The sequence below is a fragment of the Bacillus sp. 2B09 genome, assembly GCF_003946835.1.
In the GTDB taxonomy this organism is placed as follows: domain Bacteria; phylum Bacillota; class Bacilli; order Bacillales; family Bacillaceae; genus Bacillus; species Bacillus altitudinis.
The window spans coordinates 57672-114456 of record NZ_RPSG01000001.1 but is presented as its reverse complement, the minus strand read 5'-3'; the positions used below and the strand labels follow the sequence as shown (position 1 = coordinate 114456).

Sequence of the window (56785 nt, the reverse complement as noted above, 5' to 3'; positions counted from 1 at the left end):
ATTATTTTCAGAAAATGTAGTGACGGAGAAAAATAAGTATGTTTAAGTATAAATAGAAGAATTTAAAATATTAATATAATATACACCAATCGGAATGAATATTCATTCCTGATAAAACGAAAGGAGAGGATGAAATGCCCGCAGCAACTACTGATAAACAGGAGCAGATTATGAAGGCTTCTCTGGACTTATTTATTGAACGGGGTTTTGACGGTACAACGATGCCGATGATTTCGAAAAGAGCCAATGTTGGAGCAGGAACCATTTATCGTTATTTTGATAGTAAAGAGGCTCTTGTGAACATTTTATACCAGCGAAGCCTGACTGCATTTATCGACAAGGTGAATACAAACAGTCCAGACCCTAAAGCAAGCATTAGGGCTTATTTCAAACATGTCTTTTATTGCTTAGTGCTCTTTACAAAAGAGAATCCAAGTGGTCTGTACTTCTTAGAAATTGACAAACGCTCACACTATTTAGATGAGAAAAGTAAAGAGAAGATGCAGCAGCTATTAAATGAGCTATTTCATATTTTTGAAGAAGGCAAAAAGGATGGAATTCATCCAAATCTTTCAGGGAGAACGATTTTATCCATTGTATTTGGAGCGTTCGTTCAGCTTCATAAACAGATTCTAGCAGAGGAAATTGAACCAACGATTGAATTTTTAGAAGATATTGAGCAATGCTTATGGCGTGCCATTAGCGTTGCATCATAAAGAAATAAAGGGAGTGGGCACATGCAACAAACATCAATCATTCCAAAACCAAAAACATACGGACCTTTAAAAAATATTCCTCATATCAAAAAAGGAGAGCTTTCTCAAACCTTTTGGCGGCTGGCAGATGAATTAGGGCCGATCTTTCAGTTTGAATTTTCAAAAGCAACAAGTATTTTTGTTTCCAGCCATGAACTTGCTAAAGAAGTATTTGATGAGAGGCGTTTTGATAAATTCATTGGAAGCAGTCTCAATAAAGTGAGAACATTTTCAGGGGATGGGTTATTCACAAGTTGGACAGAAGAGCCGAATTGGAGAAAGGCTCATCACATCTTGATGCCGGCGTTTAGCCAGCAGGCCATGAAGGGCTATCATGAGATGATGCTCGATATTGCCACACAGCTTGTACAAAAATGGCAAAGAACGGGCCGTGATGAAGAAATTGAAGTAGCAGAAGATATGACAAAGCTCACTTTAGATACGATCGGGCTATGCGGTTTTGATTTTCGATTTAACAGCTTTTATAAAGAAAATCAGCATCCATTTATTGAAAGCATGCTGAATGGTTTAAATGAAGCGATGGATCAAGCAAGCAGATTGCCGGTCGCAGATAAATTAATGATCAAAAGAAGAAAAGAATTTGAACAAGATGTTGATTTTATGAAGCAATTAGTAGATGACATTATTCAAGAACGGAAAAAACAAGATAAAACGGGCAATGATTTACTATCTCTCATGCTACATGCAAAGGATCCTGAAACAGGTGAACGCCTGTCAGATGAAAATATCCGTTATCAAATCATTACCTTCTTAATAGCGGGTCATGAAACAACAAGCGGATTGTTGTCATTTGCGATTTATTTTTTACTAAAAAATCCTGACAAATTAAAAAAAGCCGTACAAGAAGCAGACGACGTGCTACAAGGCGGCCTGCCGACATTTAAGCAGGTTCAAAAACTAAGTTATACGCGTATGGTCTTAAATGAAGCACTTCGCCTCTGGCCGACGGCGCCTACGTTCTCTCTTTATGCGAAAGAGGATACAGTCATTGGAGGAAAATATCCGATCAAAAAAAACCAAAGTGTCAATGTGCTGCTTCCTAAATTACATCGGGATCAAGCGGTTTGGGGGGAGGATGCAGAAGAATTCAAGCCTGAACGTTTTATGCATCCTGAAAAGATTCCACAGCATGCCTATAAACCATTCGGAAATGGCCAGCGTGCATGTATTGGGATGCAATTTGCCCTTCATGAAGCCACGATGGTTCTGGCGATGGTTCTGCACAACCTTGAATTGATTGACCATACGTCGTATGAACTGGATTTAAAAGAATCCCTGACGATTAAACCGAACGATTTTAAAATCAAAGTACGGCCAAGAAAGCAGCAATTCTTTATGGCGCCTCCGAAAGAAGAAGTGAAGAAAAGCACGGCATCTGCTGAAGCAAAAATAGCGAGTCATGGAACACCGCTATTGGTCTTGTACGGATCAAATCTTGGCACAGCAAAGCAGATGGCAAACGAATTTGCTGAAGACGGGAAAGCAAAAGGGTTTGACGTGACAACGGCACCGCTTGATGATTATACTCGAAAGTTACCAGAGTCAGGCGCAGTTTTAATTGTAACGGCTTCATACAATGGTCATCCGCCTGACCATGCGAAACAGTTTGTGGATTGGGTGACGCAGGATGAGGAGCAGGATCTATCAAACGTGACATTTGCAGTCTTTGGGTGCGGGGATCGAAATTGGGCGAGCACGTATCAGCGTATTCCTCGTCTGATTGATGAAGCACTTGAAAGAAAAGGGGCAAAGCGTGTAACGGATATTGGTGAAGGCGATGCGGGCGGTGATATGGATGAAGATAAAGAAACATTCCAGAAAACAGTCTTCGATGAGCTTGCAAAAGAATTCAATTTAACCTTGCAGGAGAAACGCCAAGAAAAGCCAAACCTATCCATTGCATATACGAATGAGCTAGTGGAACGTCCTGTAGCTAAAACATACGGTGCCTTTTCAGCTGTTGTATTGAAAAATCAAGAATTACAATCTGAAAAAAGTACCCGCCAAACAAGGCATATCGAACTTCAATTACCCGAAGGCAAGCATTATAAAGAAGGAGATCATATCGGAATCGTGCCAAAAAATAGTGCAACACTCGTTCAGCGAGTGACCGATCGTTTTAAGCTGGATCCACAGCAGCACATGATACTCTCTTCGGAAAAAGAAGCAAGTCATTTACCATTAAATCAGCCAATTCAAGTCGAAGAATTGCTGGCGTCACATGTAGAGCTGCAAGAGCCTGTGACACGTACTCAGCTAAGAGATCTTGCAAAATATACGGTATGCCCACCTCATCGTATTGAACTTGAACAAATGGCGGGAGAAACTTATCAAGAAGCTGTATTAAAGAAGCGTGTGACCATGCTGGATTTACTAGAGCAATATGAAGCGTGTGAACTGCCATTTGATCATTTCTTAGCCCTTTTACCAGGATTGAAGCCTCGTTATTACTCGATCTCCAGTTCGCCAAAGGTAGATGAAAAGAGGCTTAGTATCACAGTAGCTGTTGTGAAAGGAAAATCATGGAGCGGACGCGGTGAATACGCAGGCGTCGCATCAAACTATTTATGCGGACTGCAAGAAGGAGATGAAGTGGCCTGCTTCCTTCATGAAGCTCAAGCAGGATTCGAATTGCCGCCTTCTCCTGAAATACCCATGATCATGATTGGACCAGGAACAGGTATCGCCCCGTTTAGAGGGTTCATTCAGGCAAGGGAAGCATGGCAAAATGAAGGGAAGCCGTTAGGTGAAGCCCATCTTTATTTTGGCTGCCGCCACCCGCATGAAGATGATCTGTATTATGACGAAATGCAGCTTGCAGAACAAAAAGGAGTCGTCACCATCCACCGTGCTTACTCTCGCTACGAGGAGCAAAAAGTGTATGTCCAGCACTTCATTAAAAATGATGGAGCCAAGCTCATTGAATTGCTCGACAAAGGCGCCTACCTTTATATTTGCGGGGATGGAAAGGTCATGGCACCAGATGTCGAGGCAACACTTATTGAACTGTATCAGACTGAGAAACAGTGTGCGAAAGAAACAGCTGAACAATGGTTGACATCTCTAGCCAATGACAACAGATATGTAAAAGATGTATGGAGCTGATCATGTTGCAACCGCCACTTTGGCGGTTTTCAGCATGTAGACAAACCCTCGCATTCTTTGTCAGTCCTGCGTGCTGGTGCTCACGAATGTGAAATTCGCTCCGCTCCAGTACTCGTCCTTCCTAGGGCTGCAAAGGTTTTCTATCACACTGAAAAGAAGACAAAGGGCTAAAATAAATCACATTTTAGCCCTTTGTCAACAATCTTGAAACCGCCAAATTGGCGGTTTTTTCTGTTTTCAAAGAGAGATCGCTAGAATAAATATTTGGAAGATACAAAACACCCAATTCACAAATGAAATATTTTGTAAAAAATAAGAATATTCTCTCATTTACTCCAATATGAAACAATCGTATCATTTTTGATATAGGACATAAAGGAGGAATATGATGAAAAAGGTGAAAAAATTAATCCCTTCTCTACTCGTTTTTGGTGCTTTAAGTATGCCTAGTTTTGCCCATGCAGCATCTGATTCAGTACTTACGTCTGATTATGACATGGTGACTTCTGACGGAAAGGTGATTTCTTCAGCTGACTTCCACAACGATATGAAAACCCCCTCATCCTTTGACAAAGTGGATGATCTCTCTTCTACTATTGGCGAAAAAGTAAAACCACTCACAAAATATTTAAAAGACTTTCAAACAAAAGTAGTCATTGGAGACGATGGTAGAACAAAAGTGACGAATACAAGAGTAGCACCCTATAATTCTATTGCCTATATTACATTTGGTGGATCTAGCTGCACAGGAACACTCATTGCTCCAAACAAAATATTGACAAACGGACACTGCGTCTACAATACAGCCACAAGAAGCTATAGTGCAAAAGGGTCTGTCTACCCAGGCATGAATGACAGCACGGCTGTGAACGGCTCAGCAAACATGACCGAATTCTATGTACCAAGCGGATATATCAACACGGGGGCGAGTCAATATGATTTTGCCGTCATTAAAACAGATACGAACATTGGAAATACGGTCGGCTACCGCTCTATTCGTCAAGTGACAAGTCTAACAGGTACAACGATTAAAATTTCTGGATATCCAGGTGATAAAATGAGATCGACTGGCAAAGTGTCACAATGGGAAATGTCAGGTCCAGTCACGAGAGAAGATACGAATCTCGCATACTATACGATCGATACATTTAGCGGAAACTCTGGCTCTGCGATGCTAGATCAGAACCAACAAATCGTCGGGGTCCATAATGCGGGTTATTCAAACGGAACGATCAACGGCGGACCAAAAGCGACTGCTGCTTTTGTTGAATTTATCAACTATGCGAAGGCGCAATAAAAAATAGGGCATTCAGCTTGTTTCCTTTACAGGGCACAGGCTTTTTTTATCGTCAATTGCAGAAAAGTTTCTTTTTTTGTTCATCACTATTTCATATTTAAAAGCTATGCTGAATGAAATAAATGAAAAAGAAAGAAGAGATATGAGTGAAAAATAAAAAAATAGATATGATATTGTTGTTGATTTTATTGATTGCAGCTTTTCTCTACACTTATCAAATTTGGCAGAATGACAGTGCCAATCAATATTATTTAGCTGCAGTCAAAAGTATGTCCAAAAGCTTCCATCACTTTTTTTATGCCTCATTTGATGCAGCTGGATTCGTATCAATTGATAAACCACCCGTCGTTTTATGGATTCAAACCATCAGTGCACTTATTTTTGGTTTTCATACATGGAGTGTGATATTGCCGCAGGCACTTGCTGGAGTGGGATCTGTTCTTCTTCTTTATCTCATGATAAAACCGGCTTTCGGTCAAGGTGCTGCAAGGGTGTCAGCGGCCGTTATGGCTCTCACGCCAATTGCCGCAGCTGTGAGCAGAACAAACAATATAGACAGTATGCTCGTCTTCACATTACTTGCGGGTACGTATTTCTTAATGCGTGCTGTAAAAAGCGGAAAGATGCGCTGGCTTCTTATGGCCTTCGCTTTGGTAGCGGTAGGATTTAATATGAAGATGCTGCAAGCGTTTATGGTCGTTCCAGCATTTATTTTCTACTATTTTATTGCTGCTCGCGTACCGTTAAAAAAGAAAATTTTCTCGCTCTTATGCTCTATGGTCGTATTAGCCTGCTTATCTCTATCGTGGGCAGTTACTGTAGATATGACAGCTGAAAGTGAGCGCCCTTATGTGGGAAGCAGTCAAACAAATTCAGTGTTAGAACTTGCCTTTGGGTATAACGGCACGGAACGGCTGCTTGGTCAGACGACAGGGAAATCCTTTGGTGACATGAACCAGCAAGCAGGTATGGTGATGCCAGACAATTCTGGATTAGGCGATTCGTCAGAGGATCAGTCAAACAGAAATCAGCCGCCGCCACCCCAAAATCAAATGACGCCACCTCAACATGGTCCAGATGGTGGTTCTCCGCCTGGAAGTGCTGTAGGTCAACAAAGTATGAATATGTATGGCACGGGGAATCCCGGTATATTTCGTTTATTTCAATCTGCATTGTCAGGTCAAATCAGCTGGATGCTGCCGTTTGCTTTGTTTGGGCTTTTAGGGATGATCATCAGTTGGTGGAAGGAGAGAAAAGCACAATTAAATGAATGGAAACAAACGATGTTTTGGACAGCATGGCTGATTCCTGCTGCCGGATTCTTTAGTATTGCGGGTTTCTTTCACCATTACTATCTCATTATGCTTGCCCCGCCTACTGCAGCACTATGCGGCATAGGAGCTAAGAAGATGGGAGAGTTATTTAAGGCCAACAAAGGAGTATCTGCGTATTTGCTTCCAGCAGCAATCGCTGTTACAGCCATCTTCCAAGGGTATATTTTGAGTAACTATACGACTCAAATCAGTAGTATTTGGATGTATGCCATTGCGATTGCAGGGATGATTATCGCTATCCTATTGCTGATGTACAGAGAAAAACAATTGATCATGAAACGACTGCTTATCACCGCTTTGACAACGCTGTTACTGATTCCAGGTTTTTGGTCCGCCACCCCAATCATCTATGGTGGAAATGCTGTTCTTCCAGAGGCAGGTGTTCAGCTGGCTAGTTCACGAGGAGGGAACATGTTTACATCTAGTGTCGATCAAGGCTTACTCACTTATTTAAAGGCGCATCAAACAGGAGAAACGTATTTATTTGCAACGCTTACGACTGTTACCGCAGCGCCATATATTATTGATGAAGATGAGAATGTCATGGCCTTAGGCGGTTTTAATGGGACAGATCCTATTTTGACTGTCAATAAATTAAAAGCACTTATTCAACAAGGAAAGGTGAAATACTTTTTATTACCAGACAATCAGTCATCAGCTAACAGCAAATTGGTGAGCTGGATTAAATCACATGGTACAGTCATCTCATCTGAAGAATATAAACGATCCTCATCAGCTGAAGAGGGGATGCCGTCCAAGATGTCTTCACAAAACGAAACATTATATAGAGTAGATGAAATATCTTAAGTAGAACAAGGCGAATGATGAAGAAATCATTCGCTTTTTCTTATGAATCTTTTGCTAGGCAGATTCAGCTCATGTTTTTCACATGTCATCACGCAGCCACTCATACATTAAAAATGACTCATTTCCTTCAAGTCAACATCATTTCATCAAAAGTATGAGGAGGTCACGAGCTTTTGAAGATGAGAAAAGGCTGGATCGCTGCTGTCGTTCTTTGTTTTGTCATTTGGATGGGTGCGTTATTAGGTGGTTTTGGAGAGGATCGTTCCGCAAAAGGGGCAGATCGTTATGATCATGTGATTCAATTTCCTAAGGAACGGTATCCTGAAACAGGCAGTCATATTCAAGAAGCTATTCGAAAAGGGCACTCAGATGTGTGTACCATTGACCGAAATGGGGCAGATGCCCGCAGGCAAGAATCATTAAAAGGAATTCCCACAAAACCTGGTTTTGACCGGGATGAATGGCCGATGGCAGTGTGTCTTGAAGGAGGAAAGGGGGCGAGCGTTCAATATGTCAGTCCATCAGATAATAGAGGCGCTGGTTCATGGGTCGGGCATCAAATCAGCGGGTATCCTGACGGGAAACGAATTTTATTTATTGTCAAATAAACATAGACAAGAGGCTCCTTGAGGGGGGCTTTTTTTGTTCAACAGGAGCGTATTCGAGCTAGCAGGTACAAAAGATTCAGTGGTACAATCAATCCATCAGGTACAAAGACTGACAAGTAGAAAATGTGAAGGGACATATGCTTATGGAAAAGAACCGTGCATTATACGATTTTTTCATGCAACATGCAGAGAAACTGACTGAAACATGGTATGAATCAATTGAGGATGATGATCCAGAATCCATTTATCGTTCAACAGATTCCAGCATCATAGCAGAGCTAAAACGGCAAAATCAAGATTATTATCAGCATTTTATCCGCGCACTTATTGAAGACAAGACGTATTTACATACGAAATTTAAAAAATGGTCTGAAGACTTAGCAAGTGATCCGAAGCACTTGAACACGCCATTAGATTACGTCGTGAGAGAGTATATGTCCAATCAAAGAGTGGTTCTTCATTACTTAAAAGAGTTTATAAAAAAGCATCAAGGTGATATTGACATTGACCGAATATTTTATTGGTATGATTTGATATCTGAGGCATTTAACATTTCAATTCATGTCTTTATTCAGCAATATGTGAAAAATACCACCAAAAAACTCGTTGCACAAAGAGACATGATTTATGAGCTGAGTTCCCCAGTCATTGTGTTAAAAAGTCATGTTGCCTTATTGCCTTTAGTTGGAGATATTGACACTGCGCGAGCAAAGATTATCTTAGAAAATACATTAAAACAGTGTTCGCAAAAAGGTGTTCAACATTTATGTATTGATTTATCAGGTGTCGTCATTATTGATACGATGGTAGCACATCAAATCTTTGATCTTGTCACGTCACTTCGGTTAATTGGGGTTGATACGACCATTTCAGGCATTAGACCAGAAATTGCTCAAACGGCTGTACAGCTAGGACTGCCTTTTAATGAATTTCAAACGGCTTCATCACTTGCTCACGCTTTAGATCGTATGACTGAATTTTCATCCATATAAAAACCAGGCCTAGTAAACGGCCTGGTTTTATTTAGATCACAGCGTCAATTTTTGTTACTTTCCAATCCTTTTGTACTTTCTCGAAAGTGACAGTACGTTTTACTTTGCGTCCATCAAGTGTTGGGACTGTGAATTCGTATGTGCGGATTGTATTTTTCTTAGAGACGAGTTTAGGTGTTGCCTTATCCCAATTAAGCATATTGTCTCCGTCACCAACTGGCACAGCCATTTTTCCTTTATGAACGATGAACTGATAGTCTTTTAAACCGTGAGTAATGGCATCTTTTGTGAAAACTTGAGATAGATAGCTGTTTAGTTTTTTCTTTGTATCAAATGTTTTAGACAGGTAGTTGTAAGTCATATCTTTATAAGTAAATGATTTTAATTTGTAATCTGAATGCTCTTTAATGTTGTAGCCTGACATCGCACTCCAAAAGTGTTCTCTTGCATCAAGGGCAATATGTAACGCTTCTTTATTTGTCAAAGCGGCTGATTTTTTGGAAGCGGCCAGTGTTGTTGTTTGTAATGAGATCATAAGCATAATAGCGGTTAATAAAACAAATAATTTTTTCAAGGCAATTGCCTCCTTTTCTCAATGAAAACTTCTTATGTTACAAATGTTACAATAGTTACAGAGATATTACAAGTATTAAATCTAAATGTTTTTTATTTCTTTTCTTTCTATCTATATAACGTTTGAGGGAGACAAAAAGTTTTCATTTTTTTATTTTTTTCTTCCTCATTAGTATTTAACCGTTCTAAAGAAGAATAAAACGTCTTTTGGAAAGATTTCTATTTGTCTCCTCAACACTCTTTTTTTATGTATGACATATACTGTCGTGATGAATGTCTAAGAAAGTGGTGTTTAGTGTGTATAATCCATATGAAGGTACGTGGAATGGGTACTTGTACGATCGGCAGGTACAAAGCATGCCGGCGTTTCCTATTTCTCAAGTTGGAGGATTTCCCGGATTGCCATTCGGAGGGACTGGGCAAGGGCAAGGTGCAGGAGGACAATCGGTCCCGCCAGCCCCGCCGCAGCATATCATCTCGCAATATCAACAAGCAGTCTCTCAGCCTCAAAGTATGCAGCCGCTCATTGCAGGGCAGAGTGTAGGCGGAAGCCAGCAAACGGTTCAATTTGCAGCTGGATGTAATAGAAGGTGGACCATTGTGTTCCTTAGAAACGGTCAAGTATTTCTCATGTATGTTCTTTCCTCGCAGCCTTTTGGCCGTACAACGGGTTTCATATGGCCGAACTTTACATTTGGCTCGTTCCCAAGCTCTAGTATTCTTGCATATTCTTGTTCATAAAAGAAAAAGCCGGCTCTCATCAAACGTTGATGAAATACCGGCTTTTTTTAATGAATATTTCTAAATACGCCAATCACTTTACCTAGTATACTCACATTCTGTAAAATAATCGGTTCCATTGATGGATTCTCGGGCTGTAATCTAAAGTGTGTATCTTCCTTATAAAAACGTTTCACTGTTGCTTCATCTTCTTCTGTCATAGCCACCACAATATCTCCATTGTTGGCAGTGCTTTGTTGACGCACAATGACGTAGTCTTTGTCCAAAATACCTGCATCGATCATACTTTCTCCCATAATTTCAAGCATAAATACTTGTTCATCTGGCGCTGCAAAAGTTTCTGGAAGTGGGAAATATTCTTCTACATTCTCAACAGCCGTGATAGGCAAGCCTGCTGTGACTTTTCCGATGACTGGAACATTCATTACAGCGCTCTTTGGAATATTCATTTCCTCTTCATCTAGTACTTCGATCGCTCTAGGTTTCGTTGGGTCTCTTCTAATTAAACCTTTCGTTTCTAGTCTAGCTAAATGTCCATGGACAGTTGAACTTGATGCTAGACCGACAGCTTCGCCAATTTCACGAACGGATGGGGGATAACCCTTGCTTTTTACTTCTTCTTTTATGAATTTCAGGATATCGAGTTGTCTTTTTGATAGCTTCGTCATCTTTTGCACCTCAAAACGTCAATTTTAAAGAAATTATAGCATGTTTTTCCTAACAGTACAAACATAGGTTCGAAAAAAACGTTTGACAGAAACGTTTGTTCGTATTTATAATGAGTGTCAGAAAGAACGAACACACATTCTATTAGGAGAGATGACATTATGAGGTTAAAGGAATCTATTATTTTTATTGGGCTATTCTCATTCATCGTTGGCATATTTCTCTCACTTATTGCAGTCACTAGCCATAATGATCCAAATCAATATGTTAAAATAGAGGTTCAATCAGGTGATACTCTTTGGGGATTAGCTGATCAAGTAAACGACAGTAAATCGATCGATAAAAATGCTTTTATTGACTGGGTAACTGAACACAATGATCTCGCTTCAACTGACATCCAGCCTGGAGACATCCTTGTCATTCCAGTTAAAAAAGAGCATCCAGTCGTATATCAACTTGCAACAGTACAGTAGAAAGGTCGATTGAAGACATGAATGCAATCATTTATGCGAGAGTAAGTACTGCCAAAGAAGAGCAAGAAACCTCGCTTAAAAGACAAGAAGAAGAACTGCTTGCTTTAGCCGCAGCGCACAAGATGAATGTAGTCAAAGTGATTAAAGAAAAAGCGAGTGGATACGATCTTGATCGTGACGGTGTTTTTGACATGCTGGCTGCGCTGAAAGAGGAAGAAATCGATGCTGTTCTCATTCAAGATGAGACACGCCTTGGAAGAGGGCAGGCGAAAATCGCTCTTCTTCATTGTCTGTTTAAAGAAAAAGTCAAGGTGTACAGCGTATTTCATAGAGGAGAGCTTGAGCTTTCAGAAGCAGACGAGATGGTCATTGAAATTGTAGGCGTTGTAGAAGAGTATCAGCGGAAAATTCATAATTTGAAAATTAAGCGTGGGATGAAAAAAGCTGTTGAGCGAGGGTATCAACCCGAACTGAATTTAAAACACCAAGAACAGGCGCCTGGCCGCGAACGTATTGAAGTACCGATTTCTGAAATTGTTCGATTAAGAAAAAACAACATGACATTCGCTGAAATTGCGGTGACATTGCAGGCACTTGGTTTTGATATTTCAAAAGCAACCGTCCATAGAAGGTACCAAGAATATGAAAAAGGGCTTGCGACTTAAAGCGTGATTTGTTGTAAAAATGACTGATATTTAGTAGTATGTAGAGAAAATGTTTTAAAGGAGTTTGTCATGATTTCTAAAGAACAGCTTGCAAGAATCAATGAGCTTTCAAAAAAGTCGAAAGAGGCCGGTTTGTCGGACGCTGAGAAAACAGAACAGAAGCAATTAAGAGAGGAATATTTAAAGGCTTTTCGTTCTTCTATGAAAAATACACTCAAAACCGTGAAAATCGTCGATCCAGAAGGAAACGATGTCACACCAGAAAAATTAAAAAGAGAAAGAGACCAGAATCTTCATTAAAGGTCGTCATTTCTTTATTTTTGAAAAGATGGGAGGAATATTCTCATCTTTTTTCATATTTGCATAAGTTTTTAGGTGATCGATAAACTAAATGTGACAAAATCCTTCTTTTTCGGCGTGAAATAGTTGTGAAAAAAGGACAGTAGATTTATGATAATGGTGTACACAAGATACGGAAGGGGATTTATATGGAAACGATTGAATTGAAATCTATTGCAACAATACGTACTCTCTCCATAGACGCAATTGAAAAAGCGAATTCCGGTCACCCTGGAATGCCGATGGGCGCTGCACCAATGGCATACGCTTTATGGACGAATCACTTAAACGTAAGTCCGCAAAATCCAAATTGGTTTAACAGAGACCGTTTTGTGTTATCTGCGGGACATGGCTCTATGCTTTTATATAGCATGCTTCATTTAAGCGGATACAATCTGAGCATCGAAGATTTAAAACAATTCCGCCAATGGGGAAGCAAAACACCTGGACATCCTGAGTTTGGACATACAGAGGGCGTAGATGCGACAACAGGTCCTTTAGGACAAGGGATTGCGATGGCTGTTGGAATGGCACTTGCAGAAAGACATCTTGCAGAAACGTATAACAAAGACAATTTTAATGTTGTGGATCACTATACATACAGCATTTGCGGAGATGGAGACTTAATGGAGGGCATTTCCTCTGAAGCTGCTTCACTTGCTGGTCATTTAGGCTTAGGCCGTTTAATTGTTCTTTATGATTCAAACGACATTTCTTTAGATGGCGACCTTGATCGTTCTTTCTCTGAAAATGTGAAGAATCGTTTTGAAGCGATGAATTGGGAAGTTCTTTATGTAAAAGACGGCAATAACATTGAAGAAGTGACGGCTGCCATTGAAAAAGCCAAACAAAGTACAGACAAACCTACACTTATTGAAGTGAAGACGACAATCGGTTTCGGTTCTCCAAACCGTGCGGGAACGTCTGGGGTGCACGGTGCACCGCTTGGCAGTGAGGAAGCGAAGCTAACGAAGGAAGCTTATTCTTGGACGTTTGAAGAAGATTTCCATGTACCTTCTGAAGTGTACGATCATTTCAAAACAGCTGTTAAAGACGCTGGACAGAAAAAAGAATCAGCGTGGAATGAACTGTTTGAGCAATATGAAAAAGAATATCCAGAACTGGCAGCTCAGCTGAAGCTCGCGATTGAAGGAAAACTTCCTGAGAATTGGGATCAAGAAGTTCCTGTTTATGAAGCAGGTTCAAGCCTTGCCTCTCGTGCTTCTTCTGGAGAAGTATTAAATGGCATTGCAAAGCAAGTACCATTCTTTATTGGTGGGTCTGCTGACCTTGCTGGATCAAATAAAACAACAATCAAAGATACAAGTGACTTTGGTAGAGAGAATTATGCTGGCAGAAACATTTGGTTTGGTGTGAGAGAATTCGCAATGGGTGCAGCATTAAACGGTATGGCACTTCACGGCGGACTTCGTGTATTCGGCGGAACATTCTTTGTTTTCTCAGACTACTTAAGACCTGCCATTCGTCTTGCTGCATTAATGGGACTTCCTGTCACTTATGTATTTACGCATGACAGCATTGCGGTTGGGGAAGATGGACCAACGCATGAGCCAGTTGAACAGCTCGCTTCATTACGTGCGATGCCTAACCTTTCTGTTATTCGTCCAGCTGATGGAAACGAAACAGCTGCAGCATGGAAAATTGCTGTATCTTCAACGAATAAACCGACAGCGCTTGTTCTTACTCGTCAAAACCTTCCAACGATTGATCAAGCACCAGAGAAGGCGTATGAAGGCGTAGAAAAAGGTGGATATGTCGTCGTTGAAGCAGCTGATGCACAGCCAGAAGCTCTTCTACTTGCTTCAGGATCTGAAGTAGGTTTAGCCATTGAAGCGCAAAAAGCACTTGAAAAAGAAGGCATTCGCGTTTCTGTCGTGAGCTTACCTGCATGGGATCGCTTTGATGAGCAGTCAGACGAATACAAAGAGTCCGTTCTTCCTAAAGCAGTGAGAGCACGTGTTGCAATCGAAATGGGTGCTTCACTTGGCTGGGAACGTTACACTGGCCTTGATGGCGATGTGATTGCGATTGATAAATTTGGCGCTTCTGCACCAGGCGAAACCATTATTGAAAAATACGGTTTCACTGTCAGCAACGTGGTGAGCCGCGTAAAAGCAAAGCTGAATAAATAATCAGTCTCCAAGCATCATGCTTTTTTGCAGTCGGTTTGCAGAGCTTTTCACTATGCTCTGCAAACTTTTTTCTTTTTTCTTGTTTTTTTGACAAAACTAGTTTCTTCTTGCTTCATATATAGACAATTCTTTCTTTCACATTTTTGTATAATACAAGCAATAAGCGAGATTGACGAAATGTGAAAGGAAGGGATAGACATGGAACGCCATTATTATATTTATTGGATTGAGGATGAGTTTGCTCATCATTATTTTGGTAGAGAATCTATTTTGTTTCATTTGTTTGAATCGTTACACTGGACGAACCGCAGTGATGACGAATTAGTCATGCTTGTTAAGCAAGTGGATTATGTAACGAAACGAATCCCTGCTTTTCATATGCACCAGCGTTTAATGAACAATTTAACCAACATTCACTATACACAAATAGGCTCAATATACAGTGCATCGCTGCCAGATGGAGAAGGCACAGCCGCATTCATTATAAAAGACCGTTACATTCAAATGTCTGCCACAGGCAGTTATGAGGCAGAAGCGGTGTTTTTTGAAGTACTCAGAAAAATTAGTCCTTGTTTCCTGGCTATGGACTTTGGATCAAAGAAGCACGGGTGGCTCAATCCGGTAAAAGTGAGGAATTTTGTTTAAAAAAATAAAATTGAACGTGAAATGTTGTATAATAGCCTTTTGTTTAGTACACTTTATACGAGACAACATGAAGGAGGAAGAATTATGGATTTATGGGTTGTCATCCTTGTAGGCGTTGTTGCATTGCTTGCAGGAGTTGCACTCGGATTCTTTATTGCTCGTAAGTATATGATGAGCTACTTGAAAAAGAATCCACCAATTAATGAACAAATGCTTCGAATGATGATGATGCAAATGGGCATGAAACCGTCCCAAAAGAAAATCAATCAAATGATGAAAGCCATGAACAACCAAGCGAAATAATACGTACGTTATTATGATCATAGATGGAACATGGTCCCTAAAGATTGGACAAGCGATGTCCTTTCTTTATTGAAGTCACCTTCATCAGACGCATAAAACCACTGTACTTGCTTGAATAAAGCAGGGAAAGTGGTTTTTATTTTGCCGTGAACCGTCCGTTAAAGACAAAACAAAAAACCCCTGTGAGCAGAGGTTTTCGTTTCTTTTATTGTCACACATATCAACTTTTCTAAAATCGTGCGGCATTTGTTTCTATCTTGAGATATCATTAGTTGGCTGAGTTTGAGTGTAAGTGTCGTTGATATTGTAAGAGGAGATGATCTAGCTGCTGGCTATGTTCGATGGTCACTGTTGATGTCATCCCATTATGCAAGACAACTTTCATCAGCTCTTCTCTTTTTTCTTCAATTTGAGTTAATAATGATGTTTTTACCAAAGTCATGTTCCTTTCATGCAAATCTTGATAAAAAGAATCGATTCTATTATATCCATTTTAAGGTTTATTTTCAAATTTAAAGGGTTTGGTATCTTGATGTCAAATTAAATTATATAAGGTTTTAAGAGATTAGACCATCTTTATTGAGGCGATGTAAAAAAAATGAAATGAATTTGTCATCTCTTATTGTATATTGTAAGAAGGAGGTGTTCTTTTGTCAGATTTGAATTACTTTTTAGCGTTTGGAGCAGGGTTTCTATCTTTTATCTCACCGTGCTGTCTGCCACTTTATCCAGCCTTTTTATCCTATATTACGGGCGTTAGTATAGATGAAGTGAAATCTGAGAAGGTGATGCTGAGAAGAAGAAGTCTGCTTCATACATTATTCTTTTTAATTGGGTTCTCTCTCATTTTTATTGCCATTGGATTTGGGACATCGTTTGTTGGGAAGTTTTTCATTGAATATCAAGATGCGATTCGTCAAATTGGTGCCATTCTCATTATTTTCTTTGGCTTTATGATTCTTGGTGTATTTCAGCCTTCTTTTTTAATGGGAGAAAAGAGGTTGCAGTTTAAAAATCGTCCAGCCGGTTTTTTTGGATCGATTCTCATCGGAATGGGTTTTGCTGCTGGTTGGACACCATGTACCGGCCCGATTTTATCAGCCGTCATCACACTTGCCAGCAACAAGCCAGAGTCCGCTGTGACCTATATGATTGCGTATGTATTAGGTTTTGCTATCCCGTTTTTTGTTCTTTCCTTTTTCATCACAAAAATGGCTTGGATCAGAAAGCGTCAGCAGCTCATCATGAAAACTGGCGGGATTATTATGATCGTAGTAGGGATCTTGCTGTTCTTTGATCTTCTGACATGGATCATTATTATGTTCTCTTCATTATTTGGAGGATTTACGGGTTTTTGAAATCGTTTTCTACAGTCGCGGCGAATGGTTTTTTTTCGTCAATTGGAGTATATTATACATAGGCTGACCTTAAAGAATAAAGGAATGATTTGATATGATGATCATAATTTCTTCTATAGTGGCGGTATGTATGGCGGTAGCCGTCATGTTTATTCGCATTAAATCATCTGCAAAACCTGCAACCGCGAAAAAAATTATATTACCTCCTATCTTTATGAGCACGGGTGCACTGATGTTTTTTGTGCCAATGTTTCAAGTAACTGGAGCTGAATTTTTAGAGGCGATTACTGTAGGGATGTTTTTCTCTATCTTTTTAATTAAAACATCGAAATTTGAAATTAGAGGCAATGAAATCTATTTGAAACGTTCAAAAGCATTTGTGTTTATTCTCATTGGACTTCTTGTCCTTCGTATCGGAATGAAGACGATTTTAAGCTCTTCCATTGATTATGGTGCGCTCAGCGGGATGTTTTGGATTCTAGCCTTTGGCATGATTGTCCCTTGGCGGGTTGCGATGTATTTGTCGTTTAGAAAGATGTCTAAACAATTAGATCTGCAGCAGGCCCAAATAAATTAAACCTCCTTTTTAAAAAGGAGGTTTATTTTAATAAAGATTCATATGGTGAATGGTCGATCTTTTTTTCTTGAAGGCGCTTTAGTAGAAATTTATGATCCCGCTTCGGTGTAGCGATAATATAGCCACGAATGATTAAGTCTAAATTAATGCTGGCCGCTTGTTCTTTTAGTGCCAGTTCGCCAATTTTACCGGCGATTTTTTCTTTGGCGACATCTCTAAACAGCTCTGGAACCGGTAATACTAGCTCATTTAATAGCTGTTTGTCTTCATCGCGCCATAGGTGCAGGCTCTTTTGAATATATTCATCCTGCCAATCAAGCTCTGATTTCCCGTCTTCTTTCGGCAATCGTTTTAAAAACTTGCGAAACATAAAAAAGCCACCGATTGCTAGTAATCCAATCATCACTGTACCCCAAAATAAAATGAACCACAAAAACCAGCCGCTTAACATGTTCTCACTCCCTATATCCCTTCTCTCTATTCTATTTTACATGAAGGGAAGGTAGAAGAAAATAACAAAAATGTATGTGTTTTTTTCTATAAACGCCTTTTTTGATCAAGAGGCGCCCATTTACTAGAATGACCCAAACCATTTAGTAGAAAAGGAATACATTATTGTATAGCGACTCTACTATTTGGCCATGGTGGTTCGCAAAAGGTATTGACTTGAAACGAACGGAAGAGAGCCCGCCTGTATACAGGCGGGCTCTTAATGTTTGAAGTGTGGCATTTGAAAGGAAAATGCTCCGTCTTGACGATGGGTTTCTTTTTTGATTTTTATTGATATGATTCTGTTTTCGTAATCTGTATCAATGTCTTTGTCATTCAAATAAAAAGGGAGCATGACACTTTTTTCAATCGGCTGTTCTCTTTCATCAATCAAATAAGCGAGGATGAGCTCACATCCGGAAAAGGTCAGTTTTAAATCAGTGATCGATAGGGTGGAGAGGTCGATCTCAATAATATAATCACGGCTCGTTTCATAAAGATCTATTGGGAGCTGTTCGTCATACCATGCAAAAGGATCGTCCATTAATACACTCAGCCAATCATCTATTTCAAGAAAATCAGAGGAATTCACTTGCTTTTCATTCTCCATAAACACTCCTCCATCACATCTCATAATAAATCATATGATAAAAGCTGAAATGTGTGAAAGACCTAAAACATCCCGTTTGGTCACGGGCTTAAGAGAGAATGTTTACATATCATGATGTGAATTGTGCTTTTGTCTTGTATGATTGCGGTTTTTCACTTTTTTACTGCCTGAAAGTGGCTCAGGCTGCCCGCCTTGATGCTCTTTAGGAGAGTTTTGACGTATGTCTTTCCCTGTGTTTTTGTTCGTCATCATTACTCACTCCTTTCTTATTGGTTTTTTTTACGCTTTTTATTGTTTTGCTTTTGTTCTTCTGTTAAAACGAGCTGATCATTTTCTATATAGCCTGCACCATTTCCTTGGCTTTTGGCTGCGTTCATGCCGTCAATGACATGATTTGCTTTTCTTTTTGTCATGTTCTATCACCTCAGCATTAGTATGAACCCGTGCTGCTCAGTTTATGAAGAGTAATCATTTCCTCATGATAAGCTAAACTTATTGAATTTAATAAAAGCATTGTTATTTACTTATGTATGAATTTGTTTTAAGATGAAATTGTGAGAAAATTGTGGTGAAATACGACGATTTTTCTGAGAATTGAAATTGATCTTGATCATCAAAAGGGGGATTTTGGACATGTCGAAACAGCAGCAAGTCGCTAAACAAGACGCTTTTCAATCTAGAAAAACGTTTTCGACAAATGGGAAAACGTATCACTATTATTCGTTAGAAGCACTCGAGAAACAAGGAATCGGAAATGTTTCTAAATTGCCTTATTCCATTAAGGTACTGTTAGAATCAGTGCTTCGCCAAGTAGACGGTAGAGTGATCAAGAAGGAACACGTTGAGAACTTGGCAAAATGGGGAACTGCCGAGGTAAAAGAAATTGATGTTCCATTTAAACCTTCTCGTGTTATTTTACAAGACTTCACGGGTGTGCCAGCTGTCGTTGACCTTGCTTCTTTAAGAAAAGCAATGGCAGATGTGGGCGGAGACCCAGATAAAATCAACCCTGAAATTCCAGTTGACTTGGTCATTGACCACTCTGTACAAGTCGATAAAGCTGGAACTGAAGATGCATTAAACATTAACATGGATTTAGAATTCGAACGTAACGCAGAGCGTTATAACTTCCTTAGCTGGGCAAAGAAAGCGTTTAACAATTATCAAGCTGTTCCGCCTGCAACAGGGATCGTTCACCAAGTGAACTTAGAGTATCTTGCAAGTGTTGTTCATGCAATCGAAGAAGATGGCGAGATCATCACTTACCCAGATACATTAGTTGGTACTGACTCACATACAACAATGATTAACGGTATCGGTGTACTCGGATGGGGCGTTGGCGGTATCGAAGCAGAAGCTGGTATGCTCGGTCAGCCTTCATACTTCCCAGTACCAGAAGTCATTGGTGCTAAATTAGTTGGAGAGCTTCCAAACGGAACAACTGCAACTGACCTTGCCTTAAAAGTGACACAAGTTCTTCGTGAAAAAGGCGTAGTGAACAAGTTCGTCGAGTTCTTCGGACCTGGTGTTGCACAATTGCCGTTAGCAGATCGTGCAACAATTGCGAACATGGCGCCAGAATACGGTGCAACTTGCGGATTCTTCCCAGTAGATGAAGAAGCGCTAGCTTACCTTCGCCTTACTGGACGTGATGAAGAGCAAATTAATATCGTTGAAGAATATTCTCGCGCAAATGGCTTATTCTATACGCCGGATGCAGAAGAGCCAATCTTTACTGATGTTGTGGAAATTGATCTTTCTCAAATTGAATCAAACTTATCTGGTCCTAAACGTCCACAAGATTTGATTCCACTTTCTCAAATGAAAGAGACGTTCCATAAACACATCGAAAGCCCAGCTGGTAACCAAGGTTTTGGCTTAGAAAAATCAGAGCTGGACAAACAAATCGAATTTGATCTAGCAAATGGTGAAAAAGCTGTGATGAAGACAGGTGCGATTGCGATTGCAGCGATTACGAGCTGTACGAATACATCGAACCCATACGTCTTAATCGGAGCAGGTCTTGTTGCGAAAAAAGCAAGTGAGCTCGGTATGAAGGTGCCAAATTACGTGAAAACGTCACTAGCACCGGGTTCTAAAGTTGTAACAGGGTACCTCGTGAATTCGGGACTTCTTCCATATTTAAGAGACCTCGGATTTAACATTGTTGGGTATGGCTGTACAACATGTATCGGAAACTCAGGACCGCTTGAAAAAGAAATTGAAGATGCTGTCTCTGAAAATGATCTGCTGATCACTTCTGTTTTATCAGGTAACCGTAACTTTGAAGGGCGTATCCACCCGCTTGTAAAAGGAAACTACCTTGCATCTCCACCATTAGTTGTGGCTTATGCACTTGCTGGTACGGTGAATATTGATTTAACAAAAGATCCGATCGGTGTCGATAAAAATGGCGAGAACGTTTATTTCAATGACATTTGGCCATCAATGGATGAAATCAACAGCGTCGTGAAAAGCACTGTCACACCTGAGCTATTCCGTTCAGAGTATGAAACTGTTTTTGACAACAATGACCGCTGGAATGAAATTAAAACGACGGATGATGCATTGTATAAATGGGATGAAAATTCCACATACATTGATAACCCGCCATTTTTTGAAAACTTATCAGTTGAACCTGGTAAAGTTGAACCACTTAAAGGATTGCGCGTAGTGGCGAAGTTCGGTGACTCTGTCACAACAGACCATATTTCTCCTGCTGGAGCAATTGGTAAAGACACACCTGCGGGTAAATACTTGCAAGAAAGAGGCGTATCGCCTAGAGACTTTAACTCATACGGATCTCGCCGTGGTAACCACCATGTTATGATGAGAGGTACTTTTGCAAACATCCGTATTAAAAACCAAATCGCACCAGGAACAGAAGGTGGGTATACAACCTACTGGCCAACTGGTGAAGTGACATCGATTTATGACGCATGCATGCGTTATAAAGAAGATGGAACTGGTCTTGCGATCTTAGCAGGTAAAGATTACGGCATGGGTTCTTCTCGTGACTGGGCTGCAAAAGGAACAAATCTTCTTGGAATTAAATTCGTTCTAGCGGAAAGCTTTGAGCGTATCCACAGAAGTAACCTTGTCTTCATGGGTGTACTTCCTTTACAGTTTAAAGATGGAGAAAGTGCAGAAACTTATGGACTAACAGGAACAGAAACATTCGAAGTAGATGTTGATGAAACAGTTCGTCCGCGTGATCTTGTCACTGTAAAAGCAATTGATACAGATGGCAACGAGAAAACATTTGAAGTAATTGTTCGCTTTGACAGTGAAGTCGAAATTGACTACTACCGTCATGGTGGTATCCTTCAAATGGTATTGCGTGAAAAATTGGCAAGCAACTAATAAAGCAAAGAAGAGAAGGCGCTTAGACAGCTTTCTCTTCTTTTTTAACATAGTGGAGGATCAATCATGTGGAAAAAAGGAATGGCAAGCGCTGTTTTACTTGTGTTGATTGGTTTACTTGCATGGAATGTATTCGGACCAAAAGAGCCATCCATCGGTCTTGAAACAGGGGACAAAGCCCCTGATTTTGAGCTCAAAACCCTTGATGGCAAAACGGCATCGTTATCTGATTATCGAGGGAAAAAAGTACTCCTCAATTTTTGGGCGACATGGTGTAAGCCTTGCCGAACAGAAATGCCAGATCTAGACGCAATTAGAAGTGAAAATGACCAAGTTGAGGTACTAGCGGTGAATTTGACGAACACTGAAAAGAGTGTGGATCACGTCGCCTCATTTATTGATGAACTTAAGGTCAGTTTTCCTGTTTTATTAGATCAAAAAGGTATTCAAGCGAGATATCAGGTACTTTCCTATCCGACGACATACATACTAGATGAAAAAGGGCGTATCCTGACTGTAAAGCATCAAATGCTCACAAAAAAAGAAATTGAAAAAGAGCTGGATCTATAATGATTCAGCTCTTTTTTGCTTATTTTCTAAATGTTTTGGCGAAAATGGTATGAACAGAGTGGAGGTGGTGATAGACATGAGAAGAAGAAAGCGCCGTACATTTGAAGAACTTGTGCTTGAAAATAAAAAAGAATTATTAAGCAATGAGGAATTTTTAAACCAGCTTGAAGAAAAGTTGGAAGAGCGATTTAGACAGAAATAAGTTATGTTTTGACCTTTTTCGTTCATCCTAAAGAAGAGGGAGGGATGAATGATGGGTAGAGAGCATGATAAACAAGCACAGTTTACACCAGACCATTTAGGGACAAAACCTGTAGCATACAAACGAAATAAAGGCAAAAAGATGCATAATAAATCGAATGAACAGCCTGATGTGATACAGACGAAGGGCGAATAATAGGAGGGAAGCATGATGAATGACAAGTCATATCAATCCAATCCAGATGATCGTTCTGATAATGTTGAGAAGCTGCAGGATATGATCGAAAACACACTTGAAAATATTGATGAATCTGAAGCAGCAATGGGTCTTTCAACAGAGGAAGAAAAGCAGATGATCAAGCAAAAAAATGAAAACCGTAGAACAAGTATTGACGCAATGCGTTCTGAAATAAAGGACGAGGAAGCAGCAAGAAAGAGCGGTTACACTGAATAAACCAGGGATTCCTGGTTTATTTTATTGCCTCTTTTTAGAAGAACCATTTGGAATGTGGTAAAATGTCAGAGACGTTAGGTTTTGATAGGAGAGCGATGAAAACGTGTATGTATCTAAAAAAGAAATAGAAGTCCGTTATGCAGAAACAGATCAAATGGGTATTGTGTATCATGCCAACTATTTAATCTGGATGGAAGTCGGCAGAACAGCGTTAATTAAAGAATTAGGCTTTTCCTATGCCCAGTTAGAGGCAGACGGTGTCCTTGCACCTGTTGTCGATCTTCAGGTTCAATATAAGAAACCACTACTGTACGGTGAAACGGCTACAGTTCACACATGGATTGAAGAATATAACGGCGTGAAAACAGTGTATGGCTATGAAATACAAAAACCTGATGGACAAACGGCTATTACAGGGACCACCTCACATATTTGTGTGGACAAAGAAACCTTTAGACCGATTCAATTTAGAAAAGCTTTCCCTGCATGGCACAGCGTATACGAACAGTCCAAGAAGCAGGTTTGATTCATGGCATTTGGAATTAAAAGAAAGGATCTACATGCTTGGAAATCAGCTGTTCGGCAAGGGAATGTGGCCTTTTTGACACACTATTGGCTTGATGACCGTTTTCCGCATGCGAATACTGTCACAAAGGCAGCCTGTCAGGATATGGAGCAATTAATCGCTTGGGGACAAAAGCATGGATTAAAGAAAGAATGGATTCATGTTCGCGAAGGTTTTCCTCATTTTGATCTCATCGGTGATTCGCAAAAACGGATTTTACAAAAAGAGCGGTCGTTAGGAAACATTCAGGAGTATGGACTTTATATTGAGTGATAAACAAAAAAGATACCCGAGGGATGAGGTATCTTTTTTGTTTATTCATAATGAAATTCTGGTTCTTTCACGGACTCGTTATAATCAATATGCAGATCATGGTTGTCAAAATACCAAATATCACTTTCTTCTACGAAGAAAGTAATGCCTTCTACTTCAGCGGTTGCGCCGGCATTTTGAGGTTCATCTTTTGCGACGCCGAGAGAAAAGCCTTTTTGAACATTACTGCACCCGCCATATCTGACAAAAAAGCGAACATGATCACCTTTTTCTAAATCTAGTTCATTCTTGTACCAATTGAGTGCATCATCTTTTATCGTTAATTTCAATGTGATCGCCCCTTTTTGAAGTCATGCTGTTTTTAAATGCAGGATGCAAAAACAGCTTTTCTTTACTTTTACCACATATTTAAATTGATGAAACGGCTAAAGCCATTTGATTTTCGGTTCAGTTTTGTTGAGAATTCGTTTGAGGTTGGCGATGTGTCTGAAGATCACAAAGCCAGCAAGAACGGCAACAACAATAATTAAAAATAGATCTTGGGTGAATATGCTGTAAATGAATGTGTAGATCCCAGTCAGCATAGATGATAATGAAACATATTTACTAATGTATAAAAATAAGAAAAAAGCAGCGATCATCGTGATAAATAAGAACGGGGCATAAAATAACAGCACGCCGCCTGATGTAGCGACCGCTTTTCCCCCTTTAAATTTTGCAAAGACAGGAAAGCTGTGACCGATAACAGCAGCAACTCCTGCTAATAAGGGGTGAATGTCCAGTTGCATGAAAAACGGTAAAGCCGAAGCAAGAGTCCCTTTTAAAATATCAGCAGTGATAACGATGGACCCTGCTTTCACACCCAGTGTACGGAATGCATTCGTCGCACCTAGGTTCCCGCTGCCATGTTCACGGATATCGATTCCCTTTGCAGCTTTCCCGACAATGAGACCTGATGGAATACTGCCGAGAAGATAAGCCAAAATAAACATCAAAGCAATTAACATCTGCATAACTCCTTTATATTCTCCCTCTTGTCTTACATTTTAACATGATCTTATGAAAAACATGGCGATCTTTTTTTGAAAAAAACGATGGCCGATGAATTCAGCTTTGTTTTTAACAAGAAATTCGCTAAAATAGAAGAAAAGGAGTGTCTGGATGAATCATCCTTCAAAACAAGAAATTGGGCGTATATTAAAAAGCAGTAAGCGAATTGCAGTTGTAGGTTTGTCAGATCAGCCGCACCGAACGTCCTATATGGTTTCAAAAGCCATGCAAGATGCCGGTTATGACATCATTCCTGTCAATCCAACGATTGATGAAGCACTTGGGGTAAAAGCGGTCGCCTCTTTAAAAGACATAGAAGGGCCTGTTGATATCGTCAATGTCTTTAGACGTTCTGAGTTTTTGCCTGAAGTGGCGAAAGAATTTCTTGAAATAGACGCACCTGTTTTTTGGGCGCAGCAAGGCGTATATCATGAAGAGGCGAAAAGGCTGATTGAGGAAAATGGCAAGGTCGCCATCATGGATTTATGTATCAAAGTGGCTCATGCGATGACAAAAACTCATTAAATCGTCAAAAATCCTTGGTTTTTCAAGGATTTTTGCTTTTTTGTTGCAGAAATATATTTGCGATTCTAGAAGAAAGCGATAAAATAAGGCGACAGGGACCTATCGGTGACCTTGCATATCGAGAAAAAGAGCGATAAGATAAATATAGAACATTTGTTCTGTTTTGCTAAAACCATCATATGATTGCATTTGGCTTATGAAACAGTCTTGTTTATAATGGACTTCTAGTTCTGATTGCAGAATGTAGAACATTCTCATAACCGTGCAAAAGAGCATGTATCACTGAATCACACATGCATGGTGATGATGCAGCTTATTAAAGTGGACAGTAATGAGCAGCATGATCATCATTAAAATCTAGAGAGATCATTGATGATTAGCCGGTTATGTTTGTTAGTGAAAGGGGATTAAGCATTTGGTTAAAAAGCAGCAAGTAGATTATAACGATGATTCTATTCAGGTGCTAGAGGGGCTTGAAGCGGTCCGTAAACGTCCAGGGATGTATATTGGATCGACGGATTCCCGCGGTCTTCATCACCTTGTCTATGAGATTGTAGACAACTCTGTCGATGAAGTGCTCGCTGGCCATGGAGATCATATCATTGTCAAAATACATAAAGATAACAGCATTTCCGTCCAAGATAAAGGGCGCGGAATGCCTACTGGTATGCATAAGCTTGGAAAACCGACACCTGAGATCATTTTAACTGTCCTGCACGCAGGCGGAAAATTTGGTCAAGGTGGTTATAAAACAAGTGGTGGACTTCATGGGGTTGGGGCGTCCGTTGTGAACGCACTTTCAGAGTGGCTCACCGTGACGATAGAACGCGATGGATTTATTTATCACCAGCGCTTTGAACATGGCGGAAAGCCAGTCACATCACTTGAAAAAATCGGGAAAACGAAAAAGACCGGTACACTGATTCATTTTAAGCCAGATCCAACGATGTTCAGTGTCACCACCTATAATTTTGATATATTATCAGAGCGTTTAAGAGAATCAGCCTTTTTATTAAAAGGGCTAAAAATAGAGCTGATTGATGAGCGCCATGATGTGCAGGAAACCTTTTATTATGAGACAGGTATTGAAGCGTTCGTTGCTTATTTAAACGAGGAAAAGGATGTACTTAGTGAAGTCGTTTCGTTTGAAGGCGAACATCAGTCCATTGAAGTCGATTTTGCCTTTCAATTTAACGACGGATATTCAGAAAATATTTTGTCGTTCGTCAATAACGTAAGAACCAAAGATGGCGGTACACATGAGTCTGGTGCAAAAACGGCCATGACGAGAGCCTTTAATGAATATGCACGCAAAGTGACCCTTTTAAAAGAAAAAGACAAAAATTTAGAAGGTACGGATATTCGTGAAGGTCTGTCAGCTGTTATTTCTGTCAGAATTCCTGAAGAACTTCTTCAATTTGAAGGACAAACAAAAGGAAAGCTTGGAACGAGTGAGGCTAGGTCTGCTGTAGACGCTGTGATCTCTGAAAAATTGGCTTATTTCCTTGAAGAAAACCGCGAAACGGCAACACTGCTTGTGAAAAAAGCGATTAAAGCGCAGCAGGCAAGAGAAGCGGCTAGAAAAGCAAGAGAAGAAGCAAGGAGCGGCAAGAAACGGAAAAAATCTGAAGCAACACTCAGCGGAAAATTAACACCTGCTCAATCTAGAAACCCGGCAAGAAACGAACTGTATCTTGTAGAGGGCGACTCAGCGGGTGGATCAGCCAAGCAAGGACGTGATCGTAAATTCCAAGCGGTGCTGCCGCTTCGAGGGAAGGTCATTAATACAGAGAAAGCAAAGCTTGCGGATATTTTCAAAAACGAAGAAATCAACACCATTATCCATGCTATTGGCGGCGGGGTTGGTGTCGATTTTAATGTAGAAGACATCAATTATGACAAAATTGTCATCATGACAGATGCTGATACAGATGGCGCGCATATTCAGGTTCTATTGCTTACATTCTTCTACCGCTATATGAAGCCGCTGATTGAGCATGGCAAAGTATTCATTGCCCTTCCGCCTTTATATAAAGTTAGCAAAGGCTCAGGGAAGAAAGAAGTCATTGAATATGCTTGGTCTGATGAAGAAATGGATGACGTACTAAAGAAAGTTGGAAAAGGATATACGATTCAGCGCTATAAAGGTTTAGGTGAAATGAATGCCGACCAGCTATGGGAAACGACAATGAATCCAGAGTCGAGAACGCTTGTCAGGGTGAAGATCGATGATGCTGCACGGGTGGAACGCCGCGTCACGACACTGATGGGTGACAAAGTAGAACCACGCCGTAAATGGATTGAAAAGAATGTCGCCTTTGGACTTGATGAGGAAAGCAACATTCTTGAAAATGAAAACTTGTCGCTAGCTGAGGAGGTTTAAACATGGCACAACAAGAACGATTTCATGATTTACCGTTAGAAGAAGTGATTGGGGACCGTTTTGGTCGCTATAGTAAATATATTATCCAAGATCGTGCACTTCCAGATGCACGTGATGGATTAAAGCCTGTACAACGAAGAATTTTATATGCGATGTATGCAGAAGGAAATACACAAGATAAAAACTTCCGTAAAGCTGCCAAAACAGTCGGTAACGTCATTGGTAACTATCATCCGCATGGTGATTCATCTGTTTATGAAGCAATGGTGAGAATGAGCCAGGATTGGAAAGTGCGAAATGTGCTGATTGAGATGCATGGAAATAACGGGAGTATCGACGGAGATCCTCCTGCTGCCATGCGTTATACTGAAGCAAGGCTTTCTGCCATTGCATCAGAGCTTTTAAAGGACCTCGACAAGGAGACAGTCGAATTTGTCGCGAACTTTGATGATACAAGCAAAGAGCCTGTTGTCTTACCAGCGATGTTTCCCAACCTTCTTGTGAACGGTTCAACAGGGATTTCAGCCGGTTATGCGACTGATATTCCGCCGCACCATCTAGGAGAAGTGATTGATGGCGTGATTAAGCGAATCGAACAGCCGCATTGTACGGTTGAGGATTTAATGACAGTCATCAAAGGGCCAGATTTCCCAACAGGCGGGATCATTCAAGGTGTGGATGGTATTAAGAAGGCATATGAAACAGGAAAAGGAAAGATTATGATTCGCGGAAAAGCGGAGATTGAAACCATTCGTGGTGGACGCCAGCAAATCGTGATCACAGAAATTCCTTATGAAGTGAATAAGGCCAATCTTGTCAAAAAGATGGACGAGTTCCGCATTGAAAGAAAAGTAGAAGGAATTTCAGAAGTTCGGGATGAGACGGATCGTACCGGCCTTCGGATTGTTGTAGAGCTGAAAAAAGAAGCAGATGCGAATGGTGTCTTGAATTTCTTATATAAAAATTCTGATCTGCAAATCCCATATAACTTTAATATGGTCGCGATACATAACAGAAGACCGACTTTAATGACGCTTACAACTGTACTAGACGCTTACATTGCTCATCAAAAAGAAGTGGTGACGAACCGCTCAGCATACGAGCTTCGAAAAGCAAAAGAACGTCATCATATTGTAGATGGGTTAATTAAAGCTCTTTCCATTTTAGATGAAGTCATTGCGACGATCCGTTCGTCTAATGATAAGCGTGATGCGAAAAACAATTTGATGGAGAAATATGATTTTACAGAAGCACAATCAGAAGCGATCGTTTCTCTCCAGTTATATCGTTTAACAAATACAGATATCACCCAACTAAGAGACGAAGCAAGAGAGCTTGACGTGCGAATTGCAGAACTTGAAGACATTTTAGCGAATGAGAAAAAGCTGTTTAAAGTCATTACGAACAACTTGAAGAAGTTGAAAAAGACGTATGCTGATGAAAGACGATCTGTCATTGAGGAAAAAATTGAAGAAATTAAGATTAACCTTGAAGTGATGATCGCATCAGAAGACGTGTACGTCACAGTCACAAAGGATGGATACATCAAACGGACAAGCCAGCGTTCCTATGCTGCATCAAACGGTAAGGACTTCGGTATGAAGGATACAGACCGACTGATTCACCAGTTTGAAATGAATACAACAGATGTTCTTCTGCTCTTTACGAATAAAGGGAGCTATATTTACTGTCCAGTTCATCAGCTGCCAGATATACGCTGGAAAGACATGGGGCAGCATATTACGAATATTATTTCGATTGATCGCGATGAATCCATTCAAAAAGCGATCCCAATTAAAGAATTCGATGAATCATCGTATCTCCTGTTCTTCACAAAAGGCGGTATGGTGAAGAAAACAGAGCTTCTCCAATATAAAGCGCAGCGTTATTCAAAACCGCTTGTCGCCTTGAATTTAAAAGGTGATGATGAACTTGTAGATGTTCATGTCACAACAGGTCAGCAAGAATTGTTTATTGCAACGAAAAATGGCTATGGATTATGGTTTGATGAAGAAGAAGTGAGTGTGGTCGGTCCGAGAGCGGCTGGTGTGAAAGGCATCAATTTGAAGGACGGAGACGAGGTGGTCTCTGGACAAATGATTGATCCGAAGAACAATGTGCTTGTTCTCACGACACAAAGAGGTGCTGTGAAGCGGATGAACCTCTCTGAATTTGATAAGACATCAAGAGCAAAACGTGGAGTGATCATGCTAAGAGAATTAAAGAAAAACCCTCACAGAATTGTTGCTGTGATTGCTGCTTCACTACACGATACACTTGAGATTGATACGGAAAAGGGTGCCACGATCCCGCTAGATATTTCCACACTAAGGGCAAATGATCGTTATAGCAATGGATCGTTTATTTTAGATGAGGAAGAGCAGGGAGAAGTAACTCAAGTTCTTTTATCACCTGCTGCATCTGACCAAGATGACAATAAATAAGCAAAATGAAAACCCCCTGCGTAAGGCAGGGGGTTTTTTATGATGAGGTCAATTTAACTCTCGTGATTGCCAAACATGCTTGTGATGGCATGCACTACTTCAATTCCTTGGTAAACGAAAAGAGAAAGTGAAGTGACAGAGAACAGACCTAGAATGAATACTCTTAAGAAAAATAACATCGTGTAAAACCTCCCAATTTTTGTTTGATTTAAATGGTTGGGTTAACACGAGCTACTCGGAAATTCGAAGACTGGTAGAACACTGCAAGTAAATGCTTCTTTTTCCGGTCAAATCGATCAGTATAAGTGATGCGTGCAAATCCAGCTGCCATGCTGCCAATGACTAGCAGTGCTGTAAATGCCGCAAATACTGCGTTCACATGTTTTTGTTTCTTTTCATCGCCTGCTGTCTGAACGATTTTCATTTCATGTGATTCTTGATCAGCAACCACCTTTGCATGATGGTATACCTGAACGGAATGAGGCATTGAGAACAAATGAAAACTTGCAAGTGCTATGAATAAGACTGCTAATTTTAACAGCATATTTTTTTTCATTTTTCTCACCCCTTCCTGTTTATTTTCATGATCTTACCACGTTTTCAGTTATTTGAAAAGTCTTATTTTTTTACTTTCCCTCTTTAAAAAAGCGCTAAACATCAAGACATCTATAGGACTGTTTCACTTCATGAAAGGTTTCAATTTTATTTTTTAAATTTAAAAAAAGTACCGAGATCAAAGATCTGGCACTTGTCAAAAAGAATGTATTGATGTCGGTTTTGCAACAGCTTTTGTGAAGATTCCCGCAATACAAGTGGCAAACAGAACAAAAATAAACGCATGAAGCAGTCCGACTTGATTGGCGAGCAGTCCTAAAACAGGGGGCCCTGATAGAGAGGCTGTATACCCAGATAAAGTGACGATACTGACACGCTTGACAGCATAGCGGCTATCATCACCAGCTGCTGAAATGGTCAGCGGGAAGCCTAAGGACGCGCCAAGTCCCCATAAAAAGATAGATATCATACACACGACGAGTGAAATCTTTAAAATCACCAAGAATAGTCCGGCGGCAGCAGATAAAATCGCGATTCTTAGCAATAGCACCCTGCCAAAGCGATCAATGAAACGTCCGCTCAGTAGTCTGCCACTAATCATCCCGCACAAAAATAATGCATAGATGACCGTACTCATTGAATGAGAAACCTGATAGCCATCAACCATTGCTAGTGGAATCCAATCATTTGCAGAACCTTCTACAAATGCGAGACATAAGGCAATCATCGCTAATGAGATCGTTCGTTTGTTCAGCCATGATGTTTGAGAAGCCTCAACTGATTCTGTCTGCGTCTCATCCTGATCTTTTCCTGTCCCGTGCGGAATAAACCGTGTACAAATCAGGATACTGAGAAAGAAAAGGAGTGCAATGGTGTGAAGGTGAATGAGGACAGACACACCTAAATAAATAAAGAGAATTCCTGCACCTGCACCAATTAACGTTCCAATACTGAAAGAAGCATGCAAAATCGGCAGGATCGTTCTCTTGATCTGATACTCAATCTCCGTTCCTTCTAAGTTCATGGCTACATTGCACATGCCTGAGCCTGAACCAAAAAGAAAAAGGCCAGCAGTGACAATTAGCGTAGAAGAGAGGGCGGCGCCGATTGCAAGGGTTGAGAATCCAATAAACATCAAAAAAGCGCTGACCACAATCGCCACTCGGCCGCCTTTTTTGCGAACGAATACATTGGACAGAATCAGCCCGACGATGGAACCTACAGATAGGCCGAGTAAAATGAGTCCCATTGTGCCTGTATCTGCTTGCAACAAATCTCTCACTTCTGGTGTTCTTGAAAACCAAGTGGAGATGGAGATCCCAGACATCGTAAAAATAACAATGATCGCTTTATACCACTTTAATTTCATCTAATCCCTCATATCTATGTAGTCATACAGAACAAATCTACTCGATTATAAAGGAGACTTCTTGATTCGTAAATAACATGAGGGAGGATCATCATGAAGAAAATATTCCAACTTCATCATTCTTTGATAGAATAAAGACAAAAGGGGCGATACATATGTCATATCGAATAGGTGTTTTAAAGGGAGACGGGATTGGACCGGAAATTGTTAATTCTAGTATGCGTATTTTTAAGACAGCGCTGTCACAGTTCAATGAACCATTTGTGGAATTTGTAGAGTGTCCTATCGGTGCTGAAGCCATTCATTCTCATCAAGATCCAGTGCCAGCTTCTACGATAGCCGCCTTGAAAAAATGCCATGGCTGGATATTAGGACCTCATGATTCAGCTTCATATCCTGATCAATTGAAAGAAAGAAGAAATCCAAGTGGAGAACTGCGTCATACATTTGATTTATTTGCAAATATTCGTCCATCGCAATCGCTACCAGGTGTGAAAAGCGTTGCCAGTGGCGTCGACCTTGTCATTTTTCGAGAAAATACAGAAGGCTTTTATCCAGACCGGAATATGTATCAGGGGACAGGAGAGTGGATGATTACACCAGATGTCGCCATATCTACAGGTGTGTTTACAAAAAAAGCAATTACCCGTATTGCCCACGCGGCCTTTCAACGTGCAGTGGAGAGGAGGGGGAAAGTCACCATTGTTCATAAAGCGAACGTGATCAAATTAGGATCTGGCTTGTTTTTACGAACATGTCAAGAGGTAGCGAAAGCATATCCACAAGTGGAGGTTGAGGATATTCATATTGATGCGATGGCTGCTCATTTAGTGAGACGTGCAGGTGATTTTGATGTGATTGTGACAGAAAATATGTTTGGCGACATATTATCTGATCTTGCAGGGGAACTAGTCGGAAGTTTAGGAATGGCACCCTCATTAAATTGTAACGAAAATCAAGCGATGGCACAGGCGGCACATGGATCAGCACCTGATATAGCTGGTCAAAATATCGCCAATCCAATGGGCATGATTCTTTCTACAGTGATGCTTTGTAACTGGTTACATGTGAAATATCAAGATGAAAGATTAAAACAGACAGCCAGTCTGATCGAACATACTCTTGATGAGACCTTAAAAAAGAACTTGAAAACGAAGGATTTAGGAGGAAATGAGACGACGACACAATTCACCGAGGCATTCATTCAAACGATGAATGAAGTTTCAATAAAAGGGAGATGAACATGAAAACAGAAAAAGAAAAGATGATCAAAGGAGAATACTATCACCCAAATGACCACACATTGATGAAAGATCGAGCAAAAGCGCGACAATTGACATTTGCCTATCAGCAAACAAATGAGCCATCACAGAGAAAGGCCATTTTAAAGGAGCTTTTAGGCGCTTGCGGAGATGATGTGGTATTTGAAGGCAGAATACAATGTGATTATGGATACAATATCGAGGTTGGTGAGCATTTTTTTGCGAATTTTGATGCTGTGTTATTAGATGTTTGCAAGATTACAATTGGAGATCATTGTTTGTTAGGTCCGAATGTACATATATATACAGCTGGACATCCGTTAAATCCAGAAGAACGTCAAACAGGTATTGAATTCGGCAAACCAGTCACAATTGGACATCATGTATGGATTGGCGGTGGTGCCATTATCAATCCAGGTGTGACAATCGGAGATCATGCTGTCATTGCATCAGGATCCGTTGTAACAAAAGATGTTCCGTCAAATGTGATTGTTGGCGGGAATCCTGCAAAAATCTTAAAACATTTAGAGGAATGAAAATCTGACGAATCAACCGTTGGATTTTCATTTTTTATTTTATCTCAATAAGATAAGTATACTTAATAATGAGACAAAGAAAATTCAATTGTTGTTTAACTTCCTAGAATATATATTATGTAAACTAGATATTAATTAATGCAAAAAGAGAATCTTTGACTTGATCCTCTTTATTATTAGATTTTATATTCAATCGACTCAAACGCAGCACTACTTTCCAGTCTCAGCAAACTGTTTCAATCGATCTCCAATTTCATCTCTTACCCTTTGGAAAAATGACCACTTCTCTTCTTCTGTTCCTTCTGCTTTTGCTGGATCATCAAAGCCCCAATGGACACGCTCGACATGAGGAGGAGTCATCGGGCATTTATCAGCTGCGTCCCCGCATAGTGTTACGACTAAGTCAGCGTGATGTAATATTTTCTGATCAATCAGGTCAGACGTTTGATGAGAAATATCAATCCCTATTTCTTTCATTGCTTTTACAGCATTCGGATTTAATCCATGAGCTTCAATACCAGCGCTATAAACCTTCCACTCATCTCCAAGATGCTTTTTAGCCCAACCTTCAGCCATTTGACTGCGGCAAGAATTACCGGTACATAAAAAGTAAATTGTTTTCTTTGACATGTTGATCGTCTCCTTTAATGTATAATCAATAGCCAGAAATACAAAGCTAAAAGTGTAATGAATAGTGTTGGTACAGTTAAAATGACCCCTATTTTGAAATATGTCCCCCAGGAAATCTTCACACCTTTTTGAGAAAGGACATGAAGCCATAGAAGTGTTGCTAAGGAGCCAATGGGCGTAATTTTTGGTCCTAAATCAGAACCAATGACATTTGCGTATATTAACGCTTCTCTCATCATTCCTTGTGTATCGGTGCCGGATATGGCTAATGCATCGATCATGACCGTCGGCATATTATTCATGACAGATGAAAGAATCGCTGCGATAAATCCCATACCAAGAGTCCCTGCCAATAAACCTTGATCTGCTACAGCTTGAATTACGCTTGAAAGAGCATCAGTAAGTCCTGCATTTCGCATGCCATAGACAACAACGTACATACCTATGGAAAAGAAAACGATCGCCCAGGGAGCTTCTTTTAGAACGCTTTTTGTTTGAACAGAAGGGCTTTTTTGTGCAATGACCAAGAATAAAATGGCAATCACACCAGCTATGACCGATACAGGTATAGATAAAAATTCGCTTGCAAAATAACCAATCAATAAAAAAGCTAATATATACCAAGATAATCTAAACATCTTTGGATCTTTTATTGCTTCACTTGGGTGTTTTAACTCATTCATATCATAGCGTTTAGGTATACTCTTTCTAAAGAAAAGGTACAGTACAGTGATACTCGCAAGCAACGAAAAAAGGTTTGGAACCACCATTCTGGATGCATATTCAATAAACGTAATGTTAAAATAGTCGGCTGTTACAATGTTCACCAAATTACTTACGACAAGAGGGAGCGACGTTGTATCTGCAATAAACCCACTCGCGATAATAAAAGGGAATACAATTTTTTCATTGAAGTGTAATGCTCTGACCATGGCTAAAACAATGGGTGTCAAAATAAGTGCTGCACCGTCGTTTGCAAATAAAGCAGCGACGATTGCACCAAGGATGGTCACATACACAAACATACGCAACCCACTGCCTTTTGCAGCTTTTGCCATATGCAATGCTGCCCATTCAAAAAAGCCGATTCGATCAAGGATGAGTGAAATGACGATAATGGCGACAAAAGCTAAAGTCGCATTCCAAACGATGCCTGTCACGGTGATCACATCGTCAACATTCACAACACCTACGATTAATGCTAAAATGGCCCCTCCACATGCGGACCACCCTATGGATAGATTTCTTGGCTGCCAAATAACCAATACCAAAGTTAACAAAAATATGATTAATGATAAAACGGCAAAACTCAAACCCATCCCTCCTTACGAACAAGACATGTTTGTTGCGTTCTGTTGTATTCTTTTTAAAAGGTCATCTTCTTTATTAATTTGATTTAAGATGATACGAATCGTTTCAAATTCTGGAGACAGTGTATTGATTGAATAATAACGCCACTGCCCTTTTCTGTTCTCATTGACAAATCCAGCTTTTTTTAATTTCCGTAGATGCTGACTAATAGCTGGTTGACTCATTTCGAACATATCTACCAGTTCACACACACAATATTCTTTCTCCAAAAACAATTTCATCATGATCATTCTTGTTTGATCACTGAGTGTTTTTAAACAATTCGACATATGTGTCACACCAATTGAAACATCTGTAGTCACAATGATTCCCCCTCTTTTCAAATATGGGTGTCGGTCCCTGTTATCAACTCCTTCAACAGTATATAACTGAAAACTTATATAATCAATTGATTATATGAATTTAAACAAAAATTTATTCTTAGTTATGCTCCCCTTTCATTTCATCTTAAGGAAATTCTATTTTTGGCTCAAAATAGCTATCATTTTTGTGTCAGCATGCTGTTGGATTTATGCTAACATGAGTCATTTGGGTGTTTTAAGTACCAGTACCAACATTTTTTTGCATACCAATTTTCTGTTAATGCTTTGATTATTGTGTAATGTCGAGCTGTTTGAATATGTTCTAATACTGCTTTCGTACTTTATTGCAAGTAAAAAACCATGTCAATTAAGACATGGTTTACGTCATCAACACAAATGAAAAACTTTATCCTTGACCTCTATTTTATTGAGAGAAAGAATCAATCGATCCGTAAAGATCTTTTACATTATATAAATCCCAATGGCTCATTTTGTTGATGTGCCAATTCCATTCCCACTGCCAGAAAGAGATCGTTCATTTTATCCATATCATCATCTGGCCAATTTTGGATCAGTTGACGCAATTTAACTGCAACAGTTTGACAAACCTCTGGCATTAAGTAACTATCAGAATCCGGAAAGATCCAGCAAAGGAATGATGTCATCTGTAAAGTTTTTAAAGGGTATGTCCCCGCCAAATCCCTCCATTTCATCTAAATTCATACCGATACATGCTGCTAATTTGCATCTAAAATCATGGAAGTTGGTGCAAGACCAATGTGCTTCGCAATGAGTAAAATCCATTTCCACGAATCATTCTTCCGTTTTCAAATTGTGATGGTCAATGTTTTCAACATTCGCAAATATTACTCCCGATTGATCATATTATAGGACAACGATGCACGCAACGCTCTATTCTACCAGAGTCCTAAGGTTATGTTGATTTAATCCCTGCCCCACAAAGAGGTATGATAATGGTTTCTTCTGATTCCTTTTGATATTTCATGTAGCCAGCAAAATTGATGGCAGATGTCACTTCGACATAAAATCCTTTCTCACTCAGTTTAGAGCGTGCATGTATAATTTCTTCTTCTTCAATATCAATAAACGTACCATTCGTCTTGTATACAGCTTCTAAAATTTGTTTAGAACGCGCTGGGGCAGCAATAGCGATCCCTTCTGCTACAGTCCCTTTATTTGTGACAGGTGATGCTGATTCTTCTTCATTTTGATAGGCTTTCACAAGGGGTGCGCAGTTTTTCGCTTGGACAGCAACAATTTTCGGTATTTTATGAATGAGACCATTTTCAAATAACTCTTTAAAGCCATAATACGCACCGAGCAGCAGAGTGCCGTTTCCAACCGGAATGATTAAAGCATCCGGTGCTCCTTTTAGTTGCTCAAAGATTTCATAGGCGTATGTTTTTGTACCTTCGAAAAAATAAGGGTTATAGACATGGCTTGCATAAAAAACGTTTTCCTCGTCTACTGCCTTTTGGGCCGCAGCTGCAATGTCCTCTCGTGTACCATGAATTTCTTTAATCGTTGCTCCGTGGGCTTTTATTTGAGCGACTTTTTTAGGTGACGTTTGATCACTTAGATAGATGTCACAGGCAATACCACAACGCGCCGCATACGCAGCAATTGCCGTTCCTGCATTCCCGCTGCTATCAGCAATGACTTTTGTTACCCCTAATTCCTTAGCTTTTGTCATTAACACAGCTGCTCCACGGTCTTTAAATGATAGTGTCGGCATCATATAATCAACTTTTACATAAGTGTTTGGTTCATTAGGATCTAGAACGATTAAAAGAGATTGGCCCTCGCCCATTGTCACAGTTTCCCACGTCTTAGAACCTTTTGGAAATGGCATGGTTTCAACATAACGCCATAATGAATTTGGATAGTGATCCCAAGCTATGACGTCTATTTTCGGGGTATCTTTCACTAGATTGAATACTCCACCACAATCACATTTCCATAGAGTTGGTGTCATCTCATATTTTTTCCCGCAATCGTTACAACTTAATTGATTCATTCTTCATCTGCCCCTTTGAATATTTTTTTATACAAAATATAATTTTTTATATAGGGTGGTCAAAAAAATATTCTAAACATATGCAATGGCATCCATTTCAATTTTGAAACCAAAATGTAATTCATTCGTTGGTACAATCGTACGTGCTGGTTTATGTTCACCGAAAAATTCGGTATAAACCGCATCTACTTTGTCCCATAATTCAATATCTGAAATGTATAATGTCATGCGCAAAATCTTTTCTTTTTTACTTCCAGCAGCCTCTACAATCATCTCTACATTCTTAAGCGCTTGTAATGTCTCTTTTTCAATGGGGCCGAACTCTTTTTCTGTCGTTTCAGGATTGATGGCAAATTGTCCCGACACATAGACCGTGTTTTGATGAATGGTTGCGAATGCATAGTGTCCGTTTGATTTTAGATTTCCTACCTCGAGTACGCTTTCCATTTTGACACTCCTTACCTCGATTTATTTTTGATTTCATCCAAATAGCTATAGACGGTTACTTTGGAAATGCCTAACATAGATGCGACCTTCTCAACAGATCCTTTCATTAAAAAAATGCCCTTTTCATCCATGAATTTGATTAGTTCAATTTTTTCATGACGTTTCATAACTGGATGAACACTGTTTTGAATGATTTGTTGAATCAATTGATCTACTATTTCTTCCACATTTTCAAGATCATCATTTGATGTTGTTTCTTTCTCTTGAGCTTCCACTTGTGTAGAAAGAAAAGTATCCATAAATTGCTGCATTTGATTCAGTGCTTCAACATCAAAATTGATACAGAAAGCACCGATCACTTTTTGCTTTGAATCACGTATTAATGAAGTCGAAGAACGAATCGTACGCTTATCTTCTGTTATAAATGTATAACCAGCCAGATAATCTTCTTTAAAATCTTCTGATTGTAATACAGTCTTGACTAGATGATCAAATGATTGGCCGATTTCTCTTCCTGTCACATGGTTATTTACTGTAAACATGACAGATGCTTGAGGATTCGTTAAATCATGAATCACCACTTCACAATTTGGTCCAAACATTTTTGCAGTTGATTTTGCTAAAGGAATATAACTCTCTAATAATTTTTTAATATGTTCCATGCCTAAGCACCTCATTTTTTTATTCCACTAGATTATATAATTTTTTATATATAAAAACAATATATAGATTTATTTATATATTGTAATGCTCACAAGATCACAAATATGAAAATCACCATATAAAAAAAGCAGCCATTGACTGCTTTTTGCTTGTGCTCCTTTCTAATTGTCTTCCTGCTGGATGCCATACAAAATGACGTCAATTCCCCATCGGAACCGTTCCATTGATACGGTATCACCTGCAAACATTTCTTCTTTTACACGATGAATGAAAGGAAACTGCGTTTTGTCTGCTTGAAGAAATGCTTTTTTTGTGTCTGAAATCTGTGAAGAGCCTTGTTTCTTCCAAGAGACCTTTTCGTATGCTACAGAAGATACGTATAACAGCAATAGGTCTACTCCCCATGCTGCGGATGTAGATTTGATCCCGCCTTCATGCAATGCAGCGAGAAGATGTTCGGTCAACTGAAGAAAGTTCGTTCCTTGTGGAATGGTGGAAAGAGAAATTTCAGCGAGACCAGGTTTTTCGAATAGCAGGAGGAAATAAGTATGCAATAGGTCGAATAACTGTTCTTTCCATGTGCTATCCTTTGAATCTGGATAGACCATTTGTCCGAGACCATAATCCAATACGTAAGCACTGAGTTCTTGAACATTGTTCACGTAGACATACAAGGATGCAGGTCCCGTATCGAGTGCTTTAGCCACCTTACGCATACTCATGCCCTCTATCCCATGCTCCTTAAGAAGCTCATAGGCCGTTTTCACAATAAGCTCACGGCTTAAGGGTTCTTTAGCCGGCCGAGCCCGGCGACTGATCATACGACGATTTGAATTGTTCATACTCTCTTTATAACATGTCAAAGTAAAATAGTAAATTGAGCATCAATCATCATCCTTTTGAAAAGAATTCATCATATCTGCAAGCTTGACCGCAGCGTCTTTTGAAAAACACAGTTTTAAACTATTCTCCGATTCATTAGCTTTTTTCGATGAATATTCGTACATCATGTCTTCGTATTCTTCAATCGCCTTTTCAAAATGATGAGGATGTCGGACAATAGCAAGTGCTAGCTCCCTTGCATCAAACATCGCCATGTTCACACCCTCGCCTGCGAATGGTGACATGACATGAGCTGCATCACCGATAAGCGTTACTCCTTTATGACGATTCCATTTGAAACCGACAGGAAGCGTATAAATCCGTCTTGGAATGATGGTATCTTCTGCATAACGAATATAATTTTTCAGCTGATCATCCCAATCACTAAATAACGCTAATAATTGTTCTTTTGCTTCTTTCACTTGATGAAACGGTATACCACAAGTCTCGATCCAGTTGCGTTCTACCATAAGGCTTGCATACACTTTGATTCGGCCATCTCCGTTTAACTGCCCAATCAGTCCTTTGTGGTCTGCCAAAGCAAACATCTTACCTCGTTTATTAAATTCAGCTAAATCAGGGTGGTTCTCCTCTACGCTTAAGACATTCAGTTCTAGCATCGTGAGCCCAGAGTATTCAATCTCAATATCTGTTAACAGAGGACGCACACGAGAAAAAGCACCATCAGCCCCAATCAAAAGGTCAACTGTTTCGACAACTCCGTTTTCAAAATGAAGCTCTGTCATACCACTTTCTAATGAAACGCATCTTTCTAGTTTATACCCATATTTGATGGTTTCAGCATCAATTTGTTTTAACAGTAGTTCACATAACACACCACGATCAATTTCCGGGCGAGTACCTGTTTGATCTGATTCCGTTTCTTCATCTAAATAAATTCTTCCTGATTTATCAAGTAATCGGAAATCTTCCCCTTCATAGCGGGCGTTCTTTTGAAATTTCTCATAAACTCCTGCTTCTTTTAAGGCATTTTGACCTGTTTCTTCGTGAATATCCAGTGAGCCGCCTCGTTCAAGGCTCTTGTCATGCATCTCTCGTTCATAAATGGTTGTTTGTATACCGTAATTTTGCAAAATTAAGGCAAGTGTTAGTCCCCCAGGTCCTCCTCCGATGATAGCGATTTGCTTTTGATTCTTAGATAATGACGTCATCTTCTGCATCTCCTCATCCCTTTGTGGAAATCGTTTTAAATTCCATTTCATTTATATTATAACGAACATCGTTCGTAAAGAACAGTGTTCGTTCAAAATCGTTTGTTGTACGATTTTGTTTTCATGAAAAGAAACCCATCGCCCACCCTCATATGATACACTCCATCTAGGAAGGTTAAAGGTTGTCGAATCATAACAATGATACTTAGATCAGTAGGTCTCCAGTGTTCTCACTCTAAGTGTAAGAGGTGTTTCTATGAATAAATTGTTTGCCATGTTGATATTAGGATTAGGCTTTAGTGGTGCCGCACTTATTCTTTCTATCCCTTTGTTATTCAAAGTCAAACCAGAGCAAACTGAGCTGGTGTTTGCTGCTGGATCAGCGGGCGCTTTCGCAGTATTTGCGGTCTCATGCCTAGTGCTTCGAAAGCAATTCAATCGCTAAAAAACCTAAACAAAATCCACCATTATAACAATGGAGATGTGTTTAGGTTTTTGTGATTTACCAGGGAATCTATTTATCCAAAACAAAGAGACTGCTGAAATATATCACGATATGCACTCTAAACGAATCACTAGCTTTGGCATAATAGACATCAATGCGAAAATCTTTGATATTAATTCTGACATTCCTCATATCACAAAAGGTCCATTAAACGCATATCGTTTTGTGATATAATCTTGAGTCAAAGACAAGAGCTGATAGAAAATGAACTGGCTGAATGGACATCATGACTGTGAAAATTTCTGAAGAAATGATAGGGTGATAGCGATGAGAAGACTTGAGTCTGGTATATCAGTAGACAACGAAACATTTTCTGATGTTGCCAGGTATGAAAACGAAACAATTAGCAGAACGACAATCATCAACTCAAATATTCATTCTCCTATTTTTTGGAGCTGTCACTTGGATCATCTTGTATTTGATACGTGTGATCTGACGAATGCGAGATTTTTTGCCGGTAGTACGATTGATCATTGTACTTTTAGTCATTCAGACTTGCGCTCTGTGGGCATTGGCAAAAACGAAGCTGTCTTCACCAATTGCGAATTTTCTTCCTGCGATATGAGGGGAATGACATTGGAGAATGCTACGTTTATCGATTGTACTTTCTCTAATTGTAGATTCAATGACCGTGTTTTACAGGCAGCGAACATCGTCAATTGTACCTTTGCTGGTAAGCTAATAGATATAACGTTTGAGGGAAATGGCAAACAAAAGCTGATCGCCAATTTTGAAAACTGCACCCTTGATGGTGTTCGTTTTATAGGCTGTGACCTAGCGGCATGTATTCCGCCAGCATCCAAAAACCATTTATATGTTGAACATGTATCTGCACGTGTGAAAAAGGCCTGTGAGAAGATAGATGATGATGATCCTACTCTTTCTGACGATGATCGTAAAATACTAGTACGCAGTCTGCGGAAGCTTGAACAAATGGAACAGTATATTTTTAACACGAAATATATGGAGAACATACATGGGGCCGCTTTTGTTGAACGCTTTTTCAGTCATCTTGGATGTAGCAAGGATCACATGTAACGTTTGCTACATCCCTTTTCCTACTTTATCTTTATGTCGTACATCAGCTTCGAGTATATTTGAGCGGAATGAGTTCTTCGATTTTCACCTTGACCAGCTCCCCATCCATATCAAGGATGACAAAACATGTTGGTCCAAAGTCTGAAATGAGCTCTCGGCAGATGCCGCAAGGGCTGACTACCCTAATTCTTCTATCTTTTTCATCTGAATAAGGGTGTCTCACTGCAACAATTGTATCAAAATCTTTGTATCCATTCGATAAAGCGCTGCCAATCGCAATGGCTTCTGCACAAACAGTTACCCGTCCGATATAGGCTTCTATATGGACAGCTGATATGATTTCTCCTGTTTTCATGCGGATCGCTGCCCCTACATGATGCTTGTCACATCTTCATAAAGACTGATCATCTTCTTTTTTGCTTCGTCTATTAATTCGATATCTTCTTGTGATAGATCAAACGTTTTCATCGCGTTTCCCCTTTCACCTCACTGCTCGTATGTATTATACCAAACATGAGGTGATGAACTGAACTTCACTCTCCTTTACTAACCAGCCAAAAGACCGTTTAATCTGTAGTGAATGGCCATTTTGAATGTATTTCATATTCAATTGAAAAAGGCTGCTTTCAAGTAAGCAGCCTTTTCGCCTATTTACATCAGAACATGTACCCTTTCTAGGTGTGAACTGAATCCCTATCGATTGATCACTTGAATGATTTTCTTCAGAGCATCTGCCGCTTCTGGAATTGGCATGACAACAAACACATGCAGCATTTCAGGATAAACAAAGGTTTTGATGTCCATTCCTTGTGCTGATAGTTTTTCATCGAGCTTTATGGCATCTGGATATAACATATCATGTGTTCCAATGAAATGAGTGATCTTCCCGAGCCCTTTAAAGTCACCGTAAATCGGACTAATCAATGGGTCTGTGAGACTTTGATCAGCTGCCCACAATTTTGTGATGACTCCCATTCCTTCATGACCTAGAATCGGATCTTTTTTTGCATATTCAAATATGAGAGGGTTGCTCATACTCATATCCACACACGCAGATAGTAACACGATATCCTTCGGCTGCGGCAGATCCTCTTTCTTTAAAAGGTGCGCAAGACCAAGTGAGATGTTTCCGCCAGCTGAATCTCCCATGATCGTCAATTGATTGGCACTTCCGGCAGTTTTCAGAAGGTCTTTATATAGGTTAAGCATTTTCGGATACGTATCCTGATTGCTATAATGAGGTACTTTTGGATAAATAGGAGCGACTACTTTCGCACCTAGTGATTGCGCCATTTTATCCATGAACCACCAATGGACATTCAAAGGCTGATTTGTCCACGCGCCACCATGTAGATAGAGAATGACTTTTTGATTTTGTGATGCTTGTTCATTCAATGTGAAAACTTGCATGCCTTCGAATGTCTGCTCTTGTACCTCACTGATTAACTTCACATCATCCCCAATGGCATAAGGCTGCGTATTTTCAATTCCTTTTTGCTCGAGGAATTTTTTTGTCTGTTCGATACTAGAGAAACTCTCTTTATTACTTTGCGAAGCGAATAATGTTTCAAATTGAATACTTTCTTTAGAACGTTCACCATGATACATTTCTACACTCATTTTTTTTCTCTCCTTCACTCAATAGGTTTATTGATCATCCTGCTTCGGAACACGAAATGATTCTAGGTAGACTTGTACTTTTTTCTCAGGGGTTTTTAATAAGTTAGATAAAAGGTCTTGAATGAGACGAAGGCTTTTAATTTTCTTTTCAATTTCTTCATGTTTAAGATGGACAATTTGTCTTAGGGTATCAAGGTCTATGTCTTGACTTAGCATGTCCATAATTTCAGCTATTTCCTTTAATGAATAACCGAGCGTTTTCGCATCTTTGATCAATTGAATTTTCACAACATAGTCGTCTGTATAGAATCTGTAACCGTTTGAACGTCGTCTTGGAGCAGGTAATATGTTGTGCTCTTCATAGTAACGAATTGCGGCAGGACTTACTCCTGTTTTTTTGGCAAGTTCTCCTCTAGTCATCAACTCCATCGTTACTCCTTTTTTATTATTTTGTTTTACTATATGTACATTATAAAGGTTGAATTATACTTCAAGGTCAAGGTGAAACATTTTTCGGTCAACTTTTGTTATCAAATGATTGTAGCGAAGAGGTCTCTAGCTTGAACATCCGGGTAGAACATACTCAAATGGTTCGACTTTACTGATTGTAGATTCAGAGGGGGTGAAGTCAACTTTTTTTCTGAAAAAATAAATTGAAATATCGATCATCATTTTATGGTTTAACATATTTAAGGTTGCTGTAAGGTTCGGATTAATACGAGTTAAGGTTGAGGTTGTACAATGGGTTTGTAAGGAATTGAGGGATGAGTCAAATGGTCCCCTCTTCTAAATCAATCATAGAGGTGAAAAGCTTTGAGAGAAAATAAAATTTTGTCTTCATTATGTTACTTCAGTATCTTTTTTGCACCATTTCTATTTCCGATTATCGTTTATTTCTTAGGAAAAGACGAAGTGAAACACCATGCGAAAAAATCACTATGGACACACATTATTCCTTATTTGATTTTCGGTCTTGGTATTGCCGGTTCAGGTTTACTTGGCATGAACGATATCAGTCATGCTGGTCCGTTCTTAATTGCAACGTATGCTGTGACATTCCTTGTGGCGATCTACTTCTTCATTTGGAACATTGTGAAAGGCATTAAAGTGTTTTCAGAATAAGAGTTAGAAAAAACGGTTCTGTGATTGATCAGAACCGTTTTTTTGTATGTCCGTTTAAGCGGGTAATTGGATATCAATCGTTGTTCCTTCTCCTATTATACTTTGTATTGTCATATCTCCCCCGTGTTTTTGGATGATATCTTTTGCAATCGCCATTCCAAGACCTGAGCCTGCATGTGTCCCTCCTGTATTCGTCCCTCTATAGTAGCGGTCAAATACTTTTTCTAGCTCTGCCTCTTCAATTCCTTTGCCGTTGTCTTGAATGGTGATGTGGGTATGTTCTTTTTGTTCAAGCTGTACAATGATTTTCACATCAGCATCATTGTGAACAAGGGCATTTAAAATGAGATTGGTGACCGCTCTTCTTATGAGGATCGTATCAATATTCAACATAAGCTTGTCTACATTCGTTTGCAGCTCAATGGTCTGATCTGCATATCTCGAATCGTTGAGGATATCAATTAACGTTTCACGCAGCAATGGCACAATGTTCACCAGTTCTTTATGCAGCATCACGTCGTTATTTTTCAGCCTTGTTGTTAAATTGAGATCCTCCATCACATCTTTGATGTACAATGATTTATTCTCTATGATGCTGGCATAATGTCTAATGTCTTGATTTGAAAGAGGATAATTTGGATCTTTCATGATTTCTGCATAGCCTTGAATAGAGGATAATGGTGTTTTAATATCATGAGAAATATGACTGATCCACTCTTCTCGCATTTGCTCTAACTTGTCTTTTTCTTTTTGGCTTGAAGCGAGCTGCTCGGATAAGTGATTGACATTATAGAACACATCTTTATATATCCCCTTCGTTGGCAGCTTTGTCGTATAATCTCCGTTTGCGAGCCGCTGGATGCCATAAATGGCACGGCCGAGCGGTTTGATGAGTTGCCGGCTAAATAAGTATCCAATGAATAAGGCAATGATGGCATCAATCGATAATAAAATCATCGTCCCGATATTGAATTGCGATATTAATTCTTTCGTATCAAAAGAAAATAAATATTTTCCGATGGAAGGGTCCTTAAATCCGATGAAGTAGCTGTATTCTTTACCCTTTCCATTTTTCCCTCCAGCATAGATCGTCGACATCAATTGCTTATCTTTATATTTATGTAAGTTTACAATTTCTATAGGTGTGTATTTGCTCTTTAAGTCGTTAGGTGCTAGTGCATGATAGACGTCTTGTCCATTTTCGTCTAATATTTGAATCCACGCATTTTGTTGTTTTAAGGCTTGCTGTCCTTCTTTATTCACAGTGATATTTTGATTAGACAAGGTGATGTATTGTTCAAATGTTCTTGTGAAGGTTTCCGGCGTATTTTCTTCGTTTTGCTGACTGCTTGCTTGTAGTACAAGCCATATCATGAATCCAAATAAGTTAATAAAGACCGTGATAATGGTCACGATAATAACAGAGACCATGTATCTGCCTGTTAATCGCCATTTCATCTTTACGCATCCTTTACAACAAATTTATAGCCAAGCCCTTTGACCGTCACGAGAAATTCTGGTGTAGATGGGGAATGTTCTATTTTTTCCCGCAGTCTTCGTATATGAACCATTACCGTATTATCAGAACCGAAGAAATCCTCTCCCCAAACCGTTTGATAAAGCGTTTCTTTACTGATGACGCGATTCGGATGCTGCATGAAATAAGTCATCATCATAAGTTCTTTCCGAGTGAGTTCAATTGCCGCACCGTTTTTCGTCAGTTCGGCTTGCTGCTCGTTTAACTCAAATGGTCCTTTTTTGATCACGGGCTCCGCTTGAGAAGGCTGTAAGTAGGATGACCGTCTTAGCTGGGCTTTTACCCGGTAGGCGACTTCTTTTGGACTGAACGGTTTTGTAATGTAATCATCGCCGCCAATGGCAAGTCCTACAATTTTGTCTGATTCCTCTCCCTTTGCTGATAAAAAGATAATCGGAACATGTGAGACATCTCTGATTTGTTTACAAATATCATAGCCTTCTCCGTCTGGCAGCATAATATCCAGTATGACGAGATCTGGTTGTTCTTGATGAAATTGCGTGAGCCCATCACGGGCAGTTGAAGCTGTTAACACCTGGTCAATGCCTTCTCTTGTTAATACGGTATGGATTAATTCTAAAATTTCTTTTTCGTCATCTATAATCAATACTTTGCTTTGAACCTTTGGCATGATGATCACTCTCCTGAAGTCATTGTTATTATTATACCCAAAGTGTTGACGTCGTGAAAAATCAACTTTCTATTTACACAGAAAAAAGCCAATTTTCTTTTTTAATGAGAAAATTGGCTTTTCGTGTTTCTCTAGCGTTTGACCACAAATGTTGTCACACTTTGAGCAGGGAGATGAGCCCAAAATTGATTTCCTGATATGTTTAAGTCAGTTCCAGGTTGAAGGTTGCTGCTGCCGCTCGTCACCCATCTAGACGCCTGAGAAACAGAGCCATTTTGCACGACGAAGTGTTGATTGACCCCTGCATTGTTTTTATTAATCGCCACAATGACGACCTGATTGTTTCCTTTATAGGCTGAGACGAAAACATTCGATTCAGGGCTTTTCGTTGCATCAATTCTGACGTACCCTGGACGCACAAACTTGGAGAAATGCGCCATGTTGTATCCGCGCTTGCTAATCATTCCATCTTCTTTCATAGGACCGTATGATCTCCGGATGTACCACCACACATACGCCTGAAAGTCCCCTTCCACCATTGAATGGTGAATATGCTCTGATACCCCTAATGCCTCAGGCCAGCGGTCCGCTGAATTGTTATCACTATTCGGGTAGTAGACCTCTGTCATCCATAGCTCTTTCCCTGCCCCTTTTTGTTTGAAAAGAGGGTACGGAAGCTGGCTAATTTGGGTTCCGTATAGATGAGCGCCGAGAATGTCCATATTCCTTAGCGCCTGCGGATCGTTTAAGATAGGATCTGAGATATTCTTAAGGTATTGAAACGATTCTGGTGCAATCACACGTGCATTAATGGAGCCGGCATTTTCTCTCATGAATCGCAGGATTTCCTGAGGTGTCCACCATGTCCATTCATGCGCATAATCAGGCTCGTTTTGTACAGAAATGGCATAAAGATTGACTCCGTTGTTTTTCATGTAAGTGACAAAATCATTCAGATGCTGAGCATATGCTGCGTATTGATTGTATTTAAGCCGCTTGGCAGGTGATCCATTCCGGTTAAATGTTTCAACCATACTGCTTGGAGGATTCCAAGGGGAAGCAATGACTAGAGCACCATGCTCGATCGCTCGTTTGGCCGTCGCGACTTCTCTGCTCCAATTGTTTCTGTTTTCGTCTACATAAATTCTAAGAATGGAAAACCCTAACTGATTTTGTCCATTGCCAAAGGCAGTCTCCCTTTGTGGCGCTGTCAAATCACCAATCCAAGCTGGATGGTTCATTCCGCCAAAACCACGAATCACTTGTCTTTCTGCATTAAGGTTAATGTTTGCGTCAGCTGCTGATACTTCAGCTACTCCGGGGCCTATGAACATGACAGATAGCATGGTGAAACACACCAATAAAGCAAGCATTGGTTTTTTTATACATGACATCAAATTTCCCACTCCTCTATCAAACATTTAAGCACCTTTATTCGCTACCTTTGAGTAAACTGCCAAGAATCAAATTGGAATAGATTTCCCCCGCCTGTTCCGGTAAAGACAAAAAATACGTTGTGCACTCCGGATGCGCCGTTAATCGCTGTTTCTATTTCCCGCCAGTTTTGTGTTCCACCGGTGGAAGGGACATTCAGTGTACCGACCAGTCTACCGTTTGCGCTGCCAAGGCGTACTTCTATTTTCCCGCCTACTGTCGATGCGACATTGGCTTTAAATGTTCTAGCGCCATTTGAACCAAAGTCTACATTCCCTAAAGCCACCCAATCGCCATTTTGAATATTGGTGACATGCTGGTTATTCACTGGTCCTCCTGGTGCTGACGAGGCTTCTGTCAAAATGCGTCCATTCCAAGCGAATGTTTCAGCTTCAACACGTTGATATGGATTCAGATTAGATAGCTGTTTCACCCCTTCATAATTGGCTGCTACTTCTCGAAGGGAGCCATCTGCATTATGCACCAGTTTGTTAATATGTGGAGAGCGATAGCCTTTGCCGCTTCCGTATAATGCAGAACTAACGGTTTGCGTATGATACACGACATACCACTCGTTTTTAAAATTGAACACCGCATGATGGTTGTTACCGCCGCCACCAAAAAAAGCACCCGGATTTTTTAGAAAGTGTCCTTTATACGTGAAGGGTCCCATCGGACTTGAGCTCGTCATATAGCCGATTTCACCAGGTGGTTTATCAGCAGGATGGGAGCCGCCAAAATTGATGCAATAGGAATAGTAGTAGGTTCCGTTATACTTATGCATCCCTGAGTCTTCAAACATAAAAGGAGCATCAATGGTGGATGCGCTACTGGCCACACTTGTCATATCAGCACCTAGCTTCAGGACTCTTGCTGTTTTAGGATTTGCCCATTGTCCCTGCGTTGGATTGGAACCGCCTGGAACGCCACCGCCGGCATATAGATAACCAGTACCGTCATCATCTACAAATACGGCCGGATCAAAAAGCCATACAACTCCAGACATGCCAGGTGTACTTGGCGTAACGAGCGCTTTTCCAATTGGATCAGTCCATGGACCAATCGGGCTGTCTGCTGTAAGGACTCCAATCCCTCCGCCGCTGTTAGCGAAATAAAGGAAAAATTTATCCTTTCCGTTGATCTTCTTTACCGCTGCTGATGGGGCCCATGATGCGCCTGCCCATTTGGCAATGCCTCTGCCGCCGTTTGCCCCATTTGCCCCCGCTACTGGAATCGCTCCGTGATCGGTCCAGTTGACCATATCCGCCGAAGAGATGACGAATACTCTATTCAGATTTGCAAATGAATTGTCCTTAATCGTTCCGTTGCTTTGATATTCATAGTCATCACTCGACATATAAAGGTACACTCTTCCGTTATAGGTAAGCGCAAACGGGTCTGCTCCTAAGTGATGATCAATGAGCGGGTTTGCATTTCCTACTTGCTTGGCAATAGGAGTGCTTGCCGCATTTGCTTCATATACCGGCAAACAACTCAGTACCAAAGTGAAGATCAATAAACAAACGCTACACTTCATCCTCGTCCTCATCGTGTCATTTCCTCCTGTTTTCATCTTCCTGATATTGGGGTTTAGGCCCAATTTCAAATTATGTTGATGTTTCGTGATGAAGAATGAATACAAAGAATGATTTCTCCCTGTGAATCCCTGTAAAGAGTGCGATGAAAACCCTTACTTTTTAACTAGAAGACAACAAAAAAATGCAGTCTCCATGTTGGAGCTGCATTCTTCCTCAATGTTTAATAAATGTAGGCTATATATAACGAGCGGTCACCATTTTCTTTCTCGTGTAAAACTCTACTCCATCTGTTCCATTGGCGTGCAAGTCTCCGTAGAAGGAGTCTTTCCAGCCGGAAAATGGGAAGAAAGCCATTGGAGCAGGGACACCAATGTTAATGCCTAACATGCCGGCTTCGATGTTTTCACGAAATTCTCTTATGCTTGAAGCGCTGTCTGTGTAAAGGCAAGCGCCGTTTGCGAATTTTGATTGATTGGACAGGTCGATTGCTTCTGCGAGTGATGAGACACGGACAATGGATAAGACTGGGGCAAAAATCTCGTCCTGCCAGATTTTCATTTGATTTGTGACATGATCAAAGATCGTTGGTCCGACAAAATACCCTTCTCCATTTGTTTCGTTATCTTGTCTGCCATCACGAATCAGGCTTGCGCCTTCTTCAATTCCTGATTGGATATATTGAAGAGTTCGTTCTTTATGCTCTTTCCGAATGACTGGTCCGAGAAAGACATCTTTATTTATTCCGTTTCCGATGACAAGCTGGTTGGATTCATCGACCAATTGTTGAATCAAGTCGTCTGCCACGTCTTCTTCCACTGCGACAACGGCTGCTGCCATGCAGCGTTCACCTGCTGATCCAAAAGCAGCACCAATGATCTGTTTTGTGGCTGATTCTAAATCAGCATCTTTCAAGACGATGGAGTGATTTTTTGCACCGGCAAGTGCTTGGACACGTTTACCATGTGATGTCCCTTTTTTATAGACGTATTCTGCGACTGGCTGAGAGCCGACAAACGAAATGGCTTTTACCTTTTCATGTTCAAGCAGACCGTTTACTACATCGTGAGCCCCATTGACAATGTTGAGCACACCTTTTGGAAGTCCTGCTTCTTCAAATAGTTCTGCTAACCGTGCAGCAAGGATTGGCGTCCGTTCTGAAGGTTTTAAAACAAATGTATTTCCGCAAGCGATGGCAAGCGGGAACATCCAGCATGGGACCATCATCGGAAAGTTAAACGGGGTAATGCCACCGATGACGCCAATTGGGTAGCGGTACATGCCAGACTCTAGACCAGTCGCAATATCAGGTAGTTGTTTCCCCATCATTAAGGTTGGTGCGCCAGCGGCAAATTCCACACATTCAATTCCTCGCTGCACCTCTCCTTTTGCTTCTGTTACACTTTTTCCGTTTTCCAGCGTGACGAGTTCAGCCAACTCATCCCATTTCTCAACGAGTAACTGTTGGTATTTAAATAAAATACGTGCGCGCCGGGGAACAGCTGTTTTAGACCAAGTGGTGAACGCTTCTTGAGCAGCTTGGACTGCATGTTCTACATCCGTTTTTGTAGAAAGCGGTACTTCTGCGATGACTTCGCCAGTAGCTGGATTATAAACAGCTTCCGTTTGGTTCGTTTCGGCGTCCACCCATTGTCCGCCAATATAATTTTTCAACGTTTGTACATCTGTTTTGGTCATGTTCCCTCTCTCCTCTTTGTTTGGATTGTGATGCAGTCGTGTGTTGATTTATCGTCATTGTCTCATCTAAGAGGCCTTCATCTGTATACACTCTTTGTCAAATGAAACCACAGTTCTGCTTTACGTTCTGATAAAACATGTGAAGTCTATACCTTCTAGCTCTTTTGGTTCCGAAGATCTGTCCCCCCTTTTAGGTTGTTTTGTCTGTGTGTCATGATCAGGTTAATCAATTGATGATGTATTTTTGGTTAACTGTTGGTTAACTTTAGAAAAATCATAATATTAAAAACGCTTCCAGTCAATGATCAGTTTGTTGATCTAAAAAACCTGATGCCAAGTGCATCAGGCTAAGACTGTTTATGTTAGTTATTTAGAAGAAATTGCGTATTGACTCGGCTCTGTATAAGCCGGGAGCATCTCCCCGTGTGCTTCAATTAATTCATTACATAGTTTGATGGTGTCATCAATTGATAATTCAGCACTTGTATGCGGGTCTAATAATGCTGCTTGGTAAATGTGTTCTTTTTTGCCGCTGATTGCAGCTTCAATCGTCATGAGCTGTGAGCTGATATTGGTCCGGTTGAGTCCAGCCAATTGTTCAGGTATCTCTCCGATATAACATGGCATGATACCGCTCCGGTCTGCAACACATGGCACTTCCACACAGGCTTTTTCAGGAAGGTTGTGAATGAGTCCTCCTGTGTTCAGTACATTTCCAGCAAATTTAAAGGGAACGTTCGTTTCAATCGCTTCAATGATACGTGAACCATATTCTTTAGAGCGCGTATGCGTGATTTGTGTGTTTCCCACAAGGTCATGTTTCATCGTATTCCAATTGTTGATTTGTTCCTCGCAGCGTCTTGGGTATTCATCGAGCGGAATGTTAAACTGTCCAATCAGTTCTGGATAACGAGATTTGATAAAATACGGATGATATTCTGCATTGTGCTCTGAGGATTCGGTGACATAGTAGCCGAATTTATCCATTAGTTCAAAACGAACCATATCAGGATGCCGCGTTTTTTGTTTTTCTTTTGCTCTTTTTTTGATTTCTGGATATAAGTCTTGACCGTCCCGTTTCACTTCTAATAACCATGCCATGTGGTTAATGCCGGCAATTTTTTCTTCAATGCCTTCATGGTCCATTTCAAGTGATTGAAATAAATCTTTCGTACACACCTGTACGCTATGGCAAAGACCAACCGTTTGAACCCGAGTATAACGCAGCATAGCGCCAGTCAGTGTGGCCATTGGATTCGTGTAATTTAACAATAAAGCGTGTGGACATACCTCTTCCATATCCTTTGCGAAGTCCAGCATCACAGGAATGGTTCGAAGTGAACGGAAAATGCCGCCGATGCCAACCGTATCCGCAATCGTTTGTCTTAATCCATATTTTTTTGGAATCTCAAAATCAATGACAGTGCTTGGCTGATAGCCTCCTACCTGGATGGCATTGATGACATATTTCGCATTCTTTAAGGCTTCTTTCCGGTTGTGATACGACTGAATGGTCACATGTGCACCGTAGTTCTCTTTTAAGTGACGTAGCATCGTTTCTGATTCTTTCAGCCGGTTATGGTCGATATCATATAACGCAAATTCAAAGCCAGCAAGTGCGGGAACGAACAAACAATCTCCTAATATATTTTTAGCAAACACGGTACTTCCTGCACCGATAAATGTAATTTTAGACATAGACGACACTCCTTTTTACATCAAGGTTGGATTACCCTTTAACAGAGCCTTGAGACAGCCCTGCGATAAAGTATTTTTGCAAAAGTAAAAACATCGTGACCATTGGCAGCATCGCAATAAGAGCAGCGGCGCCAACGAGCTGGAGCTGGTGTTGATTTTGACCAAAGAAATTGGATAAGGCGACTGTAAGTGTATGCATCTCTTTATCTTGCAAGAAGAAGATGGCAAATTGATAGTCGTTCCAAATATACACACAGGCAATGATTAAAACAGAAGCGGTAATCGGCTTCAGCAGCGGAAAAACAACGGTGAAAAAGACTCTGAGTGTTCCCGCGCCATCAATACGAGCGGCTTCTTCAAGCTCCTTTGGAATCGTCGACCGGATAAAACCGGCATATAGAAAAATCGTCAGTGGCAAAAAAGCAGCAACATTGTTTAAAATAGCGATTTGATAAGTATTCATCATGCCAATTTGTACAACCATTTTGTATAAAGGGACAAGGGCTGTGAGCGGCGGTATGACCATAATGGCAATGAATAAAAGATACACCGCTTGATTCAGCTTTGTTCCTCTTCTTGCAAGCGGATAGGCGGCAAGTGATCCAAAGATGATGAGTAGGGCAGCCGAGCTGAACGTAATGATCACTGTATTCAAAAAGGACTGGCCAAGCTGAGCATCTGTCCATGCCATCAGAAAGTTTTCAAAATGAAGCGTTGATGGGAACAACCATTTTGAGCTAAAATCTCCTATCCCCTTTAGAGAGGTCGTGACTAAAATATAAAATGGAATCAGGTGCAGCAATGTGATCAAAAGGGCGAGTAAGGAGTACCATCTTTTCTTTCGTTTATAGGCGTTATCCATCACACCTCGGTCTCCTTTCGTTTGAAATAAATGAGCGCTGCGACACTAACGAGAAGGATGATAATAGCCATGAAGACACCTTGCGTCGCTGCATAGCCTGCATCCTGCCGTTTGAAATAAAGATCATACATAAAGGTCGACATCGATTGCGAGGAATCTCCGGGTCCTCCGCCAGTGAGCGCGACAATGACATCAAATAATTTAAGTCCACCGATGACATTGAGCACAACATTGATGGTAATAGATGGCATTAAAAGCGGTAATGTGATGCGCCCAAATTGCTGAAGACCTGAAGCTCCGTCGAGTTGTGCTGCTTCATAATAATCTTTAGGAATGCTTTGGAGTCCTGCTAAATAAATGATCATCGCAATCCCGACGAATTGATACGTATTCACAAACACAATGATCCAAGTGTTTAGCTGCGGATTACCAAGTGCGTTCATTGGATCAAATCCAAAAAGGGTAACAACGTCGTTTAAAGCACCACCTTGGTACGCAAAGACAAAATACCAAATATAGCCCATGGCAATCGGGCTGATCATGACGGGTAAATAGATCACCGTTCTTGTGATGGCTCTCATCTTTAAACTTTGATTTAATAAGAGTGCATATCCAAGACCAATCATATTTTGTAAGATGGTGCTCCCGATGCCGTAAAGAAGGGTATTTTTCACAACAAGCCATGTGGTTGGATCTTGCAGTAGTCGTTTGTATTGATCCAGCCCAATCCACTCATACTGTTGTGAAAAACCGTTCCAATTTGTAAAAGAGAGCTGAATCCCGTTAAAAAAGGGATAAATGATAAAAGCACTGACAACGAGAACAGCAGGCAAGTACATCCACCAAAGTGAAGAATTTTGGCTATTTTTCATCTTCTGTTTTGGAAAAGAGGTAAATGTCGCCGCCTGTTTTTCTTTTGTGATGTCACTCATTGGCTTCACTCCTGTTTCAGCATGAGCCTGCTATTGTTTTTTCAGACGCTTATATTCCTCTTCCATTTTCTTCGATAGTTGTTCCGGTGTGATGGAGCCTGCTAATAATTCTTGACCGGTCGTTGCCATGACAGCCCACATGCCGCTCGGTAAGTATTTCCGATCAAAATATGGTTCAATCTTAATATCTTCATATTGCTCGTAAAATGTAGAATAATAGTTTTTGGCTTTGACTTCTTTTAATGCCGTTTCAGAGGAAGTGCCCTCTGCGATTTTTTTTGCGTTTTCAGGCTTTGCTAAAAAGTCAATGAATTGTTTTGCTTCTTTTAGATGCTTTGAGTCTTTCCATGCCGCAACAGTAAAGCGTTCCCCGCCAATCCAGCTTTGCTCATCTCCTTCATGAATAGCTGGTACGGGCATGGTGCCTACTTTGATCGATTGATTGAGTTCAGTCGCCTCAGGTCCTAAAGATCCTCCCACAAAGGTGAAAGCGATTTTGTTTTGTGCCATCAGCTCAGGTGCTTGGGATAGTTTCGCCGTGAGCACATCTTTGTTTAAAAGCTCTTCATCTTTCAGCTCCTTCATAAACTGTGCAAGCGGTGTATAG

General features: G+C 40.3%; 62 protein-coding genes and 1 pseudogene (1 of these 63 running past the window's edge). 31 read left to right on the top strand and 32 right to left on the bottom strand.

What is annotated here, in order from left to right; translation table 11 throughout:
- Positions 1 to 134: 134 nt before the first annotated feature.
- The 6 genes from EBQ12_RS00580 (at position 135) to EBQ12_RS00555 (ending at position 8919) form a co-directional block, all read left to right on the top strand.
- Entirely contained in the window at positions 135 to 716 is a 582-nt protein-coding gene (locus EBQ12_RS00580) for a TetR/AcrR family transcriptional regulator (protein ID WP_017359589.1), read from the top strand.
- A gap of 21 nt (positions 717 to 737) precedes the next feature.
- Entirely contained in the window at positions 738 to 3881 is a 3144-nt protein-coding gene (locus EBQ12_RS00575) for a bifunctional cytochrome P450/NADPH--P450 reductase (protein WP_125588792.1), read from the top strand.
- 388 nt (positions 3882 to 4269) lie between these two features.
- The gene (locus tag EBQ12_RS00570) at positions 4270 to 5178 is read left to right on the top strand and encodes a trypsin-like serine peptidase (protein WP_125588789.1); all 909 of its coding nucleotides are present in this window, start codon (positions 4270 to 4272) and stop codon (positions 5176 to 5178) included.
- 146 nt (positions 5179 to 5324) lie between these two features.
- The gene (locus EBQ12_RS00565; protein WP_125588787.1) at positions 5325 to 7319 is read left to right on the top strand and encodes a glycosyltransferase family 39 protein; all 1995 of its coding nucleotides are present in this window, start codon (positions 5325 to 5327) and stop codon (positions 7317 to 7319) included.
- 227 nt (positions 7320 to 7546) lie between these two features.
- Complete coding sequence (locus EBQ12_RS00560) at positions 7547 to 7927, top strand: NucA/NucB deoxyribonuclease domain-containing protein (protein WP_224559893.1); 381 nt, start codon at positions 7547 to 7549, stop codon at positions 7925 to 7927.
- Between the two features lie 143 nt (positions 7928 to 8070).
- On the top strand, positions 8071 to 8919 hold the full coding sequence (locus tag EBQ12_RS00555; protein WP_052320286.1) for an STAS domain-containing protein: 849 nt from the start codon (positions 8071 to 8073) through the stop codon (positions 8917 to 8919).
- Positions 8920 to 8950: 31 nt separating this feature from the next.
- Here the strand turns inward: EBQ12_RS00555 and EBQ12_RS00550 are convergent, their stop codons facing one another.
- A complete protein-coding gene (locus EBQ12_RS00550) occupies positions 8951 to 9493 on the bottom strand; it encodes an IseA DL-endopeptidase inhibitor family protein (protein WP_035700928.1) in 543 nt (180 codons plus the stop codon).
- A 296-nt stretch (positions 9494 to 9789) separates the two neighbouring features.
- Here EBQ12_RS00550 and EBQ12_RS00545 point away from each other — a divergent pair, with 296 nt between their 5' ends.
- Complete coding sequence (locus tag EBQ12_RS00545) at positions 9790 to 10233, top strand: hypothetical protein (protein ID WP_008343821.1); 444 nt, start codon at positions 9790 to 9792, stop codon at positions 10231 to 10233.
- Between the two features lie 47 nt (positions 10234 to 10280).
- Here the strand turns inward: EBQ12_RS00545 and lexA are convergent, their stop codons facing one another.
- A complete protein-coding gene (gene lexA, locus EBQ12_RS00540) occupies positions 10281 to 10901 on the bottom strand; it encodes a transcriptional repressor LexA (protein ID WP_007499350.1) in 621 nt (206 codons plus the stop codon).
- Positions 10902 to 11060: 159 nt separating this feature from the next.
- Here lexA and yneA point away from each other — a divergent pair, with 159 nt between their 5' ends.
- From yneA to EBQ12_RS00510, 6 genes are all read left to right on the top strand, one after another.
- Positions 11061 to 11372 carry a cell division suppressor protein YneA gene (gene yneA, locus EBQ12_RS00535; protein ID WP_007499348.1) on the top strand — a complete coding sequence of 104 codons (312 nt, stop codon included), beginning with the start codon at positions 11061 to 11063 and terminating at the stop codon, positions 11370 to 11372.
- Positions 11373 to 11389: 17 nt separating this feature from the next.
- Positions 11390 to 12037 carry a YneB family resolvase-like protein gene (locus EBQ12_RS00530; protein ID WP_017359583.1) on the top strand — a complete coding sequence of 216 codons (648 nt, stop codon included), beginning with the start codon at positions 11390 to 11392 and terminating at the stop codon, positions 12035 to 12037.
- A 69-nt stretch (positions 12038 to 12106) separates the two neighbouring features.
- Positions 12107 to 12337 (top strand): DUF896 domain-containing protein, encoded by a 231-nt coding sequence (locus tag EBQ12_RS00525; RefSeq protein WP_008343816.1) that lies wholly within the window; start codon positions 12107 to 12109, stop codon positions 12335 to 12337.
- Between the two features lie 188 nt (positions 12338 to 12525).
- Entirely contained in the window at positions 12526 to 14529 is a 2004-nt protein-coding gene (tkt, locus tag EBQ12_RS00520; RefSeq protein ID WP_125588785.1) for a transketolase, read from the top strand.
- 198 nt (positions 14530 to 14727) lie between these two features.
- Positions 14728 to 15174, top strand: coding sequence for a sporulation inhibitor of replication protein SirA (gene sirA / locus EBQ12_RS00515; protein WP_125588783.1), 447 nt, complete (start codon positions 14728 to 14730; stop codon positions 15172 to 15174).
- Positions 15175 to 15258: 84 nt separating this feature from the next.
- Positions 15259 to 15477, top strand: a complete 219-nt coding sequence (locus EBQ12_RS00510) for a YneF family protein (RefSeq protein ID WP_003212379.1) — start codon at positions 15259 to 15261, stop codon at positions 15475 to 15477.
- Between the two features lie 268 nt (positions 15478 to 15745).
- Here the strand turns inward: EBQ12_RS00510 and EBQ12_RS00505 are convergent, their stop codons facing one another.
- Positions 15746 to 15919 carry an aspartyl-phosphate phosphatase Spo0E family protein gene (locus tag EBQ12_RS00505; protein WP_369810454.1) on the bottom strand — a complete coding sequence of 58 codons (174 nt, stop codon included), beginning with the start codon at positions 15917 to 15919 and terminating at the stop codon, positions 15746 to 15748.
- Positions 15920 to 16127: 208 nt separating this feature from the next.
- Here EBQ12_RS00505 and EBQ12_RS00500 point away from each other — a divergent pair, with 208 nt between their 5' ends.
- Both EBQ12_RS00500 and EBQ12_RS00495 read left to right on the top strand, forming a co-directional pair.
- Entirely contained in the window at positions 16128 to 16835 is a 708-nt protein-coding gene (locus tag EBQ12_RS00500) for a cytochrome c biogenesis CcdA family protein (RefSeq protein ID WP_008343813.1), read from the top strand.
- Between the two features lie 94 nt (positions 16836 to 16929).
- A complete protein-coding gene (locus EBQ12_RS00495) occupies positions 16930 to 17412 on the top strand; it encodes a CcdC family protein (protein ID WP_007499337.1) in 483 nt (160 codons plus the stop codon).
- Between the two features lie 22 nt (positions 17413 to 17434).
- On the opposite strand, the gene EBQ12_RS00490 is transcribed toward EBQ12_RS00495, so the two are convergent.
- The 4 genes from EBQ12_RS00490 to sspO all read right to left on the bottom strand — a co-directional run bounded on the left by EBQ12_RS00490 (position 17435) and on the right by sspO (position 18924).
- Complete coding sequence (locus EBQ12_RS00490; protein ID WP_007499335.1) at positions 17435 to 17863, bottom strand: DUF2621 domain-containing protein; 429 nt, start codon at positions 17861 to 17863, stop codon at positions 17435 to 17437.
- A gap of 258 nt (positions 17864 to 18121) precedes the next feature.
- Complete coding sequence (locus EBQ12_RS00485) at positions 18122 to 18511, bottom strand: Hsp20/alpha crystallin family protein (RefSeq protein ID WP_008343811.1); 390 nt, start codon at positions 18509 to 18511, stop codon at positions 18122 to 18124.
- Between the two features lie 102 nt (positions 18512 to 18613).
- Complete coding sequence (locus EBQ12_RS00480; RefSeq protein ID WP_003211331.1) at positions 18614 to 18760, bottom strand: small acid-soluble spore protein P; 147 nt, start codon at positions 18758 to 18760, stop codon at positions 18614 to 18616.
- Positions 18761 to 18777: 17 nt separating this feature from the next.
- Positions 18778 to 18924 carry a small acid-soluble spore protein O gene (sspO, locus tag EBQ12_RS00475; RefSeq protein WP_017359581.1) on the bottom strand — a complete coding sequence of 49 codons (147 nt, stop codon included), beginning with the start codon at positions 18922 to 18924 and terminating at the stop codon, positions 18778 to 18780.
- 220 nt (positions 18925 to 19144) lie between these two features.
- On the opposite strand from sspO, the gene acnA reads away from it, so the two are divergent.
- From acnA to EBQ12_RS00440, 7 genes are all read left to right on the top strand, one after another.
- Entirely contained in the window at positions 19145 to 21874 is a 2730-nt protein-coding gene (acnA, locus tag EBQ12_RS00470; protein ID WP_008343808.1) for an aconitate hydratase AcnA, read from the top strand.
- Positions 21875 to 21940: 66 nt separating this feature from the next.
- Complete coding sequence (locus tag EBQ12_RS00465) at positions 21941 to 22444, top strand: TlpA disulfide reductase family protein (protein ID WP_125588781.1); 504 nt, start codon at positions 21941 to 21943, stop codon at positions 22442 to 22444.
- A 76-nt stretch (positions 22445 to 22520) separates the two neighbouring features.
- Positions 22521 to 22646: an FbpB family small basic protein gene (locus EBQ12_RS00460; RefSeq protein ID WP_003211002.1), complete on the top strand. Its 126-nt coding sequence runs from the start codon at positions 22521 to 22523 to the stop codon at positions 22644 to 22646.
- Between the two features lie 51 nt (positions 22647 to 22697).
- Positions 22698 to 22841, top strand: a complete 144-nt coding sequence (locus EBQ12_RS00455; protein ID WP_008357830.1) for an acid-soluble spore protein N — start codon at positions 22698 to 22700, stop codon at positions 22839 to 22841.
- A gap of 15 nt (positions 22842 to 22856) precedes the next feature.
- Positions 22857 to 23099 carry a small acid-soluble spore protein Tlp gene (gene tlp / locus EBQ12_RS00450; RefSeq protein WP_017359579.1) on the top strand — a complete coding sequence of 81 codons (243 nt, stop codon included), beginning with the start codon at positions 22857 to 22859 and terminating at the stop codon, positions 23097 to 23099.
- A 103-nt stretch (positions 23100 to 23202) separates the two neighbouring features.
- Positions 23203 to 23625 carry an acyl-CoA thioesterase gene (locus EBQ12_RS00445; RefSeq protein ID WP_008343800.1) on the top strand — a complete coding sequence of 141 codons (423 nt, stop codon included), beginning with the start codon at positions 23203 to 23205 and terminating at the stop codon, positions 23623 to 23625.
- 3 nt (positions 23626 to 23628) lie between these two features.
- Positions 23629 to 23937, top strand: coding sequence for a hypothetical protein (locus EBQ12_RS00440; protein WP_008343798.1), 309 nt, complete (start codon positions 23629 to 23631; stop codon positions 23935 to 23937).
- A 41-nt stretch (positions 23938 to 23978) separates the two neighbouring features.
- Here EBQ12_RS00440 and EBQ12_RS00435 read toward each other — a convergent pair whose 3' ends face one another.
- Both EBQ12_RS00435 and plsY read right to left on the bottom strand, forming a co-directional pair.
- The gene (locus EBQ12_RS00435) at positions 23979 to 24266 is read right to left on the bottom strand and encodes a HesB/YadR/YfhF family protein (protein WP_008343795.1); all 288 of its coding nucleotides are present in this window, start codon (positions 24264 to 24266) and stop codon (positions 23979 to 23981) included.
- 96 nt (positions 24267 to 24362) lie between these two features.
- Positions 24363 to 24944 (bottom strand): glycerol-3-phosphate 1-O-acyltransferase PlsY, encoded by a 582-nt coding sequence (plsY, locus tag EBQ12_RS00430; protein WP_008343794.1) that lies wholly within the window; start codon positions 24942 to 24944, stop codon positions 24363 to 24365.
- 154 nt (positions 24945 to 25098) lie between these two features.
- Between plsY and EBQ12_RS00425 the strand changes: the two genes are divergently transcribed.
- From EBQ12_RS00425 to parC, 3 genes are all read left to right on the top strand, one after another.
- A complete protein-coding gene (locus tag EBQ12_RS00425) occupies positions 25099 to 25512 on the top strand; it encodes a CoA-binding protein (protein WP_017367328.1) in 414 nt (137 codons plus the stop codon).
- A gap of 415 nt (positions 25513 to 25927) precedes the next feature.
- Positions 25928 to 27895, top strand: coding sequence for a DNA topoisomerase IV subunit B (gene parE / locus EBQ12_RS00420; protein WP_017367329.1), 1968 nt, complete (start codon positions 25928 to 25930; stop codon positions 27893 to 27895).
- 2 nt (positions 27896 to 27897) lie between these two features.
- Positions 27898 to 30339, top strand: coding sequence for a DNA topoisomerase IV subunit A (gene parC, locus EBQ12_RS00415; RefSeq protein ID WP_008343788.1), 2442 nt, complete (start codon positions 27898 to 27900; stop codon positions 30337 to 30339).
- Between the two features lie 53 nt (positions 30340 to 30392).
- Here the strand turns inward: parC and EBQ12_RS19590 are convergent, their stop codons facing one another.
- The 3 genes from EBQ12_RS19590 to EBQ12_RS00405 all read right to left on the bottom strand — a co-directional run bounded on the left by EBQ12_RS19590 (position 30393) and on the right by EBQ12_RS00405 (position 32263).
- Complete coding sequence (locus tag EBQ12_RS19590) at positions 30393 to 30518, bottom strand: hypothetical protein (RefSeq protein WP_008343787.1); 126 nt, start codon at positions 30516 to 30518, stop codon at positions 30393 to 30395.
- A 29-nt stretch (positions 30519 to 30547) separates the two neighbouring features.
- Positions 30548 to 30895 (bottom strand): hypothetical protein, encoded by a 348-nt coding sequence (locus EBQ12_RS00410; protein WP_008343786.1) that lies wholly within the window; start codon positions 30893 to 30895, stop codon positions 30548 to 30550.
- A 195-nt stretch (positions 30896 to 31090) separates the two neighbouring features.
- On the bottom strand, positions 31091 to 32263 hold the full coding sequence (locus EBQ12_RS00405) for an MFS transporter (RefSeq protein ID WP_008343785.1): 1173 nt from the start codon (positions 32261 to 32263) through the stop codon (positions 31091 to 31093).
- 77 nt (positions 32264 to 32340) lie between these two features.
- Between EBQ12_RS00405 and EBQ12_RS00400 the strand changes: the two genes are divergently transcribed.
- Together EBQ12_RS00400 and EBQ12_RS00395 are read left to right on the top strand one after the other, a co-directional pair.
- Positions 32341 to 33504 (top strand): isocitrate/isopropylmalate dehydrogenase family protein, encoded by a 1164-nt coding sequence (locus EBQ12_RS00400; RefSeq protein WP_125588779.1) that lies wholly within the window; start codon positions 32341 to 32343, stop codon positions 33502 to 33504.
- Positions 33505 to 33506: 2 nt separating this feature from the next.
- On the top strand, positions 33507 to 34061 hold the full coding sequence (locus EBQ12_RS00395) for a sugar O-acetyltransferase (protein ID WP_046343638.1): 555 nt from the start codon (positions 33507 to 33509) through the stop codon (positions 34059 to 34061).
- Between the two features lie 210 nt (positions 34062 to 34271).
- Here EBQ12_RS00395 and arsC read toward each other — a convergent pair whose 3' ends face one another.
- The 8 genes from arsC to EBQ12_RS00355 form a co-directional block, all read right to left on the bottom strand.
- On the bottom strand, positions 34272 to 34691 hold the full coding sequence (gene arsC / locus EBQ12_RS00390; RefSeq protein ID WP_008343782.1) for an arsenate reductase (thioredoxin): 420 nt from the start codon (positions 34689 to 34691) through the stop codon (positions 34272 to 34274).
- A 14-nt stretch (positions 34692 to 34705) separates the two neighbouring features.
- Entirely contained in the window at positions 34706 to 36010 is a 1305-nt protein-coding gene (locus tag EBQ12_RS00385) for an arsenic transporter (RefSeq protein ID WP_481747115.1), read from the bottom strand.
- A gap of 6 nt (positions 36011 to 36016) precedes the next feature.
- Positions 36017 to 36364 carry an ArsR/SmtB family transcription factor gene (locus EBQ12_RS00380; protein WP_125588775.1) on the bottom strand — a complete coding sequence of 116 codons (348 nt, stop codon included), beginning with the start codon at positions 36362 to 36364 and terminating at the stop codon, positions 36017 to 36019.
- Between the two features lie 934 nt (positions 36365 to 37298).
- Positions 37299 to 38402, bottom strand: coding sequence for a threonine synthase (locus EBQ12_RS00375; RefSeq protein WP_125588773.1), 1104 nt, complete (start codon positions 38400 to 38402; stop codon positions 37299 to 37301).
- A 72-nt stretch (positions 38403 to 38474) separates the two neighbouring features.
- Positions 38475 to 38849 (bottom strand): RidA family protein, encoded by a 375-nt coding sequence (locus tag EBQ12_RS00370; RefSeq protein ID WP_035700977.1) that lies wholly within the window; start codon positions 38847 to 38849, stop codon positions 38475 to 38477.
- 11 nt (positions 38850 to 38860) lie between these two features.
- Complete coding sequence (locus EBQ12_RS00365) at positions 38861 to 39511, bottom strand: helix-turn-helix transcriptional regulator (RefSeq protein ID WP_008343772.1); 651 nt, start codon at positions 39509 to 39511, stop codon at positions 38861 to 38863.
- A 162-nt stretch (positions 39512 to 39673) separates the two neighbouring features.
- The gene (locus EBQ12_RS00360; RefSeq protein ID WP_430384042.1) at positions 39674 to 40354 is read right to left on the bottom strand and encodes a TetR/AcrR family transcriptional regulator; all 681 of its coding nucleotides are present in this window, start codon (positions 40352 to 40354) and stop codon (positions 39674 to 39676) included.
- A 42-nt stretch (positions 40355 to 40396) separates the two neighbouring features.
- Positions 40397 to 41566, bottom strand: coding sequence for an FAD-dependent oxidoreductase (locus tag EBQ12_RS00355; RefSeq protein WP_017367344.1), 1170 nt, complete (start codon positions 41564 to 41566; stop codon positions 40397 to 40399).
- Between the two features lie 256 nt (positions 41567 to 41822).
- Between EBQ12_RS00355 and EBQ12_RS00350 the strand changes: the two genes are divergently transcribed.
- From EBQ12_RS00350 to EBQ12_RS00340, 3 genes are all read left to right on the top strand, one after another.
- On the top strand, positions 41823 to 42011 hold the full coding sequence (locus EBQ12_RS00350) for a hypothetical protein (RefSeq protein ID WP_017367345.1): 189 nt from the start codon (positions 41823 to 41825) through the stop codon (positions 42009 to 42011).
- 30 nt (positions 42012 to 42041) lie between these two features.
- Positions 42042 to 42245, top strand: coding sequence for a YdhR family protein (locus EBQ12_RS19585; protein WP_080589149.1), 204 nt, complete (start codon positions 42042 to 42044; stop codon positions 42243 to 42245).
- Between the two features lie 93 nt (positions 42246 to 42338).
- Entirely contained in the window at positions 42339 to 43109 is a 771-nt protein-coding gene (locus tag EBQ12_RS00340) for a pentapeptide repeat-containing protein (RefSeq protein ID WP_125588771.1), read from the top strand.
- Between the two features lie 43 nt (positions 43110 to 43152).
- Here EBQ12_RS00340 and EBQ12_RS00335 read toward each other — a convergent pair.
- The 3 genes and pseudogenes from EBQ12_RS00335 to EBQ12_RS00325 all read right to left on the bottom strand — a co-directional run bounded on the left by EBQ12_RS00335 (position 43153) and on the right by EBQ12_RS00325 (position 45158).
- Positions 43153 to 43577 (bottom strand): annotated as a pseudogene (locus tag EBQ12_RS00335) (cytidine deaminase).
- A gap of 225 nt (positions 43578 to 43802) precedes the next feature.
- The gene (locus EBQ12_RS00330) at positions 43803 to 44729 is read right to left on the bottom strand and encodes an alpha/beta hydrolase fold domain-containing protein (RefSeq protein ID WP_048001471.1); all 927 of its coding nucleotides are present in this window, start codon (positions 44727 to 44729) and stop codon (positions 43803 to 43805) included.
- Between the two features lie 27 nt (positions 44730 to 44756).
- Complete coding sequence (locus tag EBQ12_RS00325; RefSeq protein ID WP_017367349.1) at positions 44757 to 45158, bottom strand: MerR family transcriptional regulator; 402 nt, start codon at positions 45156 to 45158, stop codon at positions 44757 to 44759.
- Positions 45159 to 45542: 384 nt separating this feature from the next.
- On the opposite strand from EBQ12_RS00325, the gene EBQ12_RS00320 reads away from it, so the two are divergent.
- Positions 45543 to 45851: a magnetosome magnetite crystal formation protein family gene (locus tag EBQ12_RS00320; protein ID WP_056703204.1), complete on the top strand. Its 309-nt coding sequence runs from the start codon at positions 45543 to 45545 to the stop codon at positions 45849 to 45851.
- 54 nt (positions 45852 to 45905) lie between these two features.
- On the opposite strand, the gene EBQ12_RS00315 is transcribed toward EBQ12_RS00320, so the two are convergent.
- The 9 genes from EBQ12_RS00315 to EBQ12_RS00275 all read right to left on the bottom strand — a co-directional run.
- On the bottom strand, positions 45906 to 47309 hold the full coding sequence (locus EBQ12_RS00315) for a sensor histidine kinase (RefSeq protein ID WP_057079474.1): 1404 nt from the start codon (positions 47307 to 47309) through the stop codon (positions 45906 to 45908).
- A gap of 2 nt (positions 47310 to 47311) precedes the next feature.
- Positions 47312 to 48019, bottom strand: a complete 708-nt coding sequence (locus tag EBQ12_RS00310; protein WP_057079473.1) for a response regulator transcription factor — start codon at positions 48017 to 48019, stop codon at positions 47312 to 47314.
- A 131-nt stretch (positions 48020 to 48150) separates the two neighbouring features.
- The gene (gene xynC, locus EBQ12_RS00305; protein WP_025207427.1) at positions 48151 to 49416 is read right to left on the bottom strand and encodes a glucuronoarabinoxylan endo-1,4-beta-xylanase XynC; all 1266 of its coding nucleotides are present in this window, start codon (positions 49414 to 49416) and stop codon (positions 48151 to 48153) included.
- Positions 49417 to 49457: 41 nt separating this feature from the next.
- The gene (locus tag EBQ12_RS00300) at positions 49458 to 51002 is read right to left on the bottom strand and encodes a glycoside hydrolase family 43 protein (RefSeq protein WP_125588769.1); all 1545 of its coding nucleotides are present in this window, start codon (positions 51000 to 51002) and stop codon (positions 49458 to 49460) included.
- 223 nt (positions 51003 to 51225) lie between these two features.
- Complete coding sequence (locus tag EBQ12_RS00295; protein WP_125588767.1) at positions 51226 to 52686, bottom strand: CoA-acylating methylmalonate-semialdehyde dehydrogenase; 1461 nt, start codon at positions 52684 to 52686, stop codon at positions 51226 to 51228.
- Positions 52687 to 53052: 366 nt separating this feature from the next.
- A complete protein-coding gene (gene melA / locus EBQ12_RS00290) occupies positions 53053 to 54384 on the bottom strand; it encodes an alpha-glucosidase/alpha-galactosidase (RefSeq protein WP_125588765.1) in 1332 nt (443 codons plus the stop codon).
- A gap of 31 nt (positions 54385 to 54415) precedes the next feature.
- Entirely contained in the window at positions 54416 to 55246 is an 831-nt protein-coding gene (locus tag EBQ12_RS00285) for a carbohydrate ABC transporter permease (protein ID WP_007499267.1), read from the bottom strand.
- On the bottom strand, positions 55246 to 56178 hold the full coding sequence (locus tag EBQ12_RS00280; protein ID WP_125588762.1) for a carbohydrate ABC transporter permease: 933 nt from the start codon (positions 56176 to 56178) through the stop codon (positions 55246 to 55248). Before EBQ12_RS00280 ends, EBQ12_RS00285 begins: the two co-directional genes overlap by 1 nt.
- 30 nt (positions 56179 to 56208) lie before the next feature.
- Positions 56209 to 56785, bottom strand: the 3' portion of a protein-coding gene (locus tag EBQ12_RS00275) for an ABC transporter substrate-binding protein (RefSeq protein ID WP_125588760.1). The gene runs 680 nt beyond the window's last position; only the last 577 of its 1257 coding nucleotides appear in the window; its start codon lies off the right edge, out of view; it ends in the stop codon at positions 56209 to 56211.

What these genes read in the sequence shown, in the direction of transcription:
- EBQ12_RS00580 (WP_017359589.1), top strand. Translation starts at nt 135, where the DNA reads ATGCCCGCAGCAACTACTGATAAACAGGAGCAGATTATGAAGGCTTCT.
- EBQ12_RS00575 (WP_125588792.1), top strand. Translation starts at nt 738, where the DNA reads ATGCAACAAACATCAATCATTCCAAAACCAAAAACATACGGACCTTTA.
- EBQ12_RS00570 (WP_125588789.1), top strand. Translation starts at nt 4,270, where the DNA reads ATGAAAAAGGTGAAAAAATTAATCCCTTCTCTACTCGTTTTTGGTGCT.
- EBQ12_RS00560 (WP_224559893.1), top strand. Translation starts at nt 7,547, where the DNA reads ATGGGTGCGTTATTAGGTGGTTTTGGAGAGGATCGTTCCGCAAAAGGG.
- EBQ12_RS00555 (WP_052320286.1), top strand. Translation starts at nt 8,071, where the DNA reads ATGGAAAAGAACCGTGCATTATACGATTTTTTCATGCAACATGCAGAG.
- lexA (WP_007499350.1), bottom strand. Translation starts at nt 10,901, where the DNA reads ATGACGAAGCTATCAAAAAGACAACTCGATATCCTGAAATTCATAAAA.
- yneA (WP_007499348.1), top strand. Translation starts at nt 11,061, where the DNA reads ATGAGGTTAAAGGAATCTATTATTTTTATTGGGCTATTCTCATTCATC.
- EBQ12_RS00530 (WP_017359583.1), top strand. Translation starts at nt 11,390, where the DNA reads ATGAATGCAATCATTTATGCGAGAGTAAGTACTGCCAAAGAAGAGCAA.
- EBQ12_RS00525 (WP_008343816.1), top strand. Translation starts at nt 12,107, where the DNA reads ATGATTTCTAAAGAACAGCTTGCAAGAATCAATGAGCTTTCAAAAAAG.
- tkt (WP_125588785.1), top strand. Translation starts at nt 12,526, where the DNA reads ATGGAAACGATTGAATTGAAATCTATTGCAACAATACGTACTCTCTCC.
- sirA (WP_125588783.1), top strand. Translation starts at nt 14,728, where the DNA reads ATGGAACGCCATTATTATATTTATTGGATTGAGGATGAGTTTGCTCAT.
- EBQ12_RS00510 (WP_003212379.1), top strand. Translation starts at nt 15,259, where the DNA reads ATGGATTTATGGGTTGTCATCCTTGTAGGCGTTGTTGCATTGCTTGCA.
- EBQ12_RS00505 (WP_369810454.1), bottom strand. Translation starts at nt 15,919, where the DNA reads ATGACTTTGGTAAAAACATCATTATTAACTCAAATTGAAGAAAAAAGA.
- EBQ12_RS00495 (WP_007499337.1), top strand. Translation starts at nt 16,930, where the DNA reads ATGATGATCATAATTTCTTCTATAGTGGCGGTATGTATGGCGGTAGCC.
- EBQ12_RS00490 (WP_007499335.1), bottom strand. Translation starts at nt 17,863, where the DNA reads ATGTTAAGCGGCTGGTTTTTGTGGTTCATTTTATTTTGGGGTACAGTG.
- EBQ12_RS00485 (WP_008343811.1), bottom strand. Translation starts at nt 18,511, where the DNA reads ATGGAGAATGAAAAGCAAGTGAATTCCTCTGATTTTCTTGAAATAGAT.
- EBQ12_RS00480 (WP_003211331.1), bottom strand. Translation starts at nt 18,760, where the DNA reads ATGACGAACAAAAACACAGGGAAAGACATACGTCAAAACTCTCCTAAA.
- sspO (WP_017359581.1), bottom strand. Translation starts at nt 18,924, where the DNA reads ATGACAAAAAGAAAAGCAAATCATGTCATTGACGGCATGAACGCAGCC.
- acnA (WP_008343808.1), top strand. Translation starts at nt 19,145, where the DNA reads ATGTCGAAACAGCAGCAAGTCGCTAAACAAGACGCTTTTCAATCTAGA.
- EBQ12_RS00465 (WP_125588781.1), top strand. Translation starts at nt 21,941, where the DNA reads ATGTGGAAAAAAGGAATGGCAAGCGCTGTTTTACTTGTGTTGATTGGT.
- EBQ12_RS00460 (WP_003211002.1), top strand. Translation starts at nt 22,521, where the DNA reads ATGAGAAGAAGAAAGCGCCGTACATTTGAAGAACTTGTGCTTGAAAAT.
- EBQ12_RS00455 (WP_008357830.1), top strand. Translation starts at nt 22,698, where the DNA reads ATGGGTAGAGAGCATGATAAACAAGCACAGTTTACACCAGACCATTTA.
- tlp (WP_017359579.1), top strand. Translation starts at nt 22,857, where the DNA reads ATGAATGACAAGTCATATCAATCCAATCCAGATGATCGTTCTGATAAT.
- EBQ12_RS00440 (WP_008343798.1), top strand. Translation starts at nt 23,629, where the DNA reads ATGGCATTTGGAATTAAAAGAAAGGATCTACATGCTTGGAAATCAGCT.
- plsY (WP_008343794.1), bottom strand. Translation starts at nt 24,944, where the DNA reads ATGTTAATTGCTTTGATGTTTATTTTGGCTTATCTTCTCGGCAGTATT.
- EBQ12_RS00425 (WP_017367328.1), top strand. Translation starts at nt 25,099, where the DNA reads ATGAATCATCCTTCAAAACAAGAAATTGGGCGTATATTAAAAAGCAGT.
- parC (WP_008343788.1), top strand. Translation starts at nt 27,898, where the DNA reads ATGGCACAACAAGAACGATTTCATGATTTACCGTTAGAAGAAGTGATT.
- EBQ12_RS19590 (WP_008343787.1), bottom strand. Translation starts at nt 30,518, where the DNA reads ATGTTATTTTTCTTAAGAGTATTCATTCTAGGTCTGTTCTCTGTCACT.
- EBQ12_RS00410 (WP_008343786.1), bottom strand. Translation starts at nt 30,895, where the DNA reads ATGAAAAAAAATATGCTGTTAAAATTAGCAGTCTTATTCATAGCACTT.
- EBQ12_RS00405 (WP_008343785.1), bottom strand. Translation starts at nt 32,263, where the DNA reads ATGAAATTAAAGTGGTATAAAGCGATCATTGTTATTTTTACGATGTCT.
- EBQ12_RS00400 (WP_125588779.1), top strand. Translation starts at nt 32,341, where the DNA reads ATGAGGGAGGATCATCATGAAGAAAATATTCCAACTTCATCATTCTTT.
- EBQ12_RS00395 (WP_046343638.1), top strand. Translation starts at nt 33,507, where the DNA reads ATGAAAACAGAAAAAGAAAAGATGATCAAAGGAGAATACTATCACCCA.
- arsC (WP_008343782.1), bottom strand. Translation starts at nt 34,691, where the DNA reads ATGTCAAAGAAAACAATTTACTTTTTATGTACCGGTAATTCTTGCCGC.
- EBQ12_RS00385 (WP_481747115.1), bottom strand. Translation starts at nt 36,010, where the DNA reads ATGGGTTTGAGTTTTGCCGTTTTATCATTAATCATATTTTTGTTAACT.
- EBQ12_RS00375 (WP_125588773.1), bottom strand. Translation starts at nt 38,402, where the DNA reads ATGAATCAATTAAGTTGTAACGATTGCGGGAAAAAATATGAGATGACA.
- EBQ12_RS00370 (WP_035700977.1), bottom strand. Translation starts at nt 38,849, where the DNA reads ATGGAAAGCGTACTCGAGGTAGGAAATCTAAAATCAAACGGACACTAT.
- EBQ12_RS00365 (WP_008343772.1), bottom strand. Translation starts at nt 39,511, where the DNA reads ATGGAACATATTAAAAAATTATTAGAGAGTTATATTCCTTTAGCAAAA.
- EBQ12_RS00360 (WP_430384042.1), bottom strand. Translation starts at nt 40,354, where the DNA reads ATGAACAATTCAAATCGTCGTATGATCAGTCGCCGGGCTCGGCCGGCT.
- EBQ12_RS00355 (WP_017367344.1), bottom strand. Translation starts at nt 41,566, where the DNA reads ATGACGTCATTATCTAAGAATCAAAAGCAAATCGCTATCATCGGAGGA.
- EBQ12_RS00350 (WP_017367345.1), top strand. Translation starts at nt 41,823, where the DNA reads ATGAATAAATTGTTTGCCATGTTGATATTAGGATTAGGCTTTAGTGGT.
- EBQ12_RS19585 (WP_080589149.1), top strand. Translation starts at nt 42,042, where the DNA reads ATGGAGATGTGTTTAGGTTTTTGTGATTTACCAGGGAATCTATTTATC.
- EBQ12_RS00340 (WP_125588771.1), top strand. Translation starts at nt 42,339, where the DNA reads ATGAGAAGACTTGAGTCTGGTATATCAGTAGACAACGAAACATTTTCT.
- EBQ12_RS00330 (WP_048001471.1), bottom strand. Translation starts at nt 44,729, where the DNA reads ATGAGTGTAGAAATGTATCATGGTGAACGTTCTAAAGAAAGTATTCAA.
- EBQ12_RS00325 (WP_017367349.1), bottom strand. Translation starts at nt 45,158, where the DNA reads ATGGAGTTGATGACTAGAGGAGAACTTGCCAAAAAAACAGGAGTAAGT.
- EBQ12_RS00315 (WP_057079474.1), bottom strand. Translation starts at nt 47,309, where the DNA reads ATGAAATGGCGATTAACAGGCAGATACATGGTCTCTGTTATTATCGTG.
- EBQ12_RS00310 (WP_057079473.1), bottom strand. Translation starts at nt 48,019, where the DNA reads ATGCCAAAGGTTCAAAGCAAAGTATTGATTATAGATGACGAAAAAGAA.
- EBQ12_RS00300 (WP_125588769.1), bottom strand. Translation starts at nt 51,002, where the DNA reads ATGAGGACGAGGATGAAGTGTAGCGTTTGTTTATTGATCTTCACTTTG.
- EBQ12_RS00295 (WP_125588767.1), bottom strand. Translation starts at nt 52,686, where the DNA reads ATGACCAAAACAGATGTACAAACGTTGAAAAATTATATTGGCGGACAA.
- melA (WP_125588765.1), bottom strand. Translation starts at nt 54,384, where the DNA reads ATGTCTAAAATTACATTTATCGGTGCAGGAAGTACCGTGTTTGCTAAA.
- EBQ12_RS00285 (WP_007499267.1), bottom strand. Translation starts at nt 55,246, where the DNA reads ATGGATAACGCCTATAAACGAAAGAAAAGATGGTACTCCTTACTCGCC.
- EBQ12_RS00280 (WP_125588762.1), bottom strand. Translation starts at nt 56,178, where the DNA reads ATGAGTGACATCACAAAAGAAAAACAGGCGGCGACATTTACCTCTTTT.